Origin of the sequence: Mesorhizobium vachelliae (genome assembly GCF_033977325.1) — a bacterium.
Taxonomy (GTDB): Bacteria; Pseudomonadota; Alphaproteobacteria; order Rhizobiales; family Rhizobiaceae; genus Mesorhizobium; species Mesorhizobium vachelliae.
On record NZ_JAVIIR010000002.1, the window covers coordinates 218,040 to 273,652 of the forward strand.

Below are 55,613 nucleotides of genomic sequence, written 5' to 3' on the forward strand. Positions count from 1 at the left end.
GACGCGCCGGACAAGCCGCGCAGCTGACGCCCTGCCTGGCAGGCGGACCGGAGTTTTCAGTTCTTCCCAATCAAGGCATGGACCAGCCGGTCGACATGGCCGCCGTCGCGGTGCTCGCGCGCGTCGAAGGCGTTCTGCCTGGCCTCGTAGTCGGCATAGATCGTGTCGATGCGGTGCCTGGCGTCCCAGCGAAGACCGGTGCAGAACCAATTGTCCGGCCGCTCGAGTCCGGCAAGCGCCGTCCCCGTCGCCCGCACCATCTGCTTCGCGATGCGGCCATGGGTGTGCTCATGCTGGCGCACGCCGGCCATGAAACGATCCCAGCGCCTGTTCAGGGCCGGACTGGACGGCGAAGTGCGGCGCGGAAACGTGTAGGTCAGGTCGATCTTGCCGGTGGCCTCATGGAGCCGGCAGATGCCGTTGTCCCGTTTCACGTCGAGGTCCCAATGCACGGTATAGCCGGTCTCGGCGATGGCGCGCGTGGCATGGCCGTGCCGCGGCCCCAGGCCATCCATCGCCTCGACCAGTTCCGCGCCGGTCCTGCCGGCGACATCGTAGGTGCGCACATGCACGGTCAGCTTGATGCCGGCCGAGGCGGTCCCGCAAAAAAGCACGCCGGCAGCAGCTAGTATCGCCAGGCTGATGCGCCGCATGTCCGCCTCCTTGTTTAGAGACGGAGCAGACCATACTCGGGGCTCTGCTTCAACGGCCTTGGCGGCTTACATGCCCTGGTAGCCCAGACCGAGACGGCCCGGTCGAAGCGGATCACATGCCCTGATAGACCGGCCCCTCGCCGCCTTGCGGCGGCACCCAGTTGATATTCTGGTTTGGATCCTTGATGTCGCAGGTCTTGCAGTGCACGCAGTTCTGCGCGTTGATGACGAAGCGCACGTCCTTGGCCGACGGATCGGCGGCGGCGTTGCCGTCCTTGTCCACCCATTCATAGACGCCGGCCGGGCAATAACGGGTCGAGGGACCGGCGAAGACATCGTGCTCGGAGCGTTGCTGCAGCGCCGCGTCGCCGACGATGAGATGAACCGGCTCGTTTTCCTCGTGGTTGGTGTTCGACAGGAACACCGAGGAGAGCCGGTCGAAGGTCAGGACGCCGTCCGGCTTCGGATAGGCGATCTTCTGATGCTGGGCGGCTGGCTCGAGCGTCGCATAGTCGGCCTTGCCGTGCTTCAGCGTGCCGAAGGGCGAGAAGCCGAACAGCGTGTTCAGCCACATGTCCAGCCCGCCGATGCCGACGCCGACGATGGTGCCGAAGCGCGACCAGAGCGGCTTGACGTTGCGCACCTTCTTCAGGTCCTTGCCGATGTCGGTGCCGCGCCAGGCTTGCTCATAGGAAGCGAGCTCGTCATTGGCACGGCCGCCGGCGATCGCCTCGGCCACATGCTCGGCCGCCAGCATGCCGGAGAGCACCGCGTTGTGCGAACCCTTGATGCGCGGCACGTTGACGAAGCCGGCCGCGCAACCCATCAACACGCCGCCGGGGAAGGACAGCTTCGGCACAGACTGCCAGCCGCCCTCGGTGATGGCGCGCGCGCCATAGCCGATGCGCTTGGCGCCCTCGAAGGTGCCGGCGATCGCCGGATGCGTCTTGAAGCGCTGGAACTCCTCGAAGGGCGAGAGATAAGGGTTCTTGTAGTTCAGGTGAACGACGAATCCGACCGCCACTTGGTTGTCCTCGAGATGGTAGAGGAAGGAACCGCCGCCGGTCTTCATGTCGAGCGGCCAGCCGAAGGAATGCTGCACCAGACCCGGCTTGTGGTTCTCGGGCTTGACCTGCCAGAGCTCCTTGAGGCCGATGCCGAACTTGCCGGGCTCGCGGCCTTCGGCAAGCTGGTATTTGGCGATGAGTTGCTTAGCCAAGGAGCCGCGCGCGCCCTCGCCGATCAGCACATACTTGCCCATCAGCGCCATGCCGGGCGCGTAGGCCGGACCATGCGTGCCGTCCTTCTCGACGCCCATGTCGCCGGTGATGACGCCGGTGACGGCGCCGGCGTCGTTGTAGACGAGGCTTGCCGCGGCGAAGCCCGGATAGATCTCGACGCCCAGCGCCTCGGCCTTGGTCGCCAGCCAGCGGCAGACATTGCCCAACGAGACGATATAATTGCCGTGATTGTTCATCAGCGGCGGCATCAGGAAGTTGGGCAGGCGGAACGAGCCGGCGGGCCCAAGCACCAGGAAATGGTCCGCCGTCACCGGTGTCTTGAACGGATGATCGCCCTCCTCGCGCCAGCCGGGCAGCAGCCGGTCGATGCCGATCGGATCGACGACGGCGCCCGAGAGGATATGCGCGCCCACCTCGCCGCCCTTCTCCAGGACGACCACGGAGAGGTCCGGGTTGAGCTGCTTCAGACGGATAGCCGCGGCAAGGCCGGCAGGACCGGCGCCGACGATCACCACGTCGAATTCCATGCTCTCGCGTTCGATATCGCTCATCGACCCCTCTATGGCTTGCCGCATTCTCGCATTGTGCTGGCTCATGCGCTGCATAGCGCATCAATTCGCGACGCGAAACCGGCGCTGACGTGACAACGCCGATTTCGACAAAAAGTCGCGGTTTTCCCTACGAAAAGGCGGCAGCACAAGCCATGGCCAAGCATAGGCCAGGGCCATTTGGTTGGCAGGCCAGGCGGCGCCGGCATGTTTTTAATTGTTCGACGGCTTGGTTATCGGCAATACTTCACGCCATGCGCAGTCCAGAGCCGTCCGGCTTTTCCTCGAAGCGCTTACTCTTCACGCCAGGTGCGGCTTGGCGCGCGGTTCTTCCGCTCCTCTTTTTGACCATGCCGGCCGAGGCGGATCCGGTGAAGGTGTGGGCAACCGGCGCCTATTCCTTCTCCGACGAGCTGGGTGGCTTCCGCATCACCGGCGCTTCCGGCATCGGCACCAAGGAAGACCCGCTGATCATCAAGGAGGAGCTGAACTCGGCGACGCCGGTGACGCTGACCATCCGCGCGACCAAGCCGATCGAGCCCTTCGGCAAGGCTGGCGAGGTCGCCAATGGCGTGATGTATATGCGCATCGATGTGCTCAACAACAGCGCCCTGCCCTGGGTGGAGTTCCAGTTCGAGCTGCAGGAAATCCTCGACCAGCCGAGTGTCTTCGGCGACGGCCTGTCCTTCGACCAGCGCAACAAGACGCCCGACAACATCTGGTCAAGCAACTTCGCCGATTTCGACCGCCGGTTCGAGCCCTATGACCGGCTGCTGTTCCGCGATGGCAAGATCGATCCGCTGAAGACGGCGACCTTCGATTTCCTGGTCACCGACTACACGCCGCGCTGGACGTTCTACATCGTGCAGGATCCAAGGATTCCAACGGGGTGATCGCTCTTCGCGGTCAAGCCTCTTCGTTGGTGCGTTTTTCAATTGTTCTACGGCTTGCTTGTCGGCAATAATTGTTCATGCGCACTTTCAGGCTAGCCGGCTTTTCAGTGCAGCGCTTGCTCTGCACACGCGGGCACTTCCGCGGTGCGGTTCTCCTGTTCCTCTCGCTGGCCCCGGCGGACGCCCGCGCCGATCCGCACAAGGTGTGGATCGCCGGAGCCTACGCTTTTTCCGACGAACTCGGCGGCTTCCACATCACCGGCGCGTCCGGCATCGGCACCAGGGACGACCCTTTCGTCGTCACCGAGGAGTTCAATTCGGCAACGCCGGTGACGCTGACCATCCGCGCCGTCAAGCCCATCCAGCCATTCGGCGTGCCGGGCGAGTTCGCCAGCGGCATGATGTACATCCGCATCGACGCGCTCAACAATGGCGGGCAAGGCTGGATCGAATTCCAGTTCGAGCTGCAGTCCGTTCTCGGCGAGCCGAGCACCGACGAGGACGGATTGTCCTTCGATCAGGCCAACAAGACGCCGGACTATATCTGGTCCAGCGGCTTCGCCGAATATTATCGCGAGTGGTCGCCTTACGACCGCCTGTCGTTCATGCGGGGCAAGGTCGACATAGGCAAGACCGCCAGCTTCACCTTCCGCATCACCGACTTCACGCCGAAATGGCAGTTCTGGCTGGTGCAGGAGCCACGTATCCCGACAAGCTGATGCGGCCTCCAAACTTGCAAATTGAAGCCGCGCGGACGATGGTGGCGCCATGACTGCCGCCTCCCCCACCTCCCCTGCCGATATCGCCGAGTTGCTTGCCTTCTATGCCAGCGCCGGCGTGGACGACGCGCTTGAAGACGCGCCGGTCAACCGGTTCGCCGAAGCGGCGACGAAGCCGGCCGAGCGCCGGTCCGCCGAGCGGGCCCCAGCCGCGCCGCCTCGCGAAGCCAGGCCCGAGAGCCGGCCTGCAGCGCCCACGCAGCCTCCGGAACGAGATGAAACACCCAACCCGCCAGCGCCTTTGTCCGGCCTCGACGCCAGCAACATTCCGGACGCGCCTGCGCGAGCGCCGGTGGCCGCGGCGGTTCCCGACGAGGCGCAGGCCCTGCTCGCGCGACAGCTTGCCGCCCGCGCGACGACGCTCGATGAACTGCGCCAGCACATGGCCGGTTTCGACGGCTGCAATCTCAAATTCACCGCCAAGAACCTGGTCTTCGCCGACGGCAATCCCAATGCCGATTTGATGCTGGTCGGCGAGGCGCCGGGCCGCGACGAGGACCTCGAAGGCCTGCCTTTCGTCGGCCGCTCCGGCCGGCTGCTCGACCGCATGCTGGCGGCGATCGGCCTCGACCGCAACTCGGCCTATATCGCCAATGTCATCCCGTGGCGGCCGCCGGGCAACCGCACGCCGACGCCGCATGAGACGGAAATCTGCCGGCCGTTCATCGAAAGGCAGATCGAGCTGGTCAATCCAAAAGTGCTGGTCAATCTCGGCGGGCCGTCGGCCAAGACGCTGCTCAACACGACCGAAGGGATCTTGCGACTGCGCGGTAATTGGCGGGTGCACACGACAGCTTCCGGCGTTGCCATTCCAGCGATGCCGACGCTGCATCCGGCCTATCTGCTCCGAACGCCAGCACACAAGAAGCTGGCATGGCGGGACTTTCTTGAGGTCAAGGCGAAGCTCAGGGCGATTAGCTAATCTCCCCCCTTGTGGGGGAGATGTCCGGCAGGACAGAGGGGGGCGCGAAGGATCGCGGCGTCGGTATCCTATTTTTCTGCCGGGGCAACCTAAACGCTGATAAGCTGGCGGGACAGCGCCCCCCTCTGCCTTGCCAGGCATCTCCCCCACAAGGGGGGAGATTGGCTGTCACCGCCGCCTTCGCCAATCTCCTACGAGGGGCGCTACCTATAACTTCCCAGGTAATTGAATTACTCCCCTCGCCGCCCTACTCATTCCCTCATGACCACATCCGACATCTCCGCTGGCAGCCTGATCCGCGAATGGCGCACGCGGCGACGCATGAGCCAGCTCGACCTCGCCATGGAGGCCGACATCTCGCAGCGGCATCTCTCCTTCGTCGAGAGCGGCCGCGCGCAGCCGTCGCGGGACATGGTGCTGCACCTCGCCGAGCAGCTGTCCATGCCGCTGCGCCAGCGCAACCAGCTTCTGCTGGCCGCGGGCTTCGCGCCGAGCTTCAGCGAGAAATCGCTGACCGACGCGACGCTCGCGCCGGCACTGGCCGCGGTCGAGACCGTGCTCAAGGGTCACGAGCCGTTCCCGGCGCTGGCGGTGGACCGGCACTGGAACCTCGTTTCCGCCAATACCGCGATCGCGCCGTTCCTTGCCGATATCTCCGAAGCGTCGCTGCTCACGCCGCCGGTCAATGTGCTGCGGCTCAGCCTTCATCCAGGCGGTGTCGCGCCGCGCATCGTCAATCTGGCGGAATGGCGCGCGCATCTCTTGGAGCGGCTGAAGCACCAGAACGACGCGACCGGCGATCCGGTGCTGATCGAGCTGGAGCGCGAGTTGCGCACCTATCCTTCCGGCCTGAAAAACAGCCGTCCCGCGCCGGTCGAGCCGAGCGGCATCGTGCATCCGCTGCGGCTCGCGCATGGCGACGTCGTGCTTTCCTTCATCAGCACCATCACCGTGTTCGGCACGCCGCTCGATGTCACGCTGTCGGAACTGGCGATCGAATCCTTCTTCCCGGCCGACGAGCCGACAAGGGCGGTGCTAGTGCGGCTGGCGAAAGAGCGGGCCAACGCGAGGGATGGCTAAACGCCGACCGATCCTCGGTCTTGGGGGGTGCAAATCTCAGCAACCCACTGGTCTGCCGGATATTTCCGCAAGAGATGATGGATATTCTCCTCGTCGGTGTAGCCGAGTAGCCTTCCTTCCAACCACTCGAATTGCGGACACCAGCCCTTGCGATCGAGGATATCGATAAGCAGCCAATATGCCTCGACCCGCCATTCCTCGCCCTTGAGCGTATAGAACCAGTAATCAATATCCACCGCAGTACCGCTCGGCAGGGATATCGTTCTGGTCCTCACATGCTCCGAAATGGTTCCGGCTGCGACGTGTGGCGCGAAGTCCTGATTGGCCAGCGCATCGGCCTTCTCAAAACCGTCCACCTTTTCATGAGCAAACACAGCCAACGGTTTGGCTGCGGCAAGCATCATCGCCAGTTCTCGGTTCGTGTGAAGGGCGTAAGGGCGCTCTTTGTCATTCATTCTCAATTCCTCATGGACTGGGAAGATCGGCGAGGTTGATGACATGCCGGCGATCCCATTCACCCCTGCGGTGGCGTGGCCGTCCTCGTCCGCGTGCGCTCCAGCCCTAGCTGCCGCTCGCGCCAGATGATGAAGATGCCGGCGGCGACCACGATCATCCCGCCGATGAGCGTGTTGAGCGAGGTCACGTCGCCGAACACCAGATAGCCGACGACGACGCCGAGGATCATCGAGGTGTATTCGAAGGGCGCCACGACCGAGGCCTCCGCATGGCGGTAGGCCGCCGTCATCAGGATCTGGCCGAGCCCGCCGCAGAAGCCCGCGACGACAAGCAGCGCGGCCTGCATCGGCGTCAGCGCTTGCCAGCCGAAGGGCAGCGTGAAGAGCGACAGCACCGACGCGGTCGAGGAGAACCACAAGACGATGGTCGCCGTCTTCTCGGTCTGCACGAGATTGCGCACCAGCAGCATGGCGACGGCCGAGATCGCCGCGGCGATCAGCGCGGCCATGACGCCCAGCACCTCCTGGTCGTCGAGGCCCTCATCGGAATTGAGCAGCGTCAGTTCGGGCCAAGAGATGATCAGCACGCCGGCAAGGCCGACCGCGACCGCGCTCCAGCGATAGACGCGGATCGTCTCGCCAAGGAAGACCGAGGAGAACACTACGACCAGCAGCGGCTGGGCGTAGTTCAGCGTGATCGCCTCTGGGAGCGGCAGCCTGGTCAGCGCGAAGAAGCCGAGCCCCATGGCGCCGACACCGACCAGGCCGCGCGCGATATGGTTGAACGGCCGCCTGGTCGTGAAGGCGGTTGCGAGCTCGCCCTTGAAAGCCAGGAAGGCGATGATCGGGAAGATGGCGAAGAAGGAGCGGAAAAAGACTATCTGCCCGGCGGGCACGTCGCCGGCCGCCTTGATGCAGGTCTGCATGCCAACGAAGACCGTCACCGAGACGATCTTCAGCGTGATGCCGCGCAGCGCGTTGTGGCCGACGGCATGATCGACGGTCATCTTGCCTCGTAAGGATGGTCGGAAAAACGAAGCCGCAAATGAGGCCTTTGCACAGTTTTGTCGAGTGGTCGTTTCGTGTAAAGAGCGCGCACCTCAAAATTCTTGGACCGGCCAAGCTGGCCCTCCGCCCGAAACCGACAGGAAAAGCCCAAGGAATGCGTACAGATACCGGCCATGTCTTCAAGCTCGAAGACTATCGCCCCAGCGACTATCTCATCCCCGCGACCAGCCTGGACTTCCGCCTGTCGCCGGACGCGACCCATGTCACCGCGGTGCTTACGATCGAGCGGCGCGGGGGCGTTGCCGTCTCCGCACCGCTGGTGCTCGACGGCGACGGACTGACGCTGCTCGGCGTCGCCATCGATGGGCATGCGCTCGCAGCCGGCGACTACGAGGCGACGCCGGACCGGCTGACGATCCTGAAGCCGCCAGCGGCACAGCGTTTCGAGCTTCGCCTGGAGACCGAAATCGCGCCGTCGCGCAACGAGGCGCTGATGGGCCTCTATCGCTCCAACAACGTCTATTGCACGCAATGCGAGGCCGAAGGCTTTCGCCGCATCACCTATTTCCTCGACCGGCCCGACATCCTGTCGGTCTATACCGTGCGCATCGAAGCACCGCACAACGAGGCGCCGCTGCTGCTGCTCTCCAACGGCAATCCAGTCGAACGCGGCGCGCTCACCAATGGCAGTCATTACGCGGTCTGGCACGACCCCTTTCCCAAACCCTCCTACCTCTTCGCCCTGGTGGCGGGCGCGCTCGGCAAGGTGGCGGGCAGCTTCACCACCATGTCCGGCCGAGAGGTCGAGCTCGGCATCTATGTGGAGCCCGGCAAGGAACGGCTTGCCGGCTATGCGATGGATGCGCTGAAACGCTCGATGAAATGGGACGAGGACGCCTTCGGCCGCGAATACGACCTCGACGTCTTCAACATCGTCGCCGTGTCGGACTTCAACATGGGCGCGATGGAGAACAAGGGCCTCAACGTATTCAACGACAAATATGTGCTGGCCGACGAGGAGACCGCGACGGATGCCGACTTCGCCAATATCGAGGCGATCATCGCGCATGAGTATTTCCATAATTGGACCGGCAACAGAATCACTTGCCGCGACTGGTTCCAGCTCTGCCTGAAGGAAGGACTGACCGTTTACCGCGACCACGAGTTCTCCGCCGACCAGCGCTCGCGGGCGGTGAAGCGCATCGCCGAGGTGCGTACTTTGCGCGCGCACCAGTTCCCGGAAGACCAGGGACCGCTGGCGCACCCGGTCAGGCCGCGCCGCTACCGCGAGATCAACAATTTCTACACGGCGACCGTCTACGAGAAGGGTTCGGAAGTGGTGCGCATGATCCGCACCATCCTCGGCGCGGAAATCTTCCGCGCCGGCATGGACCTCTATTTCGAGCGGCATGATGGCGAGGCTGCGACGATCGAGGATTTCCTGAAAGTGTTCGAAGACGTTTCGGGCCGTGACCTGGCGCAGTTCGCGCTCTGGTACCACCAGGCCGGCACGCCGAACCTGACGGTCAGTTCATCCTACAATGTGGCGGCCAAGGCGTTCACGCTGGAGATCGAGCAATCGGTGCCGCCGACGCCGTCGGAAAGCCGCAAGCGGCTGATGCATATCCCTTTGGCCTTCGGCCTTGTGGGCGCCGACGGCAAGCCCGTCACCTGGACGGCCGTCGAGGGCGCAACGGTGGAGGACGGCGTCATCCATATCCGCAAGCGCCGGCACACGGTGCGCTTCTCCGGCGTTTCGCAACGCCCTTCACTGTCGCTCAACCGGGGCTTCTCGGCGCCGATCACGCTTTCGGCGCAGCAGAAGGCCGATGACCAGTTCTTCCTTGCGGCGCATGACAGCGACGCCTTCTCGCGCTGGCAGGCTTTCAACACGCTTTTGACCGACGCGTTGATCGCAGCGTTTCGCCAGATCCTCGGCGGCAGGCAGCCGGTCTTCGCGGGACGGCTGGCCGAGCTTGCCGGCAGGATCGCCGGCGACGAGGCGCTGGAGCCGGCTTATCGCGCCTTGGCGTTGGCGCTGCCCGGCGAAGCCGACATTGCCCGCGACATCGGCAAGGGCATCGACCCCGATGCCATTTTCGCCGCGCGCGAAGCGTTGGCGCGGTCGATCGCCGAGGCAAACGGCGGCGCTTTTTCGGCGCTCTATGACAAGCTGGCCGACAAGGGTCCGTTCAGTCCGGACGCGGCGAGCGCCGGACGCAGGGCCCTCCGCAACACGCTGCTCGACTATCTGTCGCTGCTGCCAAGCGGTGCGGGCCTCGCCGCGCGCCACTTCAACGCCGCCACCAACATGACCGACCGCGCCGCCGCGCTGGCGGTGCTGGCGCATCGCCATTCAGGCACAGCCGAGGCCGAAGAGGCGCTGGCCGCCTTCGAGGCGCGCTATCGCGGCGATGCGCTGGTGCTCGACAAGTGGTTCCAGATCCAGGCCGGGGTTCCCGGCGCCAAGACCGTCGACAAGGTGCGCGAGCTCATGCGGCATCCGGCCTTCTCGATCGCCAATCCGAACCGCGTGCGTTCGCTGATCGGCACCTTCTCCAGCGCCAACCAGACCGGCTTCCACCGCCCCGACGGCGAAGGCTACCGCCTGTTCGCCGAGACGGTGCTGGAGGTGGAGAAGCGTAACCCGCAAGTGGCGGCGCGGCTGGCGACGGCGCTCAGGTCCTGGCGCTCGCTGGAGCCTGGACGGCAGGCCAAGGCCAAGCAGGCACTGCTCGACATGGCGAAGGCCGAGAACCTGTCGGCTGATCTGCGCGATATCGTGGAGCGGACGCTGGCTTGATTATCGATCTCCCCCCTTGTGGGGGAGATGCCCGGCAGGGCAGAGGGGGGCGCGAAGGATCGCGGCGTTTGCACTTGGCCAAAGTCCCAACCCGTCGGATGTCGGGAATTAACAGGTGAGAGGCTGGCGGGACAGCGCCCCCCTCTGGCCTGCCGGCCATCTCCCCCACGAGGGGGGAGATCGGCAGTTTCGACAAATTTCAATCAACTTTTAATCTTTTTTGCCCGCGCCTCTGGACAAGGCGAATCACCTTTGATTCTTTAATGGCGATTCGGGCGTGCGGCGTATCCGGGTCATCCAGTATACGGCAAATCGGGGAGTGCCATTTATGGCCAAGGCGGACGCGTGGGGCGCGCCCGGAGGGAAGGCTTTTGCGCGTCGCAAGGCAAGGAACGATGGACTTGCCGGCAACACGCGCCTAATCGCCGAACCTGCCTATCAGCGGCTCTTAGCCGCCGAGCCCTTTCTGCGCCGTTCGATCCCGGCCCTGATCATCATCTTCCTGGTCATCATCGCCGCGCTGCGCTTCCTGTCGCTGATGAACGAGCATGACGAGATCGAGCGCGACGCCAAGGCCGTGCTGGCGCTGGCCGCCGGCCAAATGGCGCAGGCCGTCACCGCCGACCCCGGCGCGGCCGGCGCCAATGCCATCAGTCTCCTGGAAAACACCAGCCGCCAGGGCGCCATGAGCCGTGCCCATGTGCTGGCCATCACCGACGCCGACTTCAAAGTCATTGCCGTCTCGCCTCTGTCGACGGGCTGGCAGGGCCGCACGCTGGACAGCCTGGTCCTGGGCGGCCAGCCGCTGTTCATGTTCGGCGACCGCGCCAGCGTGATGGATGTCTCGATCGCCGGACAGGACTGGTTCGCCGCCGTCAGCCTCAGCGGCGATCGCAAACACGCGGCCGCCGTGCTGGTGCCGCAGGAAGCGGTGTTCGACGGCTGGCGCAAGTCGATGTCGCTCAACGTCACGCTGTTCGTGCTGACGGCGGGCGTGCTGATCGTCATCCTCTACGCCTATTTCGGCCAGGCGGCGCGCGCCCAGGCGGCCGATCGCATCTATCTCGAGGCGCATCAGCGCATCGACATGGCGCTGGTGCGCGGCCGCTGCGGGCTGTGGGACTGGGACATGGTGCGCGGCAAGATGTACTGGTCGCGCTCGATGTACGACATGCTGGGCTACGAGCCCTGCGATACGATGCTTTCCTTCGGCGAGGTCGACGAGATCATCCACCCGGACGACGGCGACCTGTTCGAGCTCGCCAACCGCATCGTCGAGCGCGAGATCGACCATATCGACCAGGTCTTCCGCATGCGCCATGCCAACGGTCAATGGGTGTGGATGCGGGCCCGCGCGCAGGTGATCGATCCGGAAGCGCCAGAGATCCAGCTGATCGGCATCGCCGTCGATGTCACCGAGCAGCGGCACCTGGCGCTGCGGTCGGAAGCGGCGGACATGCGGCTCAGGACGGCGATCGAGAACATCAACGAATCCTTCGTGCTGTGGGATGCCACCGAGCGGCTGATCATGTGCAATTCGAAGTTCCAGAAGGACAACGGGCTGTCGGACCGCGACGTCGTGCCGGGCATTCTCCGCGACTCGGTGGAGGAGCGGATGCTGGCCTTCGCCTCGGAGCGCAGGCTGGCCAACGCCAACGGGCCGCAGGGCGGCGTCAGCTTCGAGCGCCAGCTCGCCGACGGCCGCTGGCTGCAGGTCAACGAGCTCAGGACCCGCGACGGCGGCATCGTCTCGGTCGGCTCCGACATCACCCAGATCAAGCTGCATCAGGAAAAGCTGGTCGACAGCGAGCGCCGGCTGATGGCAACGATCCACGATCTCAGCCTCGCCCGCCGCGCCGAAGAGGACCGCGCCAGCGAGCTGGTCGAGCTCAACCGCAAATACATGAAGGAAACCGAGCGCGCCGAGGCGGCCAATCGGGCGAAATCCGAATTCCTCGCCAACATGTCGCATGAGCTGCGCACGCCGCTCAACGCCATCATCGGCTTCTCCGAATTGATGCAGCAAGGCCTGTTCGGGCCGCTCGGCTCGGAGCGCTACGAGGAATACGCCACCGACATCAACGGCAGCGGCAAATATTTGCTCGGCGTCATCAACGACATCCTCGACATGTCGAAGATCGAGGCTGGCCAGTTCTCGCTCGATCGCGAGGAGATCGACCTCTGCCCGCTGATCAAGGAGACGGTGCGGGTGATCTCGCTGCAGGCGGCGGAAAAATCGATCAATGTCGAGACGCGCATCGCCGATACGATGCGCGTCTACGCCGACCGCCGCGCCATCAAGCAGATCGCCATCAACCTTCTTTCCAACGCGGTGAAGTTCACCGGACAGGGCGGCAAGATCACGGTCAGGGCGCGCAACACCTCAGGCGCGCTGCTGCTCACGATCGAGGACAATGGCTGCGGCATCCCCAAGCAAGCGTTGAGCAAGCTCGGCCGGCCGTTCGAGCAGGTGCAGAACCAGTTCTCCAAGAACCACACCGGCTCGGGCCTCGGACTCGCCATCTCGCGCTCGCTGGCCGAATTGCAGGGCGGCGCGCTGAAGATCCGCTCGACCGAAGGCGTCGGCACCATCGTGTCGGTGCGCATTCCGCTGAAGAAGGCCCCGCCGGCGGTGAAGGCTGCGGCCTGATTTCTTCGAAAACTCTGTAACGCTGGCAGGACAGCGCCCCCCCTCTGTCCTGCCGGACATCTCCCCCACAAGGGGGGAGATTGGCAGCTTCGGCGCCTCGCTCGTCCCAGCGTCGGTGATTGGCGAAAGCCGGCGTGACATCTGATCTCCCCCCTCGGGGGCGCGAAGGAATGAGACGTTGATTAACCTCGCGAGATCGCACCTTCCGCGCGAAGCAGACCATCAAAATCCTTCCTGACCTTCCGCGACGTCTCCTTGAGATGTGCTTCCAGCACTCCGAAATCCGGCAGGTCGGTGACCGCCAGCAACAGATCCGAGAGACCCGGGGGGACATCGTCGCGCTGGAACTCGCCGGTGAGGCAAAGCCTGATCATCTGGGTCAGCGCCAGATAGAGCCGGTAGGCTTCGCCTAGTTCTTCACGGATATCGCCGCCTGCGAAACCGGGGGCCAGCCGCGCCAGAATGTCGGCCGTCGCCGTCACCCGGCGGCCGGGCTCGACATTGCCGGTGATGGTCGCGACCTGGGCGATGAATTCGAGATCGATCAGCCCGCCGGGGATAAGCTTGATGTCCCAGAGGTCGCGCGGCGGCTTCTCCTTCTCGATCAGCGCCCGCATCTCCGAGGCTTCGGCTTTCACCTTGGCGGCATCGCGCGGCTGCGCCAGAACCGCCGCTACCTCGTCGTCGAGCTCGGCGCAGAGCTCGGCGTCGCCACCGATGGCGCGGGCCCGTGCCAGCGCCATGTGCTCCCAGGTCCAGGCGTCCTGGCGCTGATACTTTTTGAACGCGTCGATATGGGTGGCAACCGGCCCCTTGTTGCCGGAGGGACGCAGGCGCAGGTCCAGCTCGTAGAGCACGCCTTCGGCGGTCGGCGCCGAGACGGCCGCGATCAGGCGCTGCGTCATGCGGGTGTAGTAATGCGAAGGCGCCAACGGCTTCTCGCCGTCGGACTCTTCGGCATCGGCGTCATGGTCGTAGAGCAGGATGAGATCGACGTCCGAACCGGCGGTAAGCTCGCGGCTACCGAGCTTGCCCATGCCGAGCAGCGCCACCCTGCCCCCGGCAACGCTGCCGTGGCGCAGCGCGAATTCGGCGATCACCGCGTTCAGCGCCGCCTCGATTGTTAGGTCAGCGAGATCGGAGAAGGCGCGCCCCGCCCGCGCCGGATCGATCGAGCCGGCGAGCAGACGGACGCCGATCAGGAATTTCTGCTCGGAGGCAAAAATGCGCAGGCGGTCGAGCACGTCCTCATAGGCGCGGTCACCTTCGATGAAGGCGGCAAGCCGCGCCGAAAGATAGGCGCGGTCAGGCAATTCGGTGAGCAGCGCCGGATCGAGCAGGCCGTCGAAGACATGCGGGCGGCGCGTGATGATGGCCGCCAGCCGAGGCGCGGCGCCCATGATCGTCGCCATCAGCTTGAGTAGCGCCGGGTTCGACTGCAGTAGCGAGAAAAGCTGGATGCCCGCCGGCAGGCCGGCAAGGAACTCGTCGAAGCGCATCAGCGCCTCGTCGGCGCGCCGCGTCTGGCCGAAGGCTTTGAGCAGCGCAGGGGTCAGTTCGGTCAGGCGCTCGCGCGCCTCCGCCGACTGGGTGACGCGGTAGCGGCCGAAATGCCAGCCGCGGATGACGCGGCAGATGTCGCTCGGTCGCTGGAAGCCCAGGCCATGCAGCGTCTGCAGGGTATCGGGATCGTCGACATCGCCGGTGAAGACCAGATTGCCGACGCCGGCCGACAATTCGGGCGCTGTCTCGAACAGCGCCGCATAATGGCGCTCGACCTGCTGCAGCGAGGCACGGAAGGCCTCTGTGAAGTCCGCCTCGCCGGCAAATCCCAGCATCAGCGCGATGCGTTTCAGCTCCTCGTCTTCTTCCGGCAGGATATGCGTCTGCTCGTCCGCCACCATCTGGATGGCGTGCTCGACGCGGCGCAGGAACCAGTATTGCCGGGTAAGCGCATCGCGCGCGTCGGCGGTGATCCAGCCGCGTGCGGCAAGCGCTGCGAGCATCGGCACGGTCTCGCGCCCCCGCAACTCCGGGAAGCGGCCACCAGCGATGAGCTGCTGGGTCTGGACGAAGAACTCGATCTCGCGGATGCCGCCGCGGCCGAGCTTGACGTTGTGGCCCTTCACCGCGATCTCGCCATGGCCCTTATGGGCATGGATCTGGCGCTTGATGGAATGGACGTCGGCGATCGCCGCATAGTCCATGTATTTGCGCCAGACATAGGGCTGCAATTCCTTGAGGAAGGCCGCGCCGGCGGCAAGGTCGCCGGCAACCGGCCTCGCCTTGATCATGGCCGCGCGCTCCCAGTTCTGGCCGCGCGCCTCGTAGTAACGAAGCGCTGCTTCGACCGGGATAGCCAGCGGCGTCGAGCCCGGATCGGGGCGCAGCCTCAGATCGGTGCGGAACACATAGCCGTGCTCGGTGCGGTCCTGCAGGATGCGCACGAGGCGACGGGTAAGCCTGGAGAACAGCTCGGTCGCGTCAAGCGGATCGATGACCGCCGGCGCTTCCGGATCGAAGAAGACGACGAGGTCGATGTCGGAGGAAAAATTCAGCTCATGCGCGCCGAGCTTGCCCATGCCGAGCAGGATCCAACCCGAATCCTTCGCCGGTTCCGCCGGATTCGGCAGCTTGAGCTTGCCTTGCCGGTGCGCGTCGAGCAGCAGGAAATCGACGGCGGCGCATGTGCAGGCATCCGCGAGATCGCTGAGCCGGCGCACCGTCACCGAAGTCTCAGCCTCGCCTGAAAGATCGGCCAGCGCGATCAGGAAATGCGCTTCGGTCTTCCATTGCCGGAGCGCCATCATCAGGCTCGATTCCGAGGCATCTTCCGCCTTGGCCGCGCCGCCGATCGCCTCGCCGATGGCGCCGAGCCGAGCTTCGACCGTCCCATCGAACAGCGTATCGAGAATCGCCGGCCGCCGGCGAGCCACATCGCGCAGGAACGGCGAGAGGTCGAAGACGGCCGCCAGCAGGTCCTGCAGTGGCCCCTCGCCTGCCAGGGATGCGGCGAGGCGGGAAAGCCCCTCTTCCTCGGCGGCATCGGCGATTTCCGACAATTCGCGCCGGGCATGGCCTGCATCCAAGGGGTGGAGCGCCAGTGCCGGGCTAAGCCGGAATTCGGATTCGATCTTCTTCTTCGTCATTTATCCGCGCCATTAGAGCATGTCTCCCGAAAGTGGGCCCGGGTTCGGGACAAAGACATGCTTAAATCAAAAACTTAAAGCAGGTCGCGTGAATCCTTTTTCACGCGACCTGCTTTAATGCGTCTCCCGCAACGGGAAACTCATGACCACGGACAATCCGGGATTGGCGGGTAAAAGATCAAGCCTTCCGTTGTGGAAAGTCATGATTGCCTTGGCGAGGCTGAGGCCCAGGCCCGAGCCCGGCTGCGAGCGGCTCTTTTCCAGGCGCACGAAGCGCTCGGTGGCGCGGGCACGATCGGCGTCGTCCGGAATGCCGTGGCCATTGTCGGTGACGGTGAGCTTGATCTCGCTTCCGGCGCGCTCCAGCGCTACCCGTACTTTCGGCGCCTCGGCGGCGTCGGTCGAGTATTTGATGGCGTTGTCGACGATGTTGGACAGCGCCTGGCCGATCAGCTCGCGGTTGCCGTTGACCGTCAGGGCCTCGGGCGCGGTCGTTTCCAGCGCGACACCCGCTTCCTCCGCCACCGGCTCGTAGAGCTCGACAACGTCGCTCACCGTGGCGGCGAGATCGACGGGGCCGGTTTGTTCCGAGGAATAGCCGGCCTCCAGGCGCGAGATCATCAGGATGGCGTTGAACGTCTTGATGAGCTGGTCGGACTCCGCGATCGTGCCTTCCAGCGCCTGTCGGTAATCCGCAGTCTTGTGCCTGCCGGCAAGCGTCGCCTCGGCGCGGTTGCGCAGCCTGGTCAGCGGCGTCTTCAGATCATGGGCGATGTTGTCGGAGACCTGCTTCAGCCCTTCGTTCAACATGGCGATCCTGGCCAGCATCGTATTGAGGTTTTCCGACAGGCGGTCGAATTCGTCGCCGGCGCCGGTGACCGGCAGCCGTCCGCTGAGATCGCCGCCCATGATGCGGCGGCTGGCGTCGGAGACGCTGTCAATGCGCTTCAGCGCGGCGCGCCCGACAAAGAACCAGATCAGGATGCCGCCCAGGCCCATCATGCCGAGCGCCAGCGTCAGCGCGCGGCTGATGACGGCGCGGAAGCGCTCCGGCTCGCCGAGGTCGCGACCGACCAGCATGATCATCTGGTTGGGCAGCCTCAGCACCAGCGCGATGGCGTTGTGGCCCTTTTCCCCTGTCGACTGGGGAGTGTTGCTGCTGTCGCCGGCCTGGGGTGCCGGCTGATCGGTAGCTCCGCTGCGCAGCCGGTCGAGCTCACCCTCGCCGAAGCGCTGATACGAAAAGGGCTCAGTCGTCCAGCCCTCGGTCTCGATAACCCCCGGCTCCAGGCTCTGCACATTGCCGGTCAGGATCTGACCATTGGCGTCGGCGATCAGGTAGAGATTGGCGCCAGGCTGGCGCGAGCGAGCCTCGACGACGCGCACCAGCACCGGCAGACCGCCGCGCTGATAGGCGCGGGCCAGGCCCAGCACCTCGTCGTTGATCGTCTCCTGCGTCTGCGCGGTCAGCATGCGCGCCGACAGCGACGTCATGTAGAGGACAAGCAGCACCGCGCAGAGCGCAAAAAGCAGAAGATAGAGCGCCGAAAGCCGGGCCGCCGTCGTCTTCATGATGGCCGGCAGGGAAAGAGCCATGGTCGGCTCTTAGATCAGGACGACGATTTTCTGTATCGTCATCCTGATCTAACCCATTGTTGCAGCATGATTTTTTCCGAAAACTGGCTCCCACTTCTCGGGATCATGCTTAGCCGCCCTTCAGCATGTAGCCGGCGCCGCGGATCGTGTGCAGGATCGGCTTGTCGAAGCCCTTCTCGATCTTGCCGCGCAGGCGCGAGACGTGGACGTCGATGACGTTGGTCTGCGGATCGAAATGATAGTCCCAGACATTTTCCAGCAGCATGGTGCGCGTCACCACCTGCCCGGCATGGCGCATCAGATATTCGAGCAGGCGGAACTCGCGCGGCTGCAGCGTGATCTCGCGGCCGGCCCGCTTGACCGAATGCGACAGCCGGTCGAGCTCGAGATCGCCGACACGGTAGACGGTCTCGGACTCGCGCGCGCTGGCGCGGCGGTTCAGCACCTCGACGCGGGCGAGCAATTCGGAAAAGGCATAGGGCTTGGTGAGGTAATCATCGCCGCCGGCGCGCAGGCCCGTGACGCGGTCGTCGACCTCGCCCAACGCCGAAAGGATCAGCACCGGCGTGGTGTTGCCGCGCGAGCGAAGGGCGGCAATCACCGACAGGCCGTCACGGCGCGGCATCAGACGGTCGACCACCATCACGTCATAGTCGCCGACATCGGCGAGCGCGAAGCCGGTCTCGCCGTCGCCGGCGACATGAGCAGTGTGGCCCGCCTCGGCAAAGGCTTTCTGCAAGTAGTCCGCCGCCTCGCGATCGTCTTCCATGACGAGAATCTTCATGGGACCTTTATACGCGATTTCACCTGAAGTTTGAGGGGCAGCCATATCTTCTTGCCTTGCATTCATTAGTCGCATGTCTTCTTCCCAAAACCGGCAACCACTTTTGGGCGACATGCGATAAAGCGGCAGCGGGTGATGGGAAACCCGCTGCCGCCAGGAGCGAAACACGGTGACTGACTTACGTGCTCGGCCCCATGTTTTCCCGGCGGCGGCTCGGGGGTGTTGATACCGCCGCAGGGAAAAGCTGAAGTTGATATCAGCCCTTACCGACCGGCAGCGCGACGAAGCGGTTCGAGTCGTCGCGGGTGATCTGCATCAGCACGGCCTTGCGGCCGGCCTTGGCGGCATCGGTCATCGCCTTGGAGACATCGTCGGTCGTGTTCACCTCGTTCGAGTTGATCGAAGTGATGACGTCGCCGGGCTGGATGCCGCGGTCGGCCGCGTCGCTGTCGGGATCGACATCGGTGACCACGAGGCCCTTGCCCTTTTCCGCCTTGGTGACGGTCAGGCCGAGATCGGCCAGCGTGTCTGCCTTGGCGGCCGGGGCCGACTGCTTGTTGTTGTCGTCGTTCGAGGCCTGCTTGTCGCTCGCGGGCAGCGTGCCGAGATCGACCTTGACGGTCTCGTCCTTGCCGTTGCGCCAGACGGTGACATCGACCGACTTGCCCGGCGCGAATGCGCCGATCATTCGGGCGAGTTCCTTCGGCGAAGCGACATCCTTGCCGTCGACCTGGGTGATGACGTCACCGGCGGCTATGCCCGCCTTCTTGCCCGGCCCGCCATCCTGGGCGCTCGAGACCAGCGCACCCTTGTCCGACTTCAAGCCGAGCGACTCGGCGATGTCCTTGGTGACCGGCTGAATCTCGACGCCAAGCCAGCCGCGCTGGACCGAGCCGCTCTTCATCAGGTCCTGGACGACCTGCTTGGCGGTCGAGGCCGGTATGTCGAAGGCGATGCCGACGCTGCCGCCCGACGGCGAGAAGATGGCGGTGTTGATGCCGATCACCTGGCCGTTGAGGTTGAAGGTCGGACCGCCCGAATTGCCGCGGTTGACCGAAGCGTCGATCTGGATGAAGTCGTCATAGGGGCCGGCGCCGATGTCACGGCCGCGGGCCGAGACGATGCCAGCGGTGACGGTGCCGCCAAGCCCGAAGGGATTGCCGACGGCAACCACCCAGTCACCGATGCGGATCTTGGAATCGTCGGCGAAGTCGACATAGGTGAACTTGTTGCCACCGCCATCGACCTTGAGCACGGCCAGATCGGTGCGCGGATCGGTGCCGATCAGCTTGGCGTCGAGTTCCTTGCCGTCATTGGTGACGACGCTGAAATCCGAGCCTTCCGACACGACGTGGTTGTTGGTGACGAGATAGCCGTCTTCCGAAATGAAGAAGCCCGACCCTTGAGCGATCGGGCGCGGCTGGCCATTGCCATGGTCGCGGTGGTTGAAGCGACGCATGCCGAACTGGCCGCCCTGGCCCTGGTCGCCGAAGCCGCGGAATTCCTTGAAGAAGCGGCGCAGCTGCGGATTGTCCGGCAGGTTGTCGAAGCCGTCCTGATCATCGGAACCGTCGTCGGCGGTCGGCTGGATCTTGGCCTTGACCTTGACGCTGACGACCGCCGGCGAGACGTGCTCGACGACATCGGCGAAGCTCGGCATCTGCGGGGCCTCGACGCGCACCGCATCGGCCAGCACGGGGGCGGTGCCGGTTGCGAGCATGCCAGCGCCGACCGTGCCGACAAGGGCCAGGGAAGCGACGGCGGCCATCAGGCGCTTTCGGGTGCGGGAATATGAATTGGGGGCAATATTCATGGGGTTTCGTTTCCTCTTTCGAAGGGATGCGCTCAGGCGAAGCATCCTCGGGCACGAGGATTAGAGAGCCGCACATTACGGCGCCATTTCCGGTACATGAAAGTTTTGTAATGTTGGGGATAGGCGACGATAACCACAGGCATGCCACGCTCGAAGGCTTGGCAGAAGCACTCGCGACGTTGCCATTCCAGGGCAAAGCGGGAGCGAAGCTCCGTCCCTTGCGCGAGGGGTGCCACGGCGCAGAATTCTGGACGGCCGCGACGCCTCGAAGCCATGGAATGGATCCTCGGGTCTGCGCCGCGTCGCTTCGCTCCTTGCTTCGCCCGTGGATGACGACGGCACAGAGGTCTCGGCCAACCTCCGAGGTCCGCATTCGTGCGTTAATCGCGCAGCATCTTGTCCAGCGCCGCCTTTTCCTCGGCGCTCAGGGTGCTATCCGGTGCCGGGCGGCGCGAGCGGGCGCTGAGCACGATGAAGAGGCCGCCGGCCAGGAGCAGAAGCACCGGCGTCCCCCACAACAACGCGTTGCGCAGGCTGAAGCGCGGCTTGAGCAGGACGAACTCGCCATAGCGCGAGACGATATAGTCCATCACCTGCTGGTCGGTGTCGCCGGCCACCAGCCGCTGGCGCACGAGGACCCGCAGGTCACGGGCGAGATCGGCGTCGGATTCGTCGATCGACTGGTTCTGGCAGACCATGCAGCGCAGGCCTTCCGACAGCGTACGCGCTCTCGCCTCCAGCGCCGGGTCCTGCAGCACTTCATCGGGTTTCACCGCCAGGGCAGAGCCGGCAAAGGCCAGAGCCAGCAGCAGGACCAGCGGGGCGAGCGAAAATCTCGCTTTCATGTCGGGGTCGCCAAGGCGGCGGCCGGCTTGCGCCGCTTTGCCGGCGCGCCGACGCGCAGGCGGCGGTCGAGCAGCGACATGGCGGCGCCAGCCATCATCACCAGGCCGCCGCCCCAGATCAGCGTCACCAGCGGCTTCCACCACAAACGCACGACGACGGAGCCGTCATTGTTCTCGTCGCCTAGCGACAGATAGAGCTGGCTCAAGCCGAGCGTCCTGATGCCGGACTCCGTCGTCACCATCTGGCGCACCGGATAGAAGCGTTTGGCGGAGGTGATCGCGCCATCGGCGTTGCCGTCGGCGCCCATCAACAGGAAGCGGCCGCGATCCTCGGTGAAGTTCGGACCTTTCTGTGGGGTAAGCCCCTCGAAGCGGAGCGTATGGCCGGAGAGCTCTACCGTTTCACCAGGACGCATGGAGAGGATTTTCTCGGTGCCGAAGCAGAGCGTGCTGACGATACCGAGCAAGGTCAGCCCAAGGCCGAGATGGGCAAGCGCCGTGCCGAAAACCGAGCGTGGCAGGCCGGCGAAGCGCCGCAGCACGATGGCCGGCGCCACGGCGCCGAAACCGGATTTGACGGCAAGGTCGGTCAGCGCGCCCGCGACCAGCCAGACGGCAAGGCCGACGCCAAGGGCAGCGAACACGGAGGCGCCGTCGATGAACAGGCCGGTGACCAGCATTGCGGCGATCGCGAGCGCAAAGGCCGCCATCAGGCGCTGCGAGGCGGCAATGAGGTCGCCGCGCTTCCAGGCAAGCAAGGGGCCGAACGGTACGATCGCAAGCAGCGGCAGCATCAGCGGACCGAAGGTCAGGTCGAAGAAGGGCGCGCCGACCGAGATCTTGCCACCGGTCAGCGCCTCCAGCGCCAGCGGGTAGAGAGTGCCGACCAGCACCGTTGCCGTGGCGGTGGTGAGGAACAGGTTGTTCAGCACCAGCGCGCCCTCGCGCGAGATCGGATGGAACAGGCCGCCCGCCGTCAGTTGCGAGGCGCGCAACGCAAACAGCGTCAGCGAGCCGCCGATGAACAGCGTGAGGATGCACAGGATGAAGACGCCGCGCGCCGGATCGGTGGCGAAGGCGTGCACCGAGGTGAGCACGCCGGAACGCACCAGGAAAGTGCCGAGCAGCGACAGCGAGAAGGTCAGGATCGCTAGCAGCAGCGTCCAGATCTTCAGCGCCGAGCGCTTCTCCATGACGATGGCCGAATGGAGGAGCGCCGTGCCCGCGAGCCACGGCATGAAGGAGGCGTTTTCGACCGGATCCCAGAACCAGAAGCCGCCCCAGCCGAGCTCGTAATAGGCCCAGTAGGAACCCATGGCGATGCCGCCGGTCAGGAACATCCAGGCGACCAGCGTCCAAGGCCGCACCCAGCGCGCCCAGGAGGCGTCGATGCGCCCCTCGATCAGTGCCGCGACCGAGAAGGAGAAGCAGATCGAGAAGCCGACATAGCCGAGATAGAGCATCGGCGGGTGGATGGCGAGGCCGAGATCCTGCAGGATCGGATTGAGGTCGCGGCCCTCGATCGGCGCCGGATTGAGCCGGATGAACGGATTGGATGTCGCCAGGATGAACAGGAAGAAGGCGGCGCCGATCATGCCCTGGACCGCCAGCACGTTGGCCTTGAGGGTCGCCGGCAGATTGTTGCCGAAGACGGCGACCAGCGCGCCGAAGAAGGTCAGGATCAGCACCCACAGCAGCATCGAGCCTTCGTGGTTTCCCCACGTGCCGGTGATCTTGTAGATCATCGGCTGCAGCGAATGGGAGTTCTCCCACACGCTCGCCACCGAGAAGTCCGAGCCGGCATAGGCGCTTGCAAGGGCGGTGAAGGACAGCGCGGTCAACGCGAAGCCGGTGACCGTGACGGGGCCGCCGACCGCCATCAGCCGCTGGTTGCCGCTGCGGGCGCCGACCAGCGGCACCAGCATCTGCACCAGCGAGAGCGCGAAGGCGAGGACTAAAGCGAAATGTCCGGTCTCGACCATTATTGGCTCTTGCTTTCCACCCAGACGCCCTTGGCCTTCAGCCCGTCGGCGACTTCCTTCGGCATATAGCGCTCGTCATGCTTGGCCAAGACGCTGTCGGCGACGAAAACCCCATCCGGACCGAAAGCGCCCTCGGTTATGACGCCCTGCCCCTCGCGGAAGAGATCGGGCAGGATGCCGGTGTAGGTCACCTTGACGGATTTCTGCGTGTCGGTAACCGAGAAGGCCACGGTTGCGCCATTGCCGCGCACGACAGTGCCGCTCTCCACGAGGCCGCCAAGGCGGATGCGCTGTCCAGGTTGGACGGTTGCCGTTGCCAGCTCTGCAGGCATGTAGAAATAGGAGGCCTTCTGTCCCAGCGCATAGAAGGTGAGCCCGGCGGCGGCACCGAGGAAAGCCAAGCCCGCCAGGATCACCGACATCCGCTTCTGCTTGCGCGTCATTGCCTTACTCCGTCGCCGTCACGCCGAGCGAGGCGGCGAAGGCGGTGAATTTCTTGGCCTGTTCACTGTCCGCGCCAAAGGCGGCGACAGCGCGGCCGAGCGCGGCCCGCGCCTGGTCGGCCTTGCCAAGCACGACATAGGAACGGATAAGCCGCATCCATCCTTCCTCGTCGCGGGGATTCTGCTTCAATTTGTCGTCGAGACCGGCGACCATGGTCTCGATCATCGCCTGCCGGTCCTGCGGCGACATCTGCTGCGCGGCTTCCACCTGCTGCGCGTCGGGGCCGTTGGCCGGCGCGGCATCGGCGACAGCGGGCCCACCCGCCTCGCCAAGCGCCTGCTGGACAGCGCTGCGCCAAGGCGAATCCGGCGCGAGTTGGCCGAGCATCTTTTGCCAGGCGGCGACGGCTTCGGCCTTCTTGCCTTCCTGAGCGAGGCCGACCGCCAGGTAGAAATTGGCCTTGGCGTTGGCCGGATCGAGCTTCAACGCCGCCTCGAAGGCTTTTTGAGCGTCGGCCGAAACGATGCCGCCGGCGGCGCTGGCGATCGCCTCGCCGAGGCCTGACTGGCGCACGGCGCTGTCGCCATCGAGGCGGATGGCGTTGCGGTAGGCGGTCACGGCGTCAGGAAAGCGCTGCAGCCGAAGATAGATCGGCGCCAGCACGTCCCAGCCCTTGCCATCCGACGGATTGGCGGCGAGATGGGCCTCGGCGCGGGCGACCAGTTCGTCGACCGAGGAATCGGCCGGGTTCTTGGCCAGACGCTCAGCCAGCGGCTGCGAAGGCAGATCGGGTGAGCCGAGCACGCCGTAGAGCCCCCAGCTCAGCAGGGGAACCACAAGCACGGCCACGCTGGCGACCCATCTGGCGCCGTGCGATGGCTTGGGCGTGGCGGAGCCCGGCTGCGCAGCCGGGCCCAGACGCAGGATGCGCCGGCCGATCTCGGCACGCGCCTCCTCGGCCTCCCCGGGCTGGATCAGGCCGCGCGCCATGTCGCGGTCGAGCTCGGAAAGCTGGTCGCGATAGACTTCGAGATCGTGGTCGCCAGCCGGCGACGCGCCCTTCATGCCGCCGGTGAGCGGCAACAGCACCGCCAGGCTGGCGCCCAGCGTGAGGATTGCGGCTATGACCCAAAACAGCATGCCTGTTCCAATAACGGCAGAGCCCTGCCCTGCCAACACGACCATCGTGCGACGCTTTGACGGCGGGCGCGCCATCCGGCCTTGATCGATATCAAAAATCGCGCCGGCTGTGGCCCCTACCTTAGATCAGGATGATGTTTCGTTGAATCGCCACCCTGATCTAACTCCTTGCTGGAGCATGATCTTTTCCGAAAACCGGTTCCCACTTTTCGGGATCATGCTCTAAGTCAGCGGCGTCCAGCTGCCGTCGGCGTTGCGGCAGGCGGTGCCGCGCGCGGTGACGCCCGTGCCGCTGGTATAGACGGTGTGGGTGTACTGGCGGCAATCCTGCGAGCCGACCCGGTAAGGCTGGGCGGCGACGACCTCGCCATAATGCGAGGAGTTGTCGCTCTTCCACGTCACCTTCTGGCCGCTGGTGTTGTATTCCAGCGCCTTATACTCCGCCTCCAGGCCCTTGCGCTTTTCGGTATCGCTGAGGCCCGAGCCGATCGATCCGCCGATAAGCCCGCCATTCATGGCCGAAACGATGCTTGTCGAGACCTTGCCGCCGGTAGGCGGCGTGGAAACAGGCGTGACGGGAGAAGTCGGACCACCCCTGCCCAGTGTCGTGCAACCGGAAACGGCGAGCAAGGCGGAAACGAGCGCGACGCGAATCTTCATGCCGACAACCGGTTCTCTTCAGCGGGATGGAACTGGATGGGCTGGGGGCGCGCCATCAGGACGTTTTCATCGCCATAGTGTTGATATTTGTCGGAAATTTGGCCGCTGGCAGTCGCGCGCGAATCGATAAAAAACATCACTGAAGGCTCCGCAATCTCACCACCACCCTCAAGCCGCCCATGCCAGACCGTTCCAGCGCCAGCGAGCCTCCATACTCGTTGACGAGATCGGCGACAATGGCAAGGCCAAGCCCCGTTCCCGGCTTCGTCTCGTCCAGTCTCTTGCCACGCTTCAACACCTCTCGCGCGCTGTCCTCGGGAATGCCCGGACCGTCGTCCTCTATAACGATTTCAAACAGGTTGCCGCTTCCCGAAATAGTGGCGATCGTCACGGCAACGGCGCTCTTTGCCCATTTCATCGCATTGTCGAGCAGATTGCCGAGCAATTCCTCGAGATCCTCGCGCTCGCCGGCAAAGACGATCTCGGCCGGCGGCAGGGACAGCGTCAGCATCGTTTGCGGGTTGAGCTTGCGCAACACGCGCACCATGCGCTCGACCAGTGGCGAAACCGGCGTGCGGAAGACGACGCTGTCGCGCTGCGCGGCGACTCGCGCGCGCTGCAGATAGTGGTCGACCTGCTTCTGCATGGAGGTGGCCTGCCCGGCGATCAGCTGACCCTTGGCGCCGCCCAGCGCGCGGCCCTCGTTGATCAGCACGGCTAGAGGCGTCTTCAGCGAGTGGGCAAGGTTGCCGACCTGCGTGCGCGAGCGCTCGACGATGCGGCGGTTGTTCTCGATCAGCGCGTTGGTCTCGTTGGCGAGCGGCTCGATCTCGGCCGGGAAGCTGCCGTCCAGGCGCTGGGCGGTGCCTTCCCGCACCATGGCCAGCGCGTTGCGGACCCGGCGCAAGGGCTGGAGACCCAAGAGGATGGCGATGGCGTTGATGGCGATCATGCCGACGCCGAACAGCGACAGATAGGTGAGCAGGCGGCGCTGGAAGCTGGCAATCTCCTCTTCCAGCTCGCTGTGGTTGCCCATGACGCGGAAACGCGCGGCGCGGTTCTTGGCGTCCAGCACGAACTCGCTCTCGAACACTTCGAGCTGCTCGCCCTTTATGCCTTCCATCGAGTAGCTGCGCTGGAAGTTGGCGTTGAACGGCACTTCCGCAACGCTCGGCGACAGGAGCGAGGTCGTCATCGAGGAGGAATGGATTTCGCCATGCACGCCTTCGGAGGCAGGCTCCACCGACCAGTACCAGCCGGAATTCGGCTGGGAAAAGCGCAGGTCGCCAAGGTCGGGCGAGCCGGTCAGCGCGCCGTTGTCGGAAATGCCGACGGAGCCGATCAGGTTGAACAGATGCGCCGAAAGCAGGCTGTCGAAGCCGCGTTCGCTGGCCTGGCGGTAAAGCGTGGTGATGAGGGTGAAGATGACGACCAGCGTCAGGATCGCCCAGATGGTCGAAAAGGCGATGACGCGAAAGGTCAGCGAGCGCGGCCAGAGCCGCAGCCTTGAAAGCCACGTTCTCATCGTTGGCTTCAGCGGTTCCGCGTCACGCCTCCGGCTCACGCATGCGATAGCCCATGCCACGCACGGTTTCGATCATGTCGATGCCCATCTTCTTGCGAAGCCTGCCGACAAACACCTCGATGGTGTTGGAATCGCGGTCGAAATCCTGGTCGTAGAGATGCTCGACCAGCTCGGTGCGCGACACCACCTCGCCCATATGATGCATCAGATAGGCGAGCAGCCGGAACTCGTGCGAGGTGAGCTTGAGCGGCACGCCGTTCACGTCGGCCTTGGACGCCTTGGTGTCCAGCCGCAGCGGCCCGCAGATGAGCTCGGACGACGCATGGCCCGCGGCGCGGCGGATCAGCGCCCGCACCCGGGCCAGCACCTCCTCGATATGGAAAGGTTTGGTGACATAGTCGTCGGCGCCGGCGTCGATGCCGGCCACCTTGTCGCTCCAGCGGTCGCGCGCGGTGAGGATCAGCACCGGCATCTTGCGGCCGCCGCGGCGCCAGCGCTCGACGACGCTGATGCCGTCCATCTGCGGCAGGCCGATATCGAGGACCACGGCATCGTAAGGCTCGGTGTCGCCGAGGAAATGCCCCTCCTCGCCGTCATAGGCCCGATCGACCACATAGCCGGCATCGACCAGCGCATCGGCCAGTTGCCGGTTGAGATCCTTGTCATCCTCGACGACGAGCACGCGCATGGGTTGAAGCCTGTTGTTGGGTAGACGTATAGGCCGATTCCGCCAGCCAGGGAAACGAGGGGGTCAGCCCATCGGGACGACGATTTCCGAGCGACGCGGGCGCTGTCCGTCCTTACCGGGAACGAGCACGACGATGACGCAGACCTGCTGACCGCCCCGCGTCGCCTGCGAGGCCTTGGCCAGCGTGCCGCCATTCTGCGCGGCGACCTGCTGGCCGATGGCGTAGCAATCGCCGGCGGCAAGCACGACCGGCTGGTCGACCGACGGGTCGACGACCGGCATTGCCGTCGTCTGCGACGCAAAGAGGCCGGTCGCGGCAAGCGCCAGCACTACTTTGCGGAGGTGGGAGCCAAGATTTTTCATGATCACGGTTCTAACGCATATGGGCTGAACGTGAAATGAACGGTGAACGATCGAAAATCCATGCCCGCCATGCCCCCCCATGCGAGACATCCTGCTGCGGCCGAGGCTCCCTCAAGCCCGGGCTTCGAATTCATAGCCGGAAAAACACCTAATCCGCTACGCTTTTTGGCCTGCCGATTCCGTGCCCTGCGCTAGCTAGTGTAGGAACGCCGGACGACCATAGGAGCATGCGATGACGCACGAGGATGTTGCCGATCTCTACCGGGGCTACATCGCCTGCCTGAACGAGCAGGACTGGGACAATCTCGGCCGCTTCGTCGGTGACGAGGTGCAGTATAATGGCGAGACGATCGGGCTTTCGGGCTATCGCCGGATGCTGGAAGGCGATTTCGAGGCCATTCCCGACCTGCGCTTCAACATTGAGCTTCTGATCTCGGAGCCGCCGCGCGTGGCGGCGCGCCTGCATTTCGACTGCCGGCCCAAGGGGGTGCTTTTCGGCCTGCCGGTCCACGGCAAACGGGTCAGCTTCGCCGAGAACGTCTTCTACGAATTCCACGACCGGCGGATTCGCGAGGTCTGGTCGGTCATCGACAAGGCTGCGATCCAGGCGCAGCTCTGACCTGGGGAGGCAATTCTCAGACGGCGTCCTGCGTCAACGCGCGGAAGCGCAGCAATCCATGATGGACCGCAAGGTCCTCGTCGTAACGCGCCTCGGCGAATTCCAGCGACAACCGCGTCTGGCCGCGCGGGCCGATGGACAGCGCCGCGCCATCGAGACGCGCTTTGATGCTGTCCATGATGAGCCGCGTCTCGGCCTCGCCTTGAGCCTTCGACCAAATGTGCAAGGTGACCAGCTGGTCATTGTCGTTGTCGGCGCCGGTCTCGAGGTCGAAGGCGCTGGTGCGGCCGTAGGTGACGTTCGGAAAGGCCGCCTTGTTGTTCGCCTGTTCGAGCAGGCCCGCGCCACCGAGCAGCGCCGATAGCGACGCATCGGTCTTCAGCCTCAGGAACAAGGCCTGCATCAAATCGCCAGGCGCCGTCATCTACCGTCCATCGCCAACATATGTCTCCGCGTTGCAGCGCGACAACGTAGCCGCGCTCGCGATCCGATGCCAGATCGCGAATCGGTTCGACTAAAGCGTGAAGGGCGAAGGTCTCGAATTTATTACGTTTTCGTCAAATCATGAGACCGGCGCAGCGCCGCCCTCCTCGGTGCGCTTTGCGATGAACTCGTCGAGCACGCCCGCGGTGGCGGCAGCGGAGGCGGGTGGCTGGAAATCGGCAAGAATCCGCTTCCAGATGCCGGTCGCGCGCTCCGTGGCGGTCTTGCCGCCGGCTTGCGTCCAGTTGCCGAAATTCGACCAGTCGGCCACCACCGGCTCATAGAAGGCTGTACGGTAGCGCGCCATTGTGTGCGCGGCCGAGAAAAAATGACCGCCGGGCTGCACTTCGGCGATCGCCTCGAAGCCGATGGCGTCGGCGTCGCCCGGCGTCGTGGCGCAAAGCTCGGCGACCGTCTGCAGCGCCTCGATGTCAGTGATCAGCTTTTCCAGGGAAACACTGAGGCCACCTTCCAGCCAGCCGGCGGCGTGGATGCAGACGGTGGCGCCGGCCAGCACCGAGCCCCACAGCGCGAACTGCGTCTCATGCGCCGCCTGCGCATCGGAGACGTTGGCAGCGCTGCCGCCGCCGGAGCGCCAGGGCAGGCCTGTGTAGCGGGCGAGCTGGCCGGCTCCAAGCGTGGCCTTGATGTGCTCCGGCGTGCCGAAGGCCGGCGCGCCCGACTTCATGTCGACATTGGAGGAGAAGGAGCCATAAACCACCGGCGCGCCGGGCCGTGCGAGCTGCGCCAGCGTCAGCCCGGCCAGCGCCTCGGCATGCTGCAAGGTCAACGCGCCGGCGACCGTGATCGGCGCCATCGCGCCGGCCAGGCAGAAGGGCGTGATGACCAGGACCTGGCCGGCCTTGGCGAAGTCGATGATGCCTTGCGCCATCGGGATATCCAGCTGACGCGGCGAGTTGGTGTTGATGACGGTGTAGCAATGGGCGCCGGCGCGGAACTCGTCCTGCGAAAGGCCTCGCGCCAGGCGGATCATCTCGAAACCGTCCTCGACCTGCGGCGTGCCGCGCGCGAAGATAAAGGGAAACTTGTCCGAGAGCGTCAGTTGCGCCCGGTTGGAGGCATAGTGGCGGAAGCGGTTGTCGATGTCCTGCGGCTCGACGCAGGGGCCGAGCATGTGCAGCACGTCGAAATGCTGGATCAGCTTGATGAATTCCTCGAAAGCCTGGAGCGTGCCCGGCCGGCGGCCGCGCTCGAGATCGGTGACATTGGGAGCGCCGGAGCCGGCCAGGAAGGTCATCGAACCGAGCTCGAGCGTCAGGTCGCGCGAGCGGTCGCCGCCGAGTGCGGGAATGGAGCGCGGCGCCGCAGCGAGCGCGGCCTCGACCATGTCGCGGCCGATCCTGACCATCTGGCTGTCTTCGTCGACCAATGCGCCGGCCTTGCCGTAGATGGCGCGGGCCTCGGGCAGCAGCACCTTGATGCCGAGCTCTTCCAGCACGCGCAGCCCCGTAGCGTGGATGGCCGCGACCTGGTCGTCGGAAAAGATCGGCTGCGGCAGGAAGGGGTTCTTCAGCGACCGGTAGTTCGGATGCCGGCTCGACTCGCTGCCCGCCTCGCCGGTGCGTCCGCGCCGGCGCTCGCGCCTGAGATCACGTGCGGCCTCATCGATCATGGCGGTTCCTCCTCATTGCCGCATCGCCTTGCCTTCGGCGTCGTAGGGCGAGGCCGCGATGACGCGCGCCGGCCGTTCGACCCCGACAATGTGTACGGAAAGTTCGGTGCCCTCCCCGGCGAAATCGTCATCGAGCAACGCCAGGGCGACGCTCTTGCCGAGGGTGTAGCCGTAGCCGCCGGAGGTGACGAAGCCGACACGCCGGCCCTTGTGCCAGACCGGCTCGAAGCCGCTGGCATCGGCGTCGACAGCGTCGATCTCCAGCGTCACGATCCGCCGCGAGACGCCGGCCTCGCGCTCCTTGAGCGCGGCCTGGCGGCCGATGAAATCGCCCTTGTCGAAAGCGATGAAGCGGTCGAGCCCGGTCTGGCCTGGCGTGTAGCCTTGCGTGAATTCGCGCGACCAGATGCCGAAACTCTTTTCCAGCCTCAGCGAATTCAACGCGTAGTAGCCGATCTCGGCAAGGCCGAGGTCTTCGCCGGCGGCAAGCAGCGTCTCGCGCAGGGTCGAATGCAGCGTGGCCGGGCAGTTGATCTCGAAGCCGAGCTCGCCGGCGATGGACAGCCGTGCCACCCGGGCACGCACCATGCCGATGTCGAATTCGCCGCAAGCCATGAACGGCAAGGCTGCCGCCGAGACGTCCTGATGCGTGGTGCGTTCGACGATCCGGCGCGCGTTCGGACCGGTGACGAGGAAACCGGACATGGCGTCCGAGATATCGGTGACGGAGACGCCTTCGGCGATGTGCGCCTCGAACCACCGCATGTGGAATTCGCGCAGATAGTAGGAGCCCATGATCCAGTATTCGCCGCCGCCCCAGTTGAGCACGGTGAGGTCGCCCTTGAGTCTGCCGTCGGGGCCAAGCATGGGCGCCAGCTTCGCGCGGCCGGGCTTCGGCAGCCGGCAGGCAAGCAGCCGGTCGAGCCAGGCCGCGGCGCCGGGACCGGACACGGCGTAGCGCGAGAAGGCGGTGGTATCGACAAGGCCGGCGGCGCGGCGCACCTGCAACACCTCGTCGCCTACGATGTCGAAGGCGTTGGAGCGCTTCAGCGTCGTCTCCTCGCGGAATCCCATCGGCGCGAAATAGGCCGGGATCTCCAGCCCCCAGGACGCCGTCCATTCGGCGCCGGCGGCGCTCATGCCCTCATACGCGCCTGGACGCTTCAGCGGCCGGCCGGCCGGCAGACGCTCGTTGGGGAAGGTCATGACGAAACGGCGGGCATAGAACTGACCCGTGGTTTGCCGCAGATACTCCCGGTTGGCGGCGAAGGCGCCGTAGCGGGCGATGTCCATGCCGAAAATGTCGGCTTCCGGCTCGCCGTAAATCATCCATTCGGCCAGCGACTTGCCGACGCCGCCACCCTGGCTGAAGCCGGCCATGACGCCGCAGGCGACCCAGTAGTTGCTGAGCCCCCTCACCGGACCGACCAACGGATTGCCGTCCGGCGTGAAGGTGAAGGCGCCGTTGACCCATTTGCGGATGCCGGCCTTGGCCAGGCAGGGGAAGCGCTCATAGGCCTTGGCAAGCTCGGGACTGATGCGGTCGATATCCTCCGGAATCAGCTCGATGCCGTAATCCCAGGGCGCGCCGTCCATGTTCCAGTGTTTCGGGTTCTGCTCGTAAACGCCGAGCAGCACGCCCTTCCGCTCCTGGCGAAGATAGGAGAAGCCGTCGAGATCGACGGCGAGGCCGAGCTCCTTGTCGAGCGCCGCTACCTCGGGAATGTCCTCGGTGACGAAATAATGGTGCTCCATCGGCGTCACCGGCAGGTCGACGCCAGCCATCAGCCCGACCTGCTTGGCCCACAGGCCGCCGGCATTGACGACGTGCTCGGCAACGATCGTGCCTTTCTCGGTGACGACGTCCCAGCCGCCATCGGCGCGTTGCTTCAACTCGACGACGCGGTTGCGCAGGATAACGTCCGCGCCGCGCTTCTTCGCGGCGCCGGCATAGGCGTGTGTGGTGCCATAGGGATCGAGATGGCCTTCGTTGGAATCATAGAGGCCGCCCAGCACGTCGCTGACATCGACGATCGGGCAGATCTCCTTGATTTCCTCCGGCGTCACCAGCCGCGCCGTCTCGATGCCGACCGATTGAAACACCGCCCAGGCCGATTTCAGCCACTCCCAGCGCTGCGGGTCGCTCGCCATGTTGACGCCGCCGGTCATGTGCAGGCCGGCATTCTGGCCGGACTCCGCCTCGATCTCGCGATAGAGCTTGATCGTGTAGTCCTGCAGCGCCGCGACATTGGGATCGGCGTTGAGCGCGTGGAACCCGGCCGCCGCATGCCAGGTCGAGCCCGCCGTCAGCTCAGCGCGCTCGATCAGCGCCACATCGCTCCATCCGAAACGCGTCAGATGGTAGAGCACAGAAGCGCCGACCACGCCTCCCCCGATGACAACTGCCCGGTAATGCGACTTCACGAGCCTCTCCCTCTCGTTGGAGGCTCCAAGATACATGTCCTGTACATATGTGTCTAGACACTTCTGTCCAGAGCTTGCGCGCCGCCGTGTGCCGTGCCACTTGTTCGGTCATGATCATGATCGCTCCCCAGGACGAGCCGGCGCCCGGCAACATCAAGGTTACCCGCGCGGACTGGATCAACCTCGCGCTGCAGACGCTGATTTCCGACGGCATCGAGAGCGTGCGCGTGCTGACGCTGGGACAGAAGCTCGGTGTCTCGCGCTCGAGCTTCTACTGGTATTTCGAAAGCCGGCAGGACCTGCTCGACCAGTTGCTCAAGCATTGGCACGAGACCAACACCACGGCGATCGTCGAGCGTGCCCGCCGGCCGGCAGAAACCATCATCATGGGTGTGATGAACGTCTTCGAATGCTGGGCCGACGAGCGCCTGTTCGACCCGCGTCTCGACTTCGCCGTCCGCGAATGGGCAAGGCGCTCGGAGGACGTACGGCGCATGATCGACAAAGCCGACGAGGAGCGCCTGCTTGCCATACGCGACATGTACCGGCGGCACGGCTATGAGAGCGAGGACGCCTTCATCCGCGCCCGCGTCCTCTATTACATGCAGATCGGCTATTATGTGCTCGACCTCAAGGAACCGGTAGAGGCGCGCGTCAGCCATCTTGCCGCCTATCTGCGCTCCTTCACCGGCCAGGAGCCGACCGAGGCGGATGTGACGCATTTCATGCGCTTCATCGCGGCGCGGTGATACCGATCGGCCGTTAACGGCCAGCGGCCTCCAATCAACAATGCTTGTGCTGTGGCTTCGCTGCCCTTGTGAGCGGGTTGAAAATGGACGATTAGTCGTTCTCAAGGCGGCACTGAAATATCCGTTCGGATATCGAGGGTCGTCCAGGGTGGAAATCCGGAATGGAAAGTCCTTCGAAACCACGCAAGAGAAGAGGCCGGATCGCCTCGGCGGCTCTTGCCGTCGACGCTTGGCTCGATTCCTCGCTCTACGAGATCGGCTTCAAAGCGCGCGAATTCTGGGAAGCGGCGACCATCTTTTTTCGCCGTTTCCGTGTGCATGGCTGGCGCCGCGCCATCATCGAGGTGCTGAGCGAAGGTTTCACCATGGGCGCCGGCGGCTTCGTGGTGCTGTTGGCACTCGCCATGCCGGCCTTCGACATCACCGCCGGCGACTGGCGCAACCAGGGCGACTTCGCCGTCACCTTCCTGGACCGCTACGGCAACGAGATCGGCCAGCGCGGCATCATCCAGCGCGACTCCGTGCCGGTCGACGAGATGCCGGACATCGTCATCAAGGCGGTGCTGGCGACCGAGGACCGGCGTTTCTTCGACCACTACGGCATCGATGTGCTTGGCCTGTCGCGCGCGCTCTTCGAGAATATGCGCGCCAATTCGGTGGTCCAGGGCGGCTCCAGCATCACCCAACAGCTCGCCAAGAACCTCTTCCTGTCCAACGAGCGCACCTTGGAGCGCAAGATCAAGGAAGCCTTCCTGTCGCTATGGCTGGAAGCGAACCTGTCCAAGAAGGAGATCCTGCAGCTCTATCTCGACCGCGCCTATATGGGCGGCGGCACCTTCGGCATCGAGGCAGCGGCGGATTTCTATTTCGGCAAGAGCGTCAAGGACCTGAGTCTCGCCGAGGCGGCGATGCTGGCCGGCCTTTTCAAGGCGCCGACCAAATACGCCCCGCACATCAACCTGCCGGCGGCCCGTGCCCGCGCCAATGTGGTGCTGTCCAACCTGGTCGACGCCGGTTTCATGACCGAGGGCCAGGTGCTGCAGGCGCGGCTGCATCCGGCCGACGTCGTCGACCGCGGCGAGCAGAAGAGCCCGGATTATTTCCTCGACTGGGCCTTCGACGAGGTGAAGAAGATCGCCAAGCCCGGCCAGCATTCGCTGGTCGCCCATACCACTTTCGACGCCAACATCCAGAAGGCCGCGGAAGAGTCGGTCGAATTCCATCTCCGGCAGTTCGGCAAGGAATACAACGTCACCGAAGGCGCGGTGGTGGTGATCGAGACCAATGGCGCGGTTCGCGCCATCGTCGGCGGCCGCGACTACGGCACCAGCCAGTTCAACCGCGCCACCAAGGCGCTGCGCCAGACCGGTTCCTCCTTCAAGCCCTATGTCTATGCCACCGCCATGGAGCATGGCTTCACGCCGGATTCGGTCGTTTCGGGCGGCCCTATCACCTGGGGCGGCTGGTCGCCGCATAATTACAATGGCGGCTCGGCCGGCAATGTCACGTTGCTCACGGCGATCGCCAAGTCGATCAACACGGTGCCGGTGCGGCTCGCCAAGGATCACCTGGGCATCCCCCCGATCAAGGCGATGGCGGAATCGATGGGTGTCGAATCGCCGCTGGAATCGCACAAGACCATGGTGCTCGGCACATCCGGCATGACCGTGATGGATCAGGCGACCGGCTACAGCGTTTTTGCCCAGAACGGTTTCGTCGGCTCCCGCCATGGCATCACCCAGCTCGTCACCCGCACCGGCGAGGTGGTCTATGACTGGGCCAAGGATGCGCCGCCACCGCACCGCGTGCTGTCGGAAAAGGCGCTGAAATACATGAACACGATGCTGGCGGCGGTGCCGGCGATCGGCACGGCGCGGCGCGCCCAGCTTCCCAACATCGTCGTCGCTGGCAAGACGGGCACCACGCAATCCTATCGCGACGCCTGGTTCGTCGGCTTCACCGGCAATTACACGGCCGCGGTCTGGCTCGGCAATGACGACTTCACGCCGACCAACAAGATGACCGGCGGCACGCTGCCGGCGATGGTCTGGCAGCGGCTGATGGTCTATGCGCACCAGAATATCGACCTGAAGCCGATCCCCGGTCTCGATCATCCCTGGGTCGATCCGGAGGTCGCGGCCAAGGCAGAGGAAGCGGCGAAGAAGGAAGCCGACGCGGCGGCGGCGCAGGCTGAGGCCGAACGTCCGCCGGTGCTGTCCAGCCGCACCAGCCAGACGCTGCGGGACATGACCAAGGCATTCCAGGCCGCGCCCGTGCTGGGCGCCCCCGCTTTTCCGGAGACGCTTTCGGCGCTTTAGAGTGGCGCGTGCGTGAAGCCGGCTTGCCACAGCACCCCGCGCCGCGATATCCCGGGCAATCTCCTCTGTTTGCGGCTCTCATGCTCAAGAACGCCATCCTGACGCTGCTTTCGCTTGCCATCGCCATCGGGCTCGGCGGCTACAGCGTCTGGTATGCGCTCAATGCGCAGGACGGCGTCGGCGCGATCCGCATCGGCCAATGGACCGCTTTCCCCGAAGCCGGGACTTTAGCCGCCGATCCCTATTCCAAGGCGCGGGTGGCACGCGAGGGCGTGCTGGCGCTCGGCCAGGCCGAGGGGCTTGCCTTCGTCGCCGAGCGCGACGATGCGGGCGAACCGCTGAAACGCGAATGCACCTACACGATCGAAGGCGGTTATCCCACCGCGCGCTTCTGGACGCTCTACGCCGCCGACCAGTCGCTTGGCGTGATCGTCACAGGCAAGCCGAGGCAGTCGGCTCTGCAATCCTACGAAGTGCTGCGCCGGCCCGACAATTCCGTCGTCATCTCCGTCGGCAAGCGCCCGGCCCCCGGCAACTGGCTGCTGACCGGCGGCTCCGGCAAGATGTATTTCGTGCTGACCTTCTACGACACGCCCATCGCCTCGAGCACCGGCCTCTCCGACGTGACGCTGCCGCGCATCCTGAAGGCGGGCTGCAATGCGTAGGCTGCTGCATGCCCTGATCCTCGGCCTGCTGGGCGCCGGCATCGTGCATATCGTCGTGCTGTTCCTGGTGCCGGAATTTTCCGAACGCGATGCCTGGTCGCGGCTGGCGATGGCATCCGACCTCTACAAGATGACGCGGCTCGACGCCGAGGCCGGCGGCGCGCCGGTGGTGAAATCGGTCGACCCGCTGTTTTATGCGGCGGCCTGCCGCTTCGATCTTGCCGACGGGCTGGTCAGGATCAGGGCGCCGGGCGACGTGCCGTTCTGGTCGGCTTCGGTCTATGACCGCAGCGGCCACAACATCTATTCCTTCAACGACCACAACGCCAATGGCGAGAAGCTCGACGCGGTGGTGCTGACACCGGCGCAGATGATCGACGTGCGGCGCGACCTTCCGGAGGATCTGCAGGGCGCGATCTTCGTCGAAGCGCCGATCGAGGAAGGCATTTTCGTCGTCCGCGCCTTCGTGCCGGACGAAAGCTGGAAGCCGATCGTGTCACGCTTCCTCGAGCAGAGCGCCTGCGAATTGCAGGATTACTGAGAAAACGACCCGATCAGTGATGCGGCTTTACAGGCGGTGAGGAGCCTGGCCTGTCGGTGCCGCTGTCGCCGCGCCGTGCCTCATCGGCCTGCGGACGCAACTCATAGCGGACGCCGGGGAAAATGATCACCGCCGCCGCCGTACTGGTGTCGTGACTTGCTCGATTTACAGGTGCCGCACGCGGCACAAAAGACAGGATCATGCCCATGGTTCGCGTATTCCTCTCGGTTTGACCGGAGCACAACGCAACGCCTCCAAAGTTGATTAAGGGGCGTAGAGGGTTAACGGAGCGCTAACGGATCGCGGCTAATTTGACGTTTGTTTTCCTGAAGACGCGAAACCGGCCAGGCCGGATTGCGCGGGTTCGGGCGTGTATCGAGTGTCGGGCGTATCCTCCGTGTCATCTTCGGATTTCAGGCAAATCGCTATCCGGACCGAAGCGGGAAAGGCCGAAAGGCTGTTCCGCGCCAGCGTGTCCGCCTTCTGCTCGCTGACGCGTCCCTCGCGCCGCGAGATCGCCCAGCTCGAGGATCTGACGCTGCCGCTGTTCGATGAGGTGTCGGTCGAGTCGCGCCGCTATGTCGCTGCCGCCCTATCCGAATGCGATTATGCGCCGACCGCCCTGGTGCGGCGGCTGGCCGAAGAGCCGGTCGAGATCGCAGCGCCCCTCCTCACCCGCTCCAACGCGCTGAGCGACATAGACCTCATCGCGCTGATCGGCCGGCACGGGCTGCCGCATGCGCGCGCCATCGCGCGCCGCAAGGAGCTCAACCCGACGATCGCCGACCTGATCCGCGCGCTGGAAAGACCGACGCTGGTCAAGACGCGGCCGCCGGAAACGGTCACGAAGCTCACACCGAAACCGGAGCCCGTGGCCAAGACGGACACCGACCGTCCCGCGCCCGGCGAAGGAGCGGAGAACGCGCGGCGCCGCCTGCGGTCGATGATGCGTCCCACCGACGACGCGGCCGACGTCAACACATTCCTCGGCCAGCCGGCCTATGTGAAACTGCGCGAGACGGCGCTGACCGGCAACGCGGCCTTCTTCCAGACCGCGCTTGCCGACGCGCTGGATATCGACTTCGCGACTGCCCGCTCGGTAACCGGGCAGTCGAGCTATGGCGCATTGCTTGCTGCGCTGCGCGCCCTCGACCTCAGCGAAGACAGGGCCTTCCTGATCGCGGTCGCGGTCTATCCGAGCGAGCTCCCGCACCCGCAGGCGATCCGGCTCTTCCTCGACCGCTACCGGCTGCTGCACCGCGAAGCGGCGCTCGACAAGGTGCGCGCCTGGAAGGCCGAGACCCTTTCGCGGGCGATCCGCGACAATGCTCCCGACGCACCCGGCGCCGAACGCCGCGACGTGTCGAACAGCGACGAGGCGAGCGCCGGCCTCAAGGCTTCCTGATCCGGTCTACTCCGCCTTCACGGAAAGCAGCTCTTCGAGGGGAACGGTCCCGCCCTCGATCTCGACCACCCATATGTCGGGATCGAACTTCTTCTCCCGCTCCAGCCGCGCATCGAAGGCCGAACTGTCGTCGCTTGAATCAAGCATGGTGAAGAAACGCTCGTCGGGCTTGGCCGAATCGTAGCTGGTCTGCGGCGCCGGTCCATAGAGGGCCACCTCCCCCAGACGCCCGCGCGACAACACGAAAACCGCGCCCGCTTCGGTGGCGCCGCGCGTGACCACGGCGGCGAAGCCGCCGGCGCTGAAGACGCGGCGCATAAGGGCCGAGACCCAGAGGTCGGTGGTTACGCGCATGGCGAGGTTCCGGATGGCATGCGCGGTTTCTTACAGCAAGGATGAAGGACCTGAAACGACCACGCCGCCGCTCAGTTCGTCAGGCCGATCTCGCGCATCTTGACGTAGACTGCTTCGTCCGGCTCGCCGGTCTCGGGCAGGCCGAACAAGGCTTGGAATTCCTTGATCGCGGCCTTGGTGCGGGCGCCGACCTTGCCGTCAAGCTGCATGTCGTTGTTACCGAAAGCCTTCAAGCCGGCCTGGATCTTGACGATGCGGGCATCGGGCGATTGCGTGGCGCCGTCGGCCGGGGCCGAGACGGGAATCACCGGCGGTTTGGCGTTGGCGGTGCCATCGGCCGGCCGCGGCGCCGGGTGTGGAATGGCCGCCGTCGTCTGGCGGGCGCCAAGCTGGTCGAGCAGCGCCCCATCGATCTCGCCCGAGCCGGGCAGCCCGACTTTCAGCTGGTAGGCCTGGATCGCCTTGCGCGTGGCCGGCCCGGTGAGACCGTCGATCGTGCCGTCATAGAAGTTGAGGTCCTTCAGAATGCCCTGCACCTGCTGGACGACCGGGTCCGGCTTTGCCGCGGGCTGCGCCGGTGGCTGGCGCACGATGTTGATGGTGGTCTCCGGTTCGTGGGAGACGGTATGCGGGAAATTCTCGATGCTGCGTGTGGCGAAGAAGGCGCCCGTATGCGGAAAAGGCTGATACCAGAGCGCATTGGCCGAGACATAGAACAGCGTCACCAGGAAGGCGGTCGAACCGCCGACCAGGACCGGATTGCTTGCGATCAGCTGACCAACGGCGACCGCGCCTTCGGCGAGCACGCCGCGTTCGGGTTCGACGACCTTAGGCCGTTTTGCGGAGCGAGCCATTTCTCTCCCCATCTCTATCCCCCTTCGGCTTCGCCGCCGGCATGGCCAGCACGCCGGAAGGCGCATCGGAATGCCGCTTCGGCCCGTTCACCGGCAGGCCGATCGTCACCGTCGTGCCCTCACCCGGCGCGCTCTCGATCGACATCGTGCCGTCGTGCAGCGCCACCAGGCCCTTGACCAGCGACAGGCCGAGCCCGGTTCCCTCGAAACGGCGCGTGTAGTCGTTCTGGATCTGCATGAACGGCTTGCCGAGATTGGCCATATCCTCCTCGGCGATGCCGATGCCGGTGTCGCTCACCCAGAAATGCAGGCGCGAGCCGACGCGCTTGGCGCCAATCACCACGCTGCCGCCATCGGGCGTGAATTTCACGGCGTTCGAAGCGAGATTGATCAGGATCTGCTGCACCGCGCGGCGGTCTGCATTGATCTCGCCCGCATCCGGCGCAATCTGTGTTGCAAGAATGATGCCCTTGGCGTCGGCCAGCGGCCGCATCATCGAGCGGCACATGTCGACGGCTTCGACGAAGCGGAACGGCTCCAGCTCGGTCGCATAAGAGCCCGCCTCGATGCGCGACACGTCGAGGATCGAGGTGACGACCGATAGAAGATGCTGGCCGGACTCCCTGACCAGGCCGACATATTCCTTCTGGCGCGGATCCTTGAAGGCGCCGAACATCTCATGCAGCAGCATGTCGGAAAAGCCGATGATGGCGTTGAGCGGCGTGCGCAACTCGTGGCTGACCACCGCCAGGAAGCGGCCCTTGGCCACTTCGGCGGTCGCGGCGGCTTCCCGTGCTTCCGCAAGCTCCTCGCGCAATGCCGCGACATCGTCGTTTTCACGCAGGACCAGGGTGAAGACGTCGCGGTCGGCCTCGCCGCGCAGCAGCTCGAGGCTGAACGGGCGGAAATTGTCGGCCGCGCCGGAGCCCTCGCGCGGCAGGCGGATGCGCAGATCAAGCCGGCGCTTCGGCGCGCCGTCCCGCATGTCGGCCAAAGCGGAAAGATAGGCGACCCGGTCGGAAAGATGGATGCGATCGAACAGGCCGGTGCCGAGCAGGAGCTCCGGCGCCAATTTCAGGATCGAACGCGCCTTGGCGGACGCGTCGAGCACATCGCCCTGGCGCCCGAGGCGCAGCACGACAGCATCGATGACGTCCTCGAGACGATCGCCGGCAGGCTCCGTCAGCCGCGAGCCTGCCGTGTTGGCGAAGGCGGTGGCCCGCGGCAACAGCGTCAGCGCCCAGGCGAGCGGCAGCAGCCAATGCCAGGCAGCGATTTCGCCGAGCGGGAGGAACTGTCCGACAAAGGGTTGCAGCACGATGGCGGCAAGAGCCGCCAGCGCGCTCGACAGAGCGGCGCGCCGCGATCCCGAGACCCACCAGGTCTCAACCGGCAAGGCGACGGCAAGCAGCGCGACCGGCGAAGCCGGTCCGCCCGCCGCGGCGATAGCGCCTGCAAGGGCAAACCCGCCCAGCACGACAGCCATGCGGCCGGCGAGCGCCATATGGCCGGTGGCCGCCACCAGAAGCGCTGCGAACCAGCACAAGCCGAAAGCGGCAAAGATCGCGGCCATCGTGACGGCCGCGCCGAGGCTGGACGTGACAAGCGTGACCGCGGCACCCGCAGCCAGGAACGGAGCGGCGAGCATGATGCCGATGAAGCGGCGCTGGCGCAAACGTTCGGCCTCACCCGTCACTGTCGGGTGAACCATGCGTTCGCAACCGGCAGAGACTGCGCCGGGCAATTGAACGTATCTGGCTGAAATAGAACTCAACGCACGCGTACCCGGTCGTAAAAAAACCCTGCCTGGCAGGTGACTCATCAATTGGCTTGAAACTCGCATCCAGCGTTTAAGGAATGGATAAGGCTGGTGGGGGCTGCCGACCCGCCCAGGGGCAAATATTGTAATGCCGACCCCGCAAAGCACGCCGAGTTGCCGCCATGGTAAACGGCGGGTTAGCCGCGAGGCCTGTGCCAAAACGGGCCTCAACTTGACCCGGCTAACCGCTACAAGGGATAAAACTATTTAATTACAATAGGATATATGGTTATTATAAAGTTAACGCAGTTTACGAGATTCAAGACAAGTCCGTTTCAAAACCAATTCCTTTCGAATTTGCCTAAAATTTGAGGAAAATTGGCGGCTTCGGCGCAAGCCGTCCTTTGCGTGGTTGTGCCATTATCGCGCCCATAAAAGAGGTCATGCCAAGGGATGCATGATCCGTCACGGATGGATGCATCATCCATCCCGGATGAGAGGCAAGTAAGATGGGCTTTCTGATCAGGATAGCTTTCTGGTTTTCGCTGGTTCTGCTGGCGCTGCCGCTCGGCGTCGGCCCGGGCGAGGATGGCCAGCAGAGCGTCGGGCCGATCCAGGCGCTGTTTGCGGCGCGCGAGGCGGTCGGCGACATTGCAGGGCTCTGCGAGCGCAAGCCCGATGTCTGCGAAACCGGCAAATCGGCCATGTACACCATCACCGTTCGCGCCAAGGAAACGGCCAAGATCGCCGCGGCCATGATCGACGACAAGCAGCCGGCGCAGTCAGGCGCGGTCGAGACGAAGGACGCGGACACCGCCAAGATGACCACCGGCAGCGTCACCGCCGAGGACATCGTGCTGCCCGCCAAGGTCAACATTCCGGTGCTGTTGACGGCCAAGAACTAAGCCAATCCTCAGCCGTTCGCTCAATCTCTTTTGGCGCAATTCCGGACGGAGGCCACGGCGAAGTCGCCGAACCTAACCGCTACGCACTTTTCCTGGAATTGCTCTCTTAATTTTTGGCGCAATTCCGGACGGAAAACCGCTACGCACTTTTCCTGGAATTGCTCTACGCCGCGGGCCCGTCCGACCTCTCGACGCCCGCGGCGTCTTTCTTTTTCCGTGACGCGGCGGTGCCGGGCCACTATATGCGGGGCAATGACGACCCCGATCCAAACGATCCGCGACGACTTTACCCTGCTCGACGAGTGGGAGGACCGCTATCGCTATGTGATCGAGCTCGGCGAAGGCCTGCCGCCTTTTCCAGAGGCGGAGCGCACGGCCGCGAACAAGGTGCCCGGCTGTGTGAGCCAGGTGTGGCTCACCACCGAGCAGGGCACGGGCGCCGATCCGGTGATCAGCTTCCAGGGCGATTCGGATGCCCATATCGTTCGCGGCCTCGTCGCCATCATGCTGGCGTTGTTTTCAGGCAGGCATGCAAGCGAGATCCAGAGCACGGACGCCGAAGCGACGCTGAAGGAGCTCGGGCTGGACGAGCATCTGTCGCCGCAGCGCGCCAACGGCCTGCGCTCGATGGTCAAGCGCATCAAGCGCGACGCGGAAGCGGCGTTGAAGCAGACGGCCTGATCCGGGCCGACAACCACAAAGCAAAACGGCGCCGCAAGGGCGCCGTCGAGCTGCTTGAATGAGCAGAAGCCGTCAGCGGCCCTTGCGCTTGCGGCCCAGACCCATCTTCTTGGCCAGCTGCGAGCGGGCGGCCGCATAATTGGGCGCGACCATCGGATAGTTGGCGTCGAGGCCCCACTTCTCACGGTACTCTTCCGGCGTGAGATTGTAGTGGGTCATCAAATGCCGCTTCAGCGACTTGAACTTCTTTCCGTCCTCGAGACAGACGATGTAGTCGTCATGGACGGAGCGCTTCGGGTTGACGGCCGGCTTCTGCTTCTCGGCTGACGGCTGCTCCGGCGAGCCGCCCACACGGCCCAACGCGGCATGGACGTCGGCAATAAGGTTCGGCAGTTCCCCGACCGGCACCGGGTTGTTGCTGACATAGGCGGCGACGACATCGGCGGTCAGCTCGATCAGCGCATCACCGTTTTTCGAAGGTGTTTCGACGATTTCCATAGTGCTAAGGCCCCAACGAGAGTTGTTTCTAAAACTGCGCCCTTTTTTCTGGATCGGGCATCGCGCGAATTTCATTCAGGAAAGGCTCTGAGATTCGCGTCGGTTATCTTAATGACGCCGCATTGAAAGTAAGTCAATTCGCCTAATGATTTATATTGGTCGATATTCATCAAATATTGCCGATTCAGCTTCAAAAATTCGTGCACCGTGTAACTTCGCGGGATTTTTCTGGCCAGACCAGCATGCCATGACGTTGCGTCATCCACGTGTTAGACATCCGATCGCCACTCGACACGGCATCCAATGCTTGGCCAATGCTTGGGTGCCTGTTGCGCCGCTACAACGAATCCTGCGGCGTAACGAAGCGCAAGGACGTCGTCTTGCCGGCCGGATCCGATAAGGCGGGGTGAACGATGTTTCCAAAGCGCGTCCCGATCTTTCAGATTCGCTCCATGCGCTTTAGGTTTTTGATTTTACGCACGTCTTCATCCCGAAACCGGTTCCCACTTTCGGGAGACACGCTTTAGTAGGGCGCGATATATTTGCCGTAGACCCAGCCGGTGACGAAATGACCGTTCTGCGCCGGATCGTGCCAGACCTCGCACCAGCGATAACGGATCGCCTGGCGCTGCTTCCATTGCGGCTGCCGGGCGATATCGAGCAGGTTTACGCCGCCGGTGCAGCGGCCGGTCATCTGCAACACGGTGCCGTTCGGATAGGCGGCCTGTTTTTGCGATGCGTTGGACGGATACTTTCGCGCATTGAGCGTATCGCCGAATGGAATGCCCGCCACTTGCCAGGCGGCAAAGACGGTTGCATGAGACTGACTGGAAAAAGCCAGACCTGCCGCGAGGGCGGCAACAGACATTGCGGTAGAAACACAGGATTTCATCTTTCCCCCTTCGACTTAGCTTCTAAAGGCCATCTTGAGCCGCGCCCCTTGAACCGCCGCTGAGCGGCGTGTTCATTCGTCATTCAAGCAAATTCCGCAGCGAGACGTAATGACCAGAGCTTCCGCCTTGACTTCCGCCTTCCCGGCCGCCAGCCCGCCGGCCCCTGAGAAACATCCGGTTTCCGACACGCATCACGGCATCACCCGCAGCGACGACTATGCCTGGATGCGGGCCGACAACTGGCAGGCCGTATTCCGTGACCCTTCCCTGCTCGACGGCCGCATCCGCGCTCATCTCGAAGCTGAAAACGCCTATCAGGCGGCACTGATGGCGGGCACGGCGGACCTGCGCGGCAAGCTGTTTGCCGAGATGAAGGGACGCATCAAGGAAGACGATTCGACGGTGCCGATGAAGGACGGCCCCTATGCTTATGGCTCTTCCTTCCGGCTGGGCGGCGAGCAGCCGCGATATTTCCGCACGCCGCGCGACGGCGGCACCGAGGAGATCCTGCTCGACGGCGATAAGGAGGCCGAGGGCAAGGCCTATTTCCGACTCGGCGGCGTCGATCATTCGGGCGACCACGGGAAGCTGCTGTGGGCCTTCGACGACAAGGGCTCGGAATTCTTCGCGCTGCGCGTGCGCGATCTCGCGAGCGGCAAGGACCTTGCCGACCAGATTCCGGATACGGGCGGCGGCGGGGTATGGGACGCCGGCGACGACGGCTTTTTCTATACCCATCTCGACGACAACCATCGCCCGTCGAAAGTGTTCTTCCACGCGCTCGGCGACAAGCCAGAGAACGACCGGCTAATCTATGAGGAAACCGATCCGGGCTTCTTCATGGATGTCAGCGGCACGCGCGCAAACGACTGGATCATGATCGGCATCAACGACCATGAGACTTCGGAATACCGCCTGCTGCCCGCCAATGATCCATCGGCCGAGCCGAAGCTGGTGGCGGTGCGCGAGACCGGACTGCAATACGACCTAGAAGAAGGCGGCGACATCTTCTTCATCCTCACCAATGCCGACGGCGCCAAGGACTTCAAGATCATGACCGCGCCGGCCGGCAACCCGGTGCGCGCCAACTGGCAGGAACTGGTGCCGCACGAGCCCGGCCGGCTGATCCTGTCGGTGCTCGGCTTCAAGCATCACATGGTCCGGCTGGAGCGCAAGGACGGACTGCCGCGCATCGTGGTGCGCGAGCGCGCCAGCGGCGAGGAGCATTTCATCTCCTTCGACGAGGAGGCTTTCTCGCTCGGTCTCTCCGGCTCCTACGAATACGACACCGAGACGATGCGCTTCACCTATTCGTCGATGACGACGCCGGCGCAGGTGTTCGACTACAACATGCGCAGCCGCGAGCGCGTGCTCTTGAAGACGCAGGAAGTGCCCTCCGGCCACGATCCGGAGCACTATGTCACGCGCCGGCTGATGGCGCCGGCAGCCGATGGCGAGCTGGTGCCGATCTCGCTGCTATACCATCGCGACACGCCACTGGACGGCTCGGCGCCCTGCCTGCTCTATGGCTACGGCTCCTACGGCATCACCGTGCCTTCCGCCTTCAACACCAACTGCCTGTCGCTGGTCGACCGCGGCTTCGTCTACGCCATCGCGCATGTGCGCGGCGGCAAGGACAAAGGCTATGGTTGGTATGAGGACGGCAAGCGGGCGAGGAAGATGAACACCTTCACCGATTTCATCGCCTGCGCCCGTCACCTCGTCGCCGAGCGCTACACGCAGCATGACCGCATCGTCGCACAGGGCGGCTCAGCCGGCGGCATGCTGATGGGCGCGATCGCCAACATGGCGCCGGAGGATTTCGGCGGCATCGTCGCCGAGGTGCCCTTCGTCGATGTGCTCACCACCATGCTCGACGCCAGCCTGCCGCTGACGCCGCCGGAATGGCCGGAATGGGGCAATCCGATCGCGTCCGCCGACGACTATGAGACGATCGCGGCCTATTCGCCTTATGACAATGTGGCGGCGCTCGACTACCCGCCGATCCTGGCGCTGGCAGGCCTCTCCGATCCGCGCGTCACCTATTGGGAGCCGGCGAAATGGGTGGCGAGGCTGCGGGAGCGCAAGGCAGGCGGCAATCCGGTCCTGTTCAAGATCAACATGGAGTCCGGGCACGCCGGCGCGTCCGGCCGGTTCTCGCGGCTGGAGGAGATCGCCTACATTTACGCCTATGCCTTGAAAGTGACCGGCAAGGCCTGATTTTCCACTCGCAATTGCAAGGCTCGCGCGCTAGGCAATGCGCCGTCGTTTTTTGGTCGTAGCCATTTCGGGCCGCGCCCCGATACATCCGCAGGGTTCATCATGCTGCTCGTCGACGTCTATCTCGACAAATCGCCTATCCAGGGCATCGGCGTCTTCGCCAAACACCGCATCACGCAGGGCACATTGATCTGGAAGCTCGATCCAAGGTTCGATCGACGCATTCCCATAGAGACCTACGAGGGCGAATCCGGCCCGGTGAAGTCCTATCTCGACCGCTATTCCTATCCTGACCGGCGCGATCCCAACTTCATCGTCTTTGAGGCGGATGACGCCCGCTACATGAACCACGCGGACGACCCGAACTGCGATATCTCCTCTCCGGAAGAGGCCTATGCGTTGCGCGACATCGCGCCCGGCGAGGAACTGACCTGCGACTACAACCACTTTTTCGAGAACGGCTTCGACTTCCTGGGCGACCGCCACCCATAAAGGTTAGCTCGCCGGCTTGCGCGCCGGATAGCCGTTCGGATGCGGTGGGACAGCCTTGAGGTAGGCGGCGATCGCGGCGCGGTCGTCGGCGGTCAGCTGCGCCGTGTTGCGCTGCACCTCGACCATGGCGCCGCCAACGGAATCGAACTCCGGCGTGAAGCCGGTCTCGAGATAGTTGGCGATATCGGCTTCCGACCAGCTCTTGATGCTCTTCCCGTCGGGGGTGATGTTGGGCACGATGCCTGAGCCTTCGGCGGCCACGGCGCCTGCCAGCCACTCGCCCTTGTTGACACCACCAGCGAAGTCACGCGGCGTGTGGCATTCGCCGCAATGGCCGGGCCCTTCGACCAGGTAACGGCCGGCCAGCACCTTGCCCGGCGCGCCGTCGGGCAGCGCGATCACCGGCTCGGGGCTGAGATAGAGACGCTTCCACAGGCCGATGCCGCGGCGGATGGTGAAGGGGAAGGACAGCTTGTGATCCGGCGCCTTGCCGGCAACCGCCGGCAGCGTCTTCATGAAGGCGTAGAGGTCGGCGATGTCGGCCGGCTTCATGCGCGCGTAGGAGGCATAGGGAAAGGCCGGATAGAAATGCTCGCCGGAAGGCGAAACGCCCTTGAGCATGGCGTTGGCGAAGTCCTCCTCGCTCCAGGCGCCGATGCCGTCCTTTTGGTCCTGCGAGATGTTGGGCGGAACGAAAGTGCCGAACGGCGTCTTGAGTTCCAGGCCGCCGACAAGCTCGAGGCGGGCGTCGCCCTGAGCGCCCGGCTTGGCGTGGCAGGAGGTACAACCCCCGGCATAGAAGATGCGCTTGCCTTTGGCGGCGTCCCCTGGGCCGAGTTGCGCGACGGTGCCATCGTCCAGCCTGACGGGCGCCGACAGGACCCAGCCAGCAGCGCCCGCGGCGCCGCCAAGCACAATGACGGCGCCGACAAGCTTCCTCAACCAGGCCATCGTCAGGCGATCAGCTCTTCTTGATCCTGTAGCTCTGATGACAGGCGCCGCAATCGCCACCAAGGGTGTTGAGCTGCGCCTTCAGACCATCGACATCACCCGGCGGTGAGGCGACCGCTTCCTTGGCGTTGGCCAGGAACTTGTCCTCGGCGGCCTTGAAGCCGGTCATGTCTTCCCAGATCTTCGGCGCGGCCGTGGTGTCGCCCTTGTCGGAGCCGGCCGGGAAAAGCTTTTCGGCATCGAACTTCTCGGCATTGGCCTGCAGGGCCTTCAGCGTCGTCAGCACGGCGGCCGCGTCGAAATCCTCCTCGCCCTTGACCACCTTGGACAACTGGCCGGCGAGCTTGCCGCGCTCCTTCATCAGGGCCTGGCGGTCCTGAATCGGATCGGCAACAGCGACCGAACCGGCAAAGGCGAGCATAGAGATGGCGAGAACAAGCTTTCTCATTCAATTGGCTCCGTGGATGAAGAGATCAAGGGACTGAACGTTAACGGGCGTCACAGTGAGATTATTCCCCTTCGCCGTCACGATTTTGCTGGCTGGCCGGCAGTTTCTCCTGCCCGAAAAAGAAAAGCCCCGGCATGCCGGGGCTTTTCATCAAAATCGGTCAGCCTTTAGCCTTTTCATACAGCTCCAGGACGTGGTCCCAGTTGATCAGGCTGTCGACGAAGGCCTCGAGGTATTTCGGCCGCGCGTTGCGGTAGTCGATGTAATAGGAGTGCTCCCAAACATCGACGCCGAGGATCGGCGAGCCGCCATGGACCAGCGGATTCTCGCCATTCGGCGTCTTGGAGATCTCGAGCTTGCCGTTCTTGACCGAAACCCAGGCCCAACCGGAACCGAACTGGGTGGTGCCGGCGGCGATGAAATCCGCCTTGAACTTGTCGTAGCCGCCGAGGTCGCTGTCGAAGGCCTTCTGCAGCGCGCCCGGCAGCTTGTTGCCGCCGCCACCCTTCTTCATCCACTTCCAGAAATGGATGTGGTTGTAGTGCTGGGCGGCGTTGTTGAAGAGCCCGGCATTCTTGCCGAAGGACTGCTTCACGACCTCTTCGACCGACAGGTCGCCCAGCCCGGCTTCGGCGGCCAGCTTGTTGCCGTTGTCGACGTAGGCCTTGTGGTGCTTGTCGTGGTGATACTCCAGCGTCTCCTTCGACATGTAAGGCTGCAAGGCCTCATAGTCATAAGGCAAAGCGGGCAACTCAAAAGCCATGGATGGTACTCCCTCGAGGAAAAAGTCCGGTGATATTACCGAGCTAAGATAGGTCTGGAACGGATCGGGGCAACTCCGGAAATGGAGCGCCGAGCGACTTTTTAGAGCAATTCCGGGAAAAGTGCGAAACGGTTTCCGCCCGGAATTGCGCAAAACAAGGAGATGGAGCGGCTCGCCGTTTCAGCGAAAAGGTGAGCAGCTCCGGCGGCTCAAGCGGCGGACGTCGAATGCGCCCATTCCCAATAGAGCTCGCGCGCCTTCTTGGCCACAGGCCCGGGCTGCAGGTCGCGGTTCTCGATGCGGGTGACCGGCACGACCTTGGAGTGGTTGCCGGTCGAGAAGATTTCGTCTGCTTCGAGGAAATCGCGGACCGACAGCGTCTTCTCGGTGGTCCTGAAGCCGTAGTCGCCCAACAGGTTGATGGTGCGCGACCGGGTGATGCCCGACAGGAACGTGCCGTTCGGGGCCGGCGTCATCACATGGCCGTCCTTGACCAGGAAGATGTTGGAGGTTCCGGTCTCGGCGACATTGCCCAGCATATCGAGCACGAGCGCGTTGTCGAAGCCGCGATTCTTGGCCTCCAGGATGGCGCGGCCATTGTTGGGGTAGAGGCAGCCGGCCTTGGCGTTGGTGGGCATGGTCTCGATGGTCGGCCGCCGGAACGGCGAGACCGCGATCGAAAAGCCGGACGGCGGGATCATCGGCGCTTCGTAGAGGCACAGGCAGAAGCGGGTCGAGTCGGGGTCGGCCGGCACGCCCATATAGCCGCCATGCTCTGCCCAATACATCGGCCTGATATAGACCGCCGTTTTGCCGTCGAACTTCTTCAGGCCGTCCCAGGTCAGGCCGACGATCTCTTGCGACGTCATCGTAGGCTTCAGGCCAAGCGCGGTCGCGGACGCGTTGATGCGAGCGGAGTGAAGCTCGAGGTCGGGCGCGACGCCTTCGAACCAGCGGCCGCCGTCAAAGACGCTGGTGCCAAGCCACATGGCATGGCTGCGCGGCCCCAGTACCGCGACATTGCCTTCATACCAGTCGCCGTCCACATAGGTCCAAGTCGCGGTTTGCGCCGCTGCCGCCAGTGTCATGTCTGCCGTCCAAATGAGTGATTTCGGGCTGGCATAGGACGATGCTTTGAGGGCCGGCGTCAACCGACATGGCCGAAAATCGTTGAGGCCAGCGGCACTTACAGAGCGTCGCCCGATACAGATCGGGCAACGCTCTGTAAGTCCTTTCTTGATGCATGTCGGTTTCCCAAAACCGCGACACACTTTTGGACGACATGCATTAAAGCGCAATCAGCGCTTGCACGGAGCGCATCCTCGCCTCAAAACTCTAGTCATGCATCATGCGGCCTATGTCTTCGACGCCTATGGCACGTTGTTCGACGTGCACGCCGCCGTGCGCCGCCATGCCGGCGAGATCGGCCCGGACGGCCAGTTGCTGTCGGAAATCTGGCGCGCCAAGCAGCTCGAATATTCCTGGGTCAGGACGCTGATGGGGGGCGCTTACGCCGATTTCTGGCAATTGACCGAGCAGGCGCTGGATTTCGCTTTGCGCAAGGTGCCTTCGGCCGATCCGGCGTTGCGGACGAAACTGCTCGAAGCCTATTGGCGGCTCGATTGCTATCCGGAAGTGCCGGCCGTGCTGAAGGCACTCAAAGCGTCGGGCGCGAAGCTCGCGATCCTCTCCAACGGCTCACCCGAAATGCTAGACGCGGCGGTCAAATCCGCGGCGCTCGACCAGATCCTCGACGACGTGTTTTCGGTCGACCAGGTCAAACGCTTCAAGACCGATCCGTCGGTCTATGACATGGTGGTCACAGGCTGGCGGCTCTATCCGGGCGCGGTGTCGTTCCAATCGTCGAACCGCTGGGATGTCGCCGGCGCGACCAAGTTCGGTTTCCGCACCGTCTGGATCAACCGGACCAACCAGCCGGACGAGTACCGCGATTTTCCGCCAGGGCTTATCCTGCCTTCGCTCGAGGGCCTCCTGGCGGGCGTCTGAGACGCTTGGGCGACGCCGCTTTGCACGCACGGCCACATTCGCCAGACACATCTTTTGGTTGCAAACCGCACGTGGCCCTATCATACATGGGACGATCAACAGTTCCGGGGGGAATGGGGGTGTTCTCAAGCGCCGACAACGTCGTGTCCTTCAGCCTTGATGACGTTCCAATCCAGCATCGCGAAGCGTTCATCCGCGATGTATGCGGGCGCACCCAGAGGCGGATGGAGGTTTCGCCGCACCGGGACCATACGCTCAAGTTCGATGGCACGACCGTGCTTCTGCCCGACATGATGTGCACGAAAGGGTCGGTTTCCCTCATGGCATGGGAACGGACGACCGAATTGATGGATGACGGCAACGACGACATCATGCTGTCGTGGAACAGGGGCGGTTCCCACGTATCGGTGCCCGGCCGGGGCGATTTCGCAGCCCGGCCAGCGGTTCCGGCGCTGCTGGCGCTCGATCGCCGTTTCTCCGTTTCGACCGAAGATTCGACCTGGTCGATGGCGATACAATTCAAACGTTCGCTGGTGACGCCCTTCGTCAGGAACCTGGATGACATCCGCCCCGATTACATCGACGGCAGCAATCCGGTGCATCGCCTGCTGTTCAGCTACCTCTCGTCGCTGTCGCCGGACACGGCACCACCGGCACTGACCCCGCTGATTGCCCGGCATGTCACCGACCTGCTCGTCCTTGCCCTGGGCGCGCGCCACGATACCGCGTCGTCGGGTGTCAGGGCGGCGCGACTGGCCGCGATCAAGCAGCACATTTCCAGCGCGTTTCATGAACCGGGGCTGAACGTCGAGCAGGTCGCGCGCAAATTCGCCATCAGCACGCGTTATATCCGCCAGTTGTTCGCCGCCGAAAACACTAGTTTTTCCGATTACGTGACGGAGATCAGGCTGGCCTATGTCCACAGCTGCCTGATCGACCGGCGGCAGGTCTTGCGGCGTATCGCCGACATCGCCTTCGAGGCTGGCTTCGTCGAGCCTTCCACCTTCTACCGCCAGTTCAGGCTTCACTACGGAATGGCCCCGAACGACGTCCGCCATCTGGCGATGACCATGGGCCTGCCGGAAAAATAGAGTATTTCCAGAACGAACTGATGCAATTTTGCAAATGTTGCAAGGGCGGGCGATGCCTGTTCCTCTATTGCGACAAGCACTTCCGCGCCGTCCACACGTGGCGGCGGTTTATCTGGTAGCGGTCGTCAATGGGCAGCAGAGGAAGCCCGGATGAATCGTCTTTCAGATGAGGAAGCAACTGTATGAACTCCTTTTCAATCTCCACATTCGTCGCGGCGTTGCTCGTCACGACCGGAGCGGCAATCGCAGCCGATACCGTCGTTTCCGAAGCGCCACCTGCACCGCCCGAGGCCCCGGCGGCGTTTAGCTGGACAGGCTTTTATGTCGGTGGCTTTGGCACCCTGGCCGTCGGCGACATGGAATATGGCACAAGGCAGATTTTCGCGGATGGCAATCCGCCGCCGCAAATCGGCAATTTCGACGTTTCGGCCAGCGGATTTCTGGGCGGCATTCAGGCCGGCTACGATTGGCAGATGAACGACAAGTGGGTGGTCGGCGCCGTCGCCGACATCGCGGGGTCGAACTATTCCGCCTCGATCACGGCGTCCTCCAACGGCGTCGAGTTTCTCGACGGCGAATCGAAGCTGAAATATCTGGGCACGGTGCGCGCCCGCGTCGGCTACGCTTGGGATCGCGCCCTGCTCTATGCGCATGGCGGTCTCGCTTATGGCAAGACCGAGCACAGGTTGGACCTTGGAGGTACGAACGTCTTCAGCGAGAGCCAGACGCGCACCGGCTGGACCGTGGGCGCGGGCGTCGAATATGCCATCACGGATCGCATCTCGTTCGGCACCGAATATGCCTTTGTCGATCTCGGCGCCAAGCAGATTCTCGACAATGGCGAGGGCTTGACGATCAACGACGACGTCGATCTCCATACGCTCAAGGCCTTTGTCAATTTTCGCTTCTGACGACTCTCACGCGACTGGCGATCAGCCTGGCCGGTAGAGAGGGGCGGATGGTTCCAGGTCGGACCGACCTGGAACCATCTGCCCTTTGCAATAAAATATCACGACCGAGGCCGGCATCCGCATCGGGCGCTCGGGCGCCGTCCAGGCACACCGCAGAATTCTCCCCCTACCCTCGCCTGAAGACCTCCTGACGGAGGTCTGACGCCGCTGTTGCCGCAGCGCAACAGCTGTGGCGCGGTCACAGCTTCGCCTTTTTCTGTCCACCCTCAGGCCAGAATTGGAACCGCCTATCGCCGCCGACTGTTATGAATGTCGCCTGCGACGTGCCCGCGGATTCATGCTTTCTTGCGAATTAAGACCTAGAAAAGGCAACCATGTCAGACGCTTCCTTCCGCATCAGCCGCCGTGGCTTCCTCAATTTCACAGCCCTTGGCGCTGCTTCGGCCGCCGTATCCGCCTGCGCCACCACCGGTCCGGCCCCTGCTCCCATCCAGCCCCCGCCACCCACCCATGTCGAGCCGCCGCTCGGCGATTACGAGACGATGTATGGGGCGATGTCGGACAATGGCTTCGACCTGCCGGCCATCCCGGTCAACAAGATCGATCACAAATTCTTGCGCCAGATCGTCCCCGATCCGACCGGACAGCGCCCGGGCACCATCGTCGTCGATACCACCGGCCACTTCCTCTATCTGGTGCGCGAGGGCGGCCAGGCGATCCGCTACGGCGTCGGCCTCGGCCGCGCCGGCTTCGAATGGTCGGGCGACGCGGTCGTGCAATGGAAGCAGAAATGGCCGAAATGGACACCGCCGGACGAGATGGTCGCCCGCCAGCCGGAACTGACGCAATACAGCGCCAAGAATGGCGGCATGCCCGGTGGCCTCAAAAACCCGCTCGGGGCGCGTGCGCTCTATCTCTTCCAGGGCAACCAGGACACGCTCTACCGCCTGCACGGCTCGCCCGAATGGTGGTCGATCGGCAAGTCGGTGTCCTCGGGCTGCGTGCGCCTGATCAACCAGGACATCATCGACCTCTACGATCGCGTGCCGACCAAGACCCCGGTCGTCGTGACGGCCAATGTCGGCGCGCCGGAAGAGGACATGCCGGAGCACAAGGCGATCCCGATCGATAACGGCGTGCCGACGGGCTCGATCCTGCTCGGTCCAGTGAAGCAGCTCACCAACGAGATTTTCTGAACGGTTGGCTTCCTCAGCGGTGCTCGGCCAAAATGGTGGCCAGCACCGCAACGCCACGGCGCAACGCCTCCGCCTCAAGCCCGGCGTAGCCAAGGATAAACCCGGCGGTTTCCGGCCGAGGTCCGCTCGGATCATAAAGCGGCGACACGGGATAAAGCCCAATCCCGGCGTCTCGCGCGGCCGCGATGATCGCCGGTTCGCGCCCGGCATCGATGCCATTCATCCAGGCGACGACATGCAGGCCGGTATCGGCCCCGGCGATGGCGACCCTTGGCCCCAGTCGATCAGTCAACGCCGTTAGCAGCATGTCCCGGCGCTCGGCGTTCTTCCTGCGGATGCTGCGCACGTGGCGCTCATAGGCGCCGCTCGACAGCAGCTCGACCAGCACGTCCTGCTCCAGCATCGGAGCATGCCGGTCGGTCAGGCGCTTGGCCTCGCTGAACGCCCGGCGCAGGCTGGCGGGAACGACAAGGTAGCCGAGCCTCAAGGTGGGCGAGAGCGTCTTGGACAGTGTGCCGACATAGATGACGGTGTCCGCGTCGAGTGCCTGCAGCGGCGGAATGGGGCTGATGTCGTGGCGGTATTCGCCGTCATAGTCGTCCTCCACGACATAGGCCCCCGTGCCGGCGGCCCAGGCCAGCAGCGAACGCCGCCGCGTCGCCGAAAGCACGCCGCCGAGCGGAAACTGGTGCGAAGGCGTCACATAGGCGAGACGGGCCGGCGGCAGCTTTT

Annotated in this window: 52 protein-coding genes (2 of these 52 cut by a window edge); 21 read left to right on the forward strand and 31 right to left on the reverse strand. The window is 64.3% G+C overall.

Annotation, left to right across the window (positions count from 1 at the left end):
- Positions 1 to 27, forward strand: the 3' portion of a protein-coding gene (locus RFM41_RS04710) for an endonuclease/exonuclease/phosphatase family protein (protein WP_320246607.1). It extends 984 nt beyond the left edge of the window; the window shows 27 of its 1,011 coding nt (coding positions 985-1,011); its start codon lies beyond the left edge, outside the window; its stop codon occupies positions 25 to 27.
- Positions 28 to 56: 29 nt separating this feature from the next.
- Here RFM41_RS04710 and RFM41_RS04715 read toward each other — a convergent pair whose 3' ends face one another.
- Together RFM41_RS04715 and RFM41_RS04720 are read right to left on the reverse strand one after the other, a co-directional pair.
- A complete protein-coding gene (locus RFM41_RS04715; protein WP_320246606.1) occupies positions 57 to 653 on the reverse strand; it encodes a DUF922 domain-containing protein in 597 nt (198 codons plus the stop codon).
- A 112-nt stretch (positions 654 to 765) separates the two neighbouring features.
- Entirely contained in the window at positions 766 to 2,469 is a 1,704-nt protein-coding gene (locus RFM41_RS04720) for an electron transfer flavoprotein-ubiquinone oxidoreductase (protein ID WP_320246605.1), read from the reverse strand.
- 227 nt (positions 2,470 to 2,696) lie between these two features.
- Here RFM41_RS04720 and RFM41_RS04725 point away from each other — a divergent pair, with 227 nt between their 5' ends.
- The 4 genes from RFM41_RS04725 (at position 2,697) to RFM41_RS04740 (ending at position 6,116) form a co-directional block, all read left to right on the forward strand.
- Positions 2,697 to 3,335, forward strand: coding sequence for a hypothetical protein (locus RFM41_RS04725; RefSeq protein WP_320246603.1), 639 nt, complete (start codon positions 2,697 to 2,699; stop codon positions 3,333 to 3,335).
- Between the two features lie 77 nt (positions 3,336 to 3,412).
- Positions 3,413 to 4,054 (forward strand): hypothetical protein, encoded by a 642-nt coding sequence (locus RFM41_RS04730; protein WP_320246601.1) that lies wholly within the window; start codon positions 3,413 to 3,415, stop codon positions 4,052 to 4,054.
- A gap of 49 nt (positions 4,055 to 4,103) precedes the next feature.
- Positions 4,104 to 5,036, forward strand: coding sequence for a uracil-DNA glycosylase (locus tag RFM41_RS04735; RefSeq protein WP_320246599.1), 933 nt, complete (start codon positions 4,104 to 4,106; stop codon positions 5,034 to 5,036).
- Between the two features lie 261 nt (positions 5,037 to 5,297).
- Entirely contained in the window at positions 5,298 to 6,116 is an 819-nt protein-coding gene (locus RFM41_RS04740) for a helix-turn-helix domain-containing protein (protein WP_320246597.1), read from the forward strand.
- Here the strand turns inward: RFM41_RS04740 and RFM41_RS04745 are convergent.
- Together RFM41_RS04745 and RFM41_RS04750 are read right to left on the reverse strand one after the other, a co-directional pair.
- On the reverse strand, positions 6,113 to 6,571 hold the full coding sequence (locus RFM41_RS04745; RefSeq protein WP_320246596.1) for a hypothetical protein: 459 nt from the start codon (positions 6,569 to 6,571) through the stop codon (positions 6,113 to 6,115). The two genes, RFM41_RS04740 and RFM41_RS04745, sit on opposite strands and share 4 nt — an antisense overlap.
- Positions 6,572 to 6,630: 59 nt before the next feature.
- The gene (locus RFM41_RS04750) at positions 6,631 to 7,578 is read right to left on the reverse strand and encodes a DMT family transporter (protein WP_320246595.1); all 948 of its coding nucleotides are present in this window, start codon (positions 7,576 to 7,578) and stop codon (positions 6,631 to 6,633) included.
- Between the two features lie 155 nt (positions 7,579 to 7,733).
- On the opposite strand from RFM41_RS04750, the gene pepN reads away from it, so the two are divergent.
- Both pepN and RFM41_RS04760 read left to right on the forward strand, forming a co-directional pair.
- On the forward strand, positions 7,734 to 10,382 hold the full coding sequence (gene pepN / locus RFM41_RS04755; RefSeq protein ID WP_320246594.1) for an aminopeptidase N: 2,649 nt from the start codon (positions 7,734 to 7,736) through the stop codon (positions 10,380 to 10,382).
- 328 nt (positions 10,383 to 10,710) lie between these two features.
- Positions 10,711 to 13,032, forward strand: a complete 2,322-nt coding sequence (locus RFM41_RS04760; RefSeq protein ID WP_320246592.1) for a PAS domain-containing sensor histidine kinase — start codon at positions 10,711 to 10,713, stop codon at positions 13,030 to 13,032.
- A gap of 182 nt (positions 13,033 to 13,214) precedes the next feature.
- Here RFM41_RS04760 and RFM41_RS04765 read toward each other — a convergent pair whose 3' ends face one another.
- The 13 genes from RFM41_RS04765 to RFM41_RS04825 all read right to left on the reverse strand — a co-directional run bounded on the left by RFM41_RS04765 (position 13,215) and on the right by RFM41_RS04825 (position 28,021).
- Positions 13,215 to 16,181, reverse strand: a complete 2,967-nt coding sequence (locus RFM41_RS04765; protein WP_320246591.1) for a bifunctional [glutamine synthetase] adenylyltransferase/[glutamine synthetase]-adenylyl-L-tyrosine phosphorylase — start codon at positions 16,179 to 16,181, stop codon at positions 13,215 to 13,217.
- Positions 16,182 to 16,295: 114 nt separating this feature from the next.
- Positions 16,296 to 17,777, reverse strand: a complete 1,482-nt coding sequence (locus RFM41_RS04770; RefSeq protein WP_320246590.1) for a sensor histidine kinase — start codon at positions 17,775 to 17,777, stop codon at positions 16,296 to 16,298.
- A 109-nt stretch (positions 17,778 to 17,886) separates the two neighbouring features.
- Positions 17,887 to 18,561 (reverse strand): response regulator transcription factor, encoded by a 675-nt coding sequence (locus RFM41_RS04775; RefSeq protein ID WP_320246588.1) that lies wholly within the window; start codon positions 18,559 to 18,561, stop codon positions 17,887 to 17,889.
- 256 nt (positions 18,562 to 18,817) lie between these two features.
- The gene (locus RFM41_RS04780; RefSeq protein WP_320246586.1) at positions 18,818 to 20,374 is read right to left on the reverse strand and encodes a Do family serine endopeptidase; all 1,557 of its coding nucleotides are present in this window, start codon (positions 20,372 to 20,374) and stop codon (positions 18,818 to 18,820) included.
- A gap of 380 nt (positions 20,375 to 20,754) precedes the next feature.
- A complete protein-coding gene (locus RFM41_RS04785) occupies positions 20,755 to 21,219 on the reverse strand; it encodes a cytochrome c-type biogenesis protein (RefSeq protein WP_320246585.1) in 465 nt (154 codons plus the stop codon).
- A complete protein-coding gene (locus RFM41_RS04790; RefSeq protein WP_320246584.1) occupies positions 21,216 to 23,201 on the reverse strand; it encodes a heme lyase CcmF/NrfE family subunit in 1,986 nt (661 codons plus the stop codon). The genes RFM41_RS04785 and RFM41_RS04790 overlap by 4 nt, the downstream gene beginning before the upstream one ends.
- Positions 23,201 to 23,644 (reverse strand): cytochrome c maturation protein CcmE, encoded by a 444-nt coding sequence (gene ccmE / locus RFM41_RS04795; RefSeq protein WP_320246583.1) that lies wholly within the window; start codon positions 23,642 to 23,644, stop codon positions 23,201 to 23,203. The genes RFM41_RS04790 and ccmE overlap by 1 nt, the downstream gene beginning before the upstream one ends.
- Positions 23,645 to 23,648: 4 nt before the next feature.
- Positions 23,649 to 24,785 (reverse strand): c-type cytochrome biogenesis protein CcmI, encoded by a 1,137-nt coding sequence (ccmI, locus tag RFM41_RS04800; RefSeq protein ID WP_320246582.1) that lies wholly within the window; start codon positions 24,783 to 24,785, stop codon positions 23,649 to 23,651.
- A gap of 222 nt (positions 24,786 to 25,007) precedes the next feature.
- Positions 25,008 to 25,445, reverse strand: coding sequence for an RT0821/Lpp0805 family surface protein (locus RFM41_RS04805; RefSeq protein ID WP_320246581.1), 438 nt, complete (start codon positions 25,443 to 25,445; stop codon positions 25,008 to 25,010).
- Positions 25,442 to 25,582 carry a hypothetical protein gene (locus tag RFM41_RS04810; RefSeq protein WP_320246580.1) on the reverse strand — a complete coding sequence of 47 codons (141 nt, stop codon included), beginning with the start codon at positions 25,580 to 25,582 and terminating at the stop codon, positions 25,442 to 25,444. Before RFM41_RS04810 ends, RFM41_RS04805 begins: the two co-directional genes overlap by 4 nt.
- Positions 25,582 to 26,970, reverse strand: coding sequence for an ATP-binding protein (locus tag RFM41_RS04815; RefSeq protein WP_320246579.1), 1,389 nt, complete (start codon positions 26,968 to 26,970; stop codon positions 25,582 to 25,584). The genes RFM41_RS04810 and RFM41_RS04815 overlap by 1 nt, the downstream gene beginning before the upstream one ends.
- Positions 26,971 to 26,992: 22 nt before the next feature.
- Positions 26,993 to 27,658 carry a response regulator transcription factor gene (locus RFM41_RS04820; RefSeq protein ID WP_320246578.1) on the reverse strand — a complete coding sequence of 222 codons (666 nt, stop codon included), beginning with the start codon at positions 27,656 to 27,658 and terminating at the stop codon, positions 26,993 to 26,995.
- A gap of 63 nt (positions 27,659 to 27,721) precedes the next feature.
- Positions 27,722 to 28,021, reverse strand: coding sequence for a hypothetical protein (locus tag RFM41_RS04825; protein ID WP_320246577.1), 300 nt, complete (start codon positions 28,019 to 28,021; stop codon positions 27,722 to 27,724).
- A gap of 232 nt (positions 28,022 to 28,253) precedes the next feature.
- Between RFM41_RS04825 and RFM41_RS04830 the strand changes: the two genes are divergently transcribed.
- Entirely contained in the window at positions 28,254 to 28,640 is a 387-nt protein-coding gene (locus RFM41_RS04830) for an ester cyclase (protein ID WP_320246576.1), read from the forward strand.
- A 16-nt stretch (positions 28,641 to 28,656) separates the two neighbouring features.
- On the opposite strand, the gene RFM41_RS04835 is transcribed toward RFM41_RS04830, so the two are convergent.
- The 3 genes from RFM41_RS04835 to RFM41_RS04845 form a co-directional block, all read right to left on the reverse strand.
- Positions 28,657 to 29,064 carry a DUF3168 domain-containing protein gene (locus tag RFM41_RS04835; protein WP_320246575.1) on the reverse strand — a complete coding sequence of 136 codons (408 nt, stop codon included), beginning with the start codon at positions 29,062 to 29,064 and terminating at the stop codon, positions 28,657 to 28,659.
- Positions 29,065 to 29,202: 138 nt separating this feature from the next.
- Positions 29,203 to 30,756, reverse strand: coding sequence for a trimethylamine methyltransferase family protein (locus RFM41_RS04840; RefSeq protein ID WP_320246574.1), 1,554 nt, complete (start codon positions 30,754 to 30,756; stop codon positions 29,203 to 29,205).
- A 12-nt stretch (positions 30,757 to 30,768) separates the two neighbouring features.
- Positions 30,769 to 33,180 carry a GcvT family protein gene (locus RFM41_RS04845; protein WP_320246573.1) on the reverse strand — a complete coding sequence of 804 codons (2,412 nt, stop codon included), beginning with the start codon at positions 33,178 to 33,180 and terminating at the stop codon, positions 30,769 to 30,771.
- A gap of 110 nt (positions 33,181 to 33,290) precedes the next feature.
- Here RFM41_RS04845 and RFM41_RS04850 point away from each other — a divergent pair, with 110 nt between their 5' ends.
- From RFM41_RS04850 to RFM41_RS04865, 4 genes are all read left to right on the forward strand, one after another.
- Positions 33,291 to 33,929 carry a TetR/AcrR family transcriptional regulator gene (locus RFM41_RS04850; RefSeq protein ID WP_320246572.1) on the forward strand — a complete coding sequence of 213 codons (639 nt, stop codon included), beginning with the start codon at positions 33,291 to 33,293 and terminating at the stop codon, positions 33,927 to 33,929.
- 161 nt (positions 33,930 to 34,090) lie between these two features.
- A complete protein-coding gene (locus tag RFM41_RS04855; RefSeq protein WP_320246571.1) occupies positions 34,091 to 36,247 on the forward strand; it encodes a transglycosylase domain-containing protein in 2,157 nt (718 codons plus the stop codon).
- Positions 36,248 to 36,327: 80 nt separating this feature from the next.
- A complete protein-coding gene (locus RFM41_RS04860; protein WP_320246570.1) occupies positions 36,328 to 36,912 on the forward strand; it encodes a DUF1214 domain-containing protein in 585 nt (194 codons plus the stop codon).
- Positions 36,905 to 37,453 (forward strand): DUF1254 domain-containing protein, encoded by a 549-nt coding sequence (locus tag RFM41_RS04865; protein WP_320246569.1) that lies wholly within the window; start codon positions 36,905 to 36,907, stop codon positions 37,451 to 37,453. Before RFM41_RS04860 ends, RFM41_RS04865 begins: the two co-directional genes overlap by 8 nt.
- 13 nt (positions 37,454 to 37,466) lie before the next feature.
- On the opposite strand, the gene RFM41_RS04870 is transcribed toward RFM41_RS04865, so the two are convergent.
- On the reverse strand, positions 37,467 to 37,661 hold the full coding sequence (locus RFM41_RS04870) for a hypothetical protein (RefSeq protein ID WP_320246568.1): 195 nt from the start codon (positions 37,659 to 37,661) through the stop codon (positions 37,467 to 37,469).
- A 189-nt stretch (positions 37,662 to 37,850) separates the two neighbouring features.
- Here RFM41_RS04870 and RFM41_RS04875 point away from each other — a divergent pair, with 189 nt between their 5' ends.
- Positions 37,851 to 38,858 carry a DUF2336 domain-containing protein gene (locus RFM41_RS04875; RefSeq protein ID WP_320246567.1) on the forward strand — a complete coding sequence of 336 codons (1,008 nt, stop codon included), beginning with the start codon at positions 37,851 to 37,853 and terminating at the stop codon, positions 38,856 to 38,858.
- A 6-nt stretch (positions 38,859 to 38,864) separates the two neighbouring features.
- Here the strand turns inward: RFM41_RS04875 and RFM41_RS04880 are convergent, their stop codons facing one another.
- From RFM41_RS04880 to RFM41_RS04890, 3 genes are all read right to left on the reverse strand, one after another.
- Positions 38,865 to 39,212, reverse strand: coding sequence for a DUF1491 family protein (locus RFM41_RS04880; protein ID WP_320246566.1), 348 nt, complete (start codon positions 39,210 to 39,212; stop codon positions 38,865 to 38,867).
- Positions 39,213 to 39,283: 71 nt separating this feature from the next.
- Positions 39,284 to 40,066, reverse strand: a complete 783-nt coding sequence (locus tag RFM41_RS04885; RefSeq protein WP_320246565.1) for a peptidoglycan-binding domain-containing protein — start codon at positions 40,064 to 40,066, stop codon at positions 39,284 to 39,286.
- On the reverse strand, positions 40,041 to 41,777 hold the full coding sequence (locus RFM41_RS04890) for a sensor histidine kinase (protein WP_320246564.1): 1,737 nt from the start codon (positions 41,775 to 41,777) through the stop codon (positions 40,041 to 40,043). The genes RFM41_RS04885 and RFM41_RS04890 overlap by 26 nt, the downstream gene beginning before the upstream one ends.
- Before the next feature lie 557 nt (positions 41,778 to 42,334).
- Between RFM41_RS04890 and RFM41_RS04895 the strand changes: the two genes are divergently transcribed.
- Both RFM41_RS04895 and RFM41_RS04900 read left to right on the forward strand, forming a co-directional pair.
- Entirely contained in the window at positions 42,335 to 42,730 is a 396-nt protein-coding gene (locus RFM41_RS04895; protein WP_320246563.1) for a DUF5330 domain-containing protein, read from the forward strand.
- 252 nt (positions 42,731 to 42,982) lie between these two features.
- Positions 42,983 to 43,411: a SufE family protein gene (locus RFM41_RS04900; RefSeq protein WP_320246562.1), complete on the forward strand. Its 429-nt coding sequence runs from the start codon at positions 42,983 to 42,985 to the stop codon at positions 43,409 to 43,411.
- Positions 43,412 to 43,483: 72 nt separating this feature from the next.
- On the opposite strand, the gene RFM41_RS04905 is transcribed toward RFM41_RS04900, so the two are convergent.
- Positions 43,484 to 43,909 carry a Ros/MucR family transcriptional regulator gene (locus tag RFM41_RS04905; RefSeq protein ID WP_027164827.1) on the reverse strand — a complete coding sequence of 142 codons (426 nt, stop codon included), beginning with the start codon at positions 43,907 to 43,909 and terminating at the stop codon, positions 43,484 to 43,486.
- A 523-nt stretch (positions 43,910 to 44,432) separates the two neighbouring features.
- Positions 44,433 to 44,801, reverse strand: coding sequence for an SH3 domain-containing protein (locus RFM41_RS04910; RefSeq protein WP_320246561.1), 369 nt, complete (start codon positions 44,799 to 44,801; stop codon positions 44,433 to 44,435).
- Between the two features lie 109 nt (positions 44,802 to 44,910).
- Here RFM41_RS04910 and RFM41_RS04915 point away from each other — a divergent pair, with 109 nt between their 5' ends.
- Entirely contained in the window at positions 44,911 to 47,022 is a 2,112-nt protein-coding gene (locus RFM41_RS04915) for a S9 family peptidase (protein ID WP_320246560.1), read from the forward strand.
- Positions 47,023 to 47,124: 102 nt separating this feature from the next.
- Positions 47,125 to 47,514: an SET domain-containing protein gene (locus tag RFM41_RS04920; protein WP_320246559.1), complete on the forward strand. Its 390-nt coding sequence runs from the start codon at positions 47,125 to 47,127 to the stop codon at positions 47,512 to 47,514.
- Between the two features lie 3 nt (positions 47,515 to 47,517).
- On the opposite strand, the gene RFM41_RS04925 is transcribed toward RFM41_RS04920, so the two are convergent.
- The 4 genes from RFM41_RS04925 to RFM41_RS04940 form a co-directional block, all read right to left on the reverse strand.
- Positions 47,518 to 48,465, reverse strand: a complete 948-nt coding sequence (locus RFM41_RS04925) for a cytochrome c (RefSeq protein ID WP_320246558.1) — start codon at positions 48,463 to 48,465, stop codon at positions 47,518 to 47,520.
- A 10-nt stretch (positions 48,466 to 48,475) separates the two neighbouring features.
- A complete protein-coding gene (locus RFM41_RS04930) occupies positions 48,476 to 48,913 on the reverse strand; it encodes a c-type cytochrome (protein WP_320246557.1) in 438 nt (145 codons plus the stop codon).
- Between the two features lie 160 nt (positions 48,914 to 49,073).
- Complete coding sequence (locus RFM41_RS04935) at positions 49,074 to 49,676, reverse strand: superoxide dismutase (protein ID WP_320246556.1); 603 nt, start codon at positions 49,674 to 49,676, stop codon at positions 49,074 to 49,076.
- 209 nt (positions 49,677 to 49,885) lie between these two features.
- Positions 49,886 to 50,764 (reverse strand): branched-chain amino acid aminotransferase, encoded by an 879-nt coding sequence (locus tag RFM41_RS04940; RefSeq protein ID WP_320246555.1) that lies wholly within the window; start codon positions 50,762 to 50,764, stop codon positions 49,886 to 49,888.
- A gap of 253 nt (positions 50,765 to 51,017) precedes the next feature.
- On the opposite strand from RFM41_RS04940, the gene RFM41_RS04945 reads away from it, so the two are divergent.
- The 4 genes from RFM41_RS04945 (at position 51,018) to RFM41_RS04960 (ending at position 54,881) form a co-directional block, all read left to right on the forward strand.
- Positions 51,018 to 51,683, forward strand: coding sequence for a haloacid dehalogenase type II (locus RFM41_RS04945; RefSeq protein ID WP_320246554.1), 666 nt, complete (start codon positions 51,018 to 51,020; stop codon positions 51,681 to 51,683).
- A 119-nt stretch (positions 51,684 to 51,802) separates the two neighbouring features.
- On the forward strand, positions 51,803 to 52,774 hold the full coding sequence (locus tag RFM41_RS04950) for a helix-turn-helix transcriptional regulator (protein WP_320246553.1): 972 nt from the start codon (positions 51,803 to 51,805) through the stop codon (positions 52,772 to 52,774).
- A 182-nt stretch (positions 52,775 to 52,956) separates the two neighbouring features.
- A complete protein-coding gene (locus tag RFM41_RS04955) occupies positions 52,957 to 53,685 on the forward strand; it encodes an outer membrane protein (RefSeq protein ID WP_320246552.1) in 729 nt (242 codons plus the stop codon).
- A 374-nt stretch (positions 53,686 to 54,059) separates the two neighbouring features.
- Positions 54,060 to 54,881: a L,D-transpeptidase gene (locus tag RFM41_RS04960; protein WP_320246551.1), complete on the forward strand. Its 822-nt coding sequence runs from the start codon at positions 54,060 to 54,062 to the stop codon at positions 54,879 to 54,881.
- 13 nt (positions 54,882 to 54,894) lie between these two features.
- Here the strand turns inward: RFM41_RS04960 and pdxR are convergent, their stop codons facing one another.
- Positions 54,895 to 55,613 carry the 3' portion of a MocR-like pyridoxine biosynthesis transcription factor PdxR gene (pdxR, locus tag RFM41_RS04965; RefSeq protein WP_320246550.1) on the reverse strand. The gene runs 709 nt beyond the window's last position, so the window shows 719 of its 1,428 coding nt (coding positions 710-1,428); its start codon lies off the right edge, out of view; its stop codon occupies positions 54,895 to 54,897.

What these genes read in the sequence shown, in the direction of transcription:
- RFM41_RS04715 (WP_320246606.1), bottom strand. Translation starts at nt 653, where the DNA reads ATGCGGCGCATCAGCCTGGCGATACTAGCTGCTGCCGGCGTGCTTTTT.
- RFM41_RS04720 (WP_320246605.1), bottom strand. Translation starts at nt 2,469, where the DNA reads ATGCGGCAAGCCATAGAGGGGTCGATGAGCGATATCGAACGCGAGAGC.
- RFM41_RS04725 (WP_320246603.1), top strand. Translation starts at nt 2,697, where the DNA reads ATGCGCAGTCCAGAGCCGTCCGGCTTTTCCTCGAAGCGCTTACTCTTC.
- RFM41_RS04730 (WP_320246601.1), top strand. Translation starts at nt 3,413, where the DNA reads ATGCGCACTTTCAGGCTAGCCGGCTTTTCAGTGCAGCGCTTGCTCTGC.
- RFM41_RS04735 (WP_320246599.1), top strand. Translation starts at nt 4,104, where the DNA reads ATGACTGCCGCCTCCCCCACCTCCCCTGCCGATATCGCCGAGTTGCTT.
- RFM41_RS04740 (WP_320246597.1), top strand. Translation starts at nt 5,298, where the DNA reads ATGACCACATCCGACATCTCCGCTGGCAGCCTGATCCGCGAATGGCGC.
- RFM41_RS04745 (WP_320246596.1), bottom strand. Translation starts at nt 6,571, where the DNA reads ATGAATGACAAAGAGCGCCCTTACGCCCTTCACACGAACCGAGAACTG.
- RFM41_RS04750 (WP_320246595.1), bottom strand. Translation starts at nt 7,578, where the DNA reads ATGACCGTCGATCATGCCGTCGGCCACAACGCGCTGCGCGGCATCACG.
- pepN (WP_320246594.1), top strand. Translation starts at nt 7,734, where the DNA reads ATGCGTACAGATACCGGCCATGTCTTCAAGCTCGAAGACTATCGCCCC.
- RFM41_RS04760 (WP_320246592.1), top strand. Translation starts at nt 10,711, where the DNA reads ATGGCCAAGGCGGACGCGTGGGGCGCGCCCGGAGGGAAGGCTTTTGCG.
- RFM41_RS04765 (WP_320246591.1), bottom strand. Translation starts at nt 16,181, where the DNA reads ATGACGAAGAAGAAGATCGAATCCGAATTCCGGCTTAGCCCGGCACTG.
- RFM41_RS04770 (WP_320246590.1), bottom strand. Translation starts at nt 17,777, where the DNA reads ATGGCTCTTTCCCTGCCGGCCATCATGAAGACGACGGCGGCCCGGCTT.
- RFM41_RS04775 (WP_320246588.1), bottom strand. Translation starts at nt 18,561, where the DNA reads ATGAAGATTCTCGTCATGGAAGACGATCGCGAGGCGGCGGACTACTTG.
- RFM41_RS04780 (WP_320246586.1), bottom strand. Translation starts at nt 20,374, where the DNA reads ATGAATATTGCCCCCAATTCATATTCCCGCACCCGAAAGCGCCTGATG.
- RFM41_RS04785 (WP_320246585.1), bottom strand. Translation starts at nt 21,219, where the DNA reads ATGAAAGCGAGATTTTCGCTCGCCCCGCTGGTCCTGCTGCTGGCTCTG.
- RFM41_RS04790 (WP_320246584.1), bottom strand. Translation starts at nt 23,201, where the DNA reads ATGGTCGAGACCGGACATTTCGCTTTAGTCCTCGCCTTCGCGCTCTCG.
- ccmE (WP_320246583.1), bottom strand. Translation starts at nt 23,644, where the DNA reads ATGACGCGCAAGCAGAAGCGGATGTCGGTGATCCTGGCGGGCTTGGCT.
- ccmI (WP_320246582.1), bottom strand. Translation starts at nt 24,785, where the DNA reads ATGCTGTTTTGGGTCATAGCCGCAATCCTCACGCTGGGCGCCAGCCTG.
- RFM41_RS04805 (WP_320246581.1), bottom strand. Translation starts at nt 25,445, where the DNA reads ATGAAGATTCGCGTCGCGCTCGTTTCCGCCTTGCTCGCCGTTTCCGGT.
- RFM41_RS04810 (WP_320246580.1), bottom strand. Translation starts at nt 25,582, where the DNA reads ATGTTTTTTATCGATTCGCGCGCGACTGCCAGCGGCCAAATTTCCGAC.
- RFM41_RS04815 (WP_320246579.1), bottom strand. Translation starts at nt 26,970, where the DNA reads ATGAGAACGTGGCTTTCAAGGCTGCGGCTCTGGCCGCGCTCGCTGACC.
- RFM41_RS04820 (WP_320246578.1), bottom strand. Translation starts at nt 27,658, where the DNA reads ATGCGCGTGCTCGTCGTCGAGGATGACAAGGATCTCAACCGGCAACTG.
- RFM41_RS04825 (WP_320246577.1), bottom strand. Translation starts at nt 28,021, where the DNA reads ATGAAAAATCTTGGCTCCCACCTCCGCAAAGTAGTGCTGGCGCTTGCC.
- RFM41_RS04830 (WP_320246576.1), top strand. Translation starts at nt 28,254, where the DNA reads ATGACGCACGAGGATGTTGCCGATCTCTACCGGGGCTACATCGCCTGC.
- RFM41_RS04835 (WP_320246575.1), bottom strand. Translation starts at nt 29,064, where the DNA reads ATGACGGCGCCTGGCGATTTGATGCAGGCCTTGTTCCTGAGGCTGAAG.
- RFM41_RS04840 (WP_320246574.1), bottom strand. Translation starts at nt 30,756, where the DNA reads ATGATCGATGAGGCCGCACGTGATCTCAGGCGCGAGCGCCGGCGCGGA.
- RFM41_RS04850 (WP_320246572.1), top strand. Translation starts at nt 33,291, where the DNA reads ATGATCATGATCGCTCCCCAGGACGAGCCGGCGCCCGGCAACATCAAG.
- RFM41_RS04855 (WP_320246571.1), top strand. Translation starts at nt 34,091, where the DNA reads ATGGAAAGTCCTTCGAAACCACGCAAGAGAAGAGGCCGGATCGCCTCG.
- RFM41_RS04860 (WP_320246570.1), top strand. Translation starts at nt 36,328, where the DNA reads ATGCTCAAGAACGCCATCCTGACGCTGCTTTCGCTTGCCATCGCCATC.
- RFM41_RS04865 (WP_320246569.1), top strand. Translation starts at nt 36,905, where the DNA reads ATGCGTAGGCTGCTGCATGCCCTGATCCTCGGCCTGCTGGGCGCCGGC.
- RFM41_RS04870 (WP_320246568.1), bottom strand. Translation starts at nt 37,661, where the DNA reads ATGGGCATGATCCTGTCTTTTGTGCCGCGTGCGGCACCTGTAAATCGA.
- RFM41_RS04880 (WP_320246566.1), bottom strand. Translation starts at nt 39,212, where the DNA reads ATGCGCGTAACCACCGACCTCTGGGTCTCGGCCCTTATGCGCCGCGTC.
- RFM41_RS04885 (WP_320246565.1), bottom strand. Translation starts at nt 40,066, where the DNA reads ATGGCTCGCTCCGCAAAACGGCCTAAGGTCGTCGAACCCGAACGCGGC.
- RFM41_RS04890 (WP_320246564.1), bottom strand. Translation starts at nt 41,777, where the DNA reads ATGGTTCACCCGACAGTGACGGGTGAGGCCGAACGTTTGCGCCAGCGC.
- RFM41_RS04895 (WP_320246563.1), top strand. Translation starts at nt 42,335, where the DNA reads ATGGGCTTTCTGATCAGGATAGCTTTCTGGTTTTCGCTGGTTCTGCTG.
- RFM41_RS04900 (WP_320246562.1), top strand. Translation starts at nt 42,983, where the DNA reads ATGACGACCCCGATCCAAACGATCCGCGACGACTTTACCCTGCTCGAC.
- RFM41_RS04905 (WP_027164827.1), bottom strand. Translation starts at nt 43,909, where the DNA reads ATGGAAATCGTCGAAACACCTTCGAAAAACGGTGATGCGCTGATCGAG.
- RFM41_RS04910 (WP_320246561.1), bottom strand. Translation starts at nt 44,801, where the DNA reads ATGAAATCCTGTGTTTCTACCGCAATGTCTGTTGCCGCCCTCGCGGCA.
- RFM41_RS04915 (WP_320246560.1), top strand. Translation starts at nt 44,911, where the DNA reads ATGACCAGAGCTTCCGCCTTGACTTCCGCCTTCCCGGCCGCCAGCCCG.
- RFM41_RS04920 (WP_320246559.1), top strand. Translation starts at nt 47,125, where the DNA reads ATGCTGCTCGTCGACGTCTATCTCGACAAATCGCCTATCCAGGGCATC.
- RFM41_RS04925 (WP_320246558.1), bottom strand. Translation starts at nt 48,465, where the DNA reads ATGGCCTGGTTGAGGAAGCTTGTCGGCGCCGTCATTGTGCTTGGCGGC.
- RFM41_RS04930 (WP_320246557.1), bottom strand. Translation starts at nt 48,913, where the DNA reads ATGAGAAAGCTTGTTCTCGCCATCTCTATGCTCGCCTTTGCCGGTTCG.
- RFM41_RS04935 (WP_320246556.1), bottom strand. Translation starts at nt 49,676, where the DNA reads ATGGCTTTTGAGTTGCCCGCTTTGCCTTATGACTATGAGGCCTTGCAG.
- RFM41_RS04940 (WP_320246555.1), bottom strand. Translation starts at nt 50,764, where the DNA reads ATGACACTGGCGGCAGCGGCGCAAACCGCGACTTGGACCTATGTGGAC.
- RFM41_RS04945 (WP_320246554.1), top strand. Translation starts at nt 51,018, where the DNA reads ATGCATCATGCGGCCTATGTCTTCGACGCCTATGGCACGTTGTTCGAC.
- RFM41_RS04955 (WP_320246552.1), top strand. Translation starts at nt 52,957, where the DNA reads ATGAACTCCTTTTCAATCTCCACATTCGTCGCGGCGTTGCTCGTCACG.
- RFM41_RS04960 (WP_320246551.1), top strand. Translation starts at nt 54,060, where the DNA reads ATGTCAGACGCTTCCTTCCGCATCAGCCGCCGTGGCTTCCTCAATTTC.